Origin of the sequence: Actinomadura oligospora ATCC 43269 (assembly GCF_000518265.1) — a bacterium.
Classification (GTDB): domain Bacteria; phylum Actinomycetota; class Actinomycetes; order Streptosporangiales; family Streptosporangiaceae; genus Spirillospora; species Spirillospora oligospora.
This window is the reverse complement of sequence record NZ_JADG01000024.1, coordinates 1-57136: the sequence shown is the minus strand read 5'-3', so window position 1 is coordinate 57136 and position 57136 is coordinate 1. Positions and strand designations below refer to the sequence as shown.

The 57136-nt window shown below is 72.2% G+C and carries 52 protein-coding genes; 38 read left to right on the top strand and 14 right to left on the bottom strand.

Features of this window, described 5'->3' with window-relative positions; all coding sequences use genetic code 11:
- Positions 1-28: 28 nt before the first annotated feature.
- Positions 29-838, bottom strand: a complete 810-nt coding sequence (locus P696_RS0130485; RefSeq protein ID WP_026415305.1) for a phosphodiesterase — start codon at positions 836-838, stop codon at positions 29-31.
- 797 nt (positions 839-1635) lie between these two features.
- Between P696_RS0130485 and P696_RS49140 the strand changes: the two genes are divergently transcribed.
- A complete protein-coding gene (locus P696_RS49140) occupies positions 1636-2253 on the top strand; it encodes a class F sortase (RefSeq protein ID WP_170026615.1) in 618 nt (205 codons plus the stop codon).
- A 26-nt stretch (positions 2254-2279) separates the two neighbouring features.
- On the opposite strand, the gene P696_RS0130475 is transcribed toward P696_RS49140, so the two are convergent.
- The gene (locus P696_RS0130475; protein ID WP_026415304.1) at positions 2280-2837 is read right to left on the bottom strand and encodes a hypothetical protein; all 558 of its coding nucleotides are present in this window, start codon (positions 2835-2837) and stop codon (positions 2280-2282) included.
- Between the two features lie 301 nt (positions 2838-3138).
- Here P696_RS0130475 and infA point away from each other — a divergent pair, with 301 nt between their 5' ends.
- From infA to truA, 8 genes are all read left to right on the top strand, one after another.
- Positions 3139-3360 carry a translation initiation factor IF-1 gene (gene infA / locus P696_RS0130470; protein ID WP_018657567.1) on the top strand — a complete coding sequence of 74 codons (222 nt, stop codon included), beginning with the start codon at positions 3139-3141 and terminating at the stop codon, positions 3358-3360.
- A gap of 63 nt (positions 3361-3423) precedes the next feature.
- Positions 3424-3537, top strand: a complete 114-nt coding sequence (gene rpmJ, locus P696_RS0130465) for a 50S ribosomal protein L36 (RefSeq protein ID WP_021596712.1) — start codon at positions 3424-3426, stop codon at positions 3535-3537.
- Positions 3538-3736: 199 nt separating this feature from the next.
- On the top strand, positions 3737-4117 hold the full coding sequence (gene rpsM, locus P696_RS0130460; RefSeq protein ID WP_026415303.1) for a 30S ribosomal protein S13: 381 nt from the start codon (positions 3737-3739) through the stop codon (positions 4115-4117).
- 60 nt (positions 4118-4177) lie between these two features.
- Positions 4178-4579 carry a 30S ribosomal protein S11 gene (rpsK, locus tag P696_RS0130455; RefSeq protein ID WP_021596710.1) on the top strand — a complete coding sequence of 134 codons (402 nt, stop codon included), beginning with the start codon at positions 4178-4180 and terminating at the stop codon, positions 4577-4579.
- 25 nt (positions 4580-4604) lie between these two features.
- Positions 4605-5231 (top strand): 30S ribosomal protein S4, encoded by a 627-nt coding sequence (gene rpsD, locus P696_RS0130450; protein WP_026415302.1) that lies wholly within the window; start codon positions 4605-4607, stop codon positions 5229-5231.
- A gap of 283 nt (positions 5232-5514) precedes the next feature.
- Entirely contained in the window at positions 5515-6528 is a 1014-nt protein-coding gene (locus P696_RS0130445; RefSeq protein WP_026415301.1) for a DNA-directed RNA polymerase subunit alpha, read from the top strand.
- A 110-nt stretch (positions 6529-6638) separates the two neighbouring features.
- Positions 6639-7076: a 50S ribosomal protein L17 gene (gene rplQ / locus P696_RS0130440; protein ID WP_026415300.1), complete on the top strand. Its 438-nt coding sequence runs from the start codon at positions 6639-6641 to the stop codon at positions 7074-7076.
- A 230-nt stretch (positions 7077-7306) separates the two neighbouring features.
- A complete protein-coding gene (truA, locus tag P696_RS0130435; protein ID WP_026415299.1) occupies positions 7307-8131 on the top strand; it encodes a tRNA pseudouridine(38-40) synthase TruA in 825 nt (274 codons plus the stop codon).
- A gap of 148 nt (positions 8132-8279) precedes the next feature.
- Here truA and P696_RS56360 read toward each other — a convergent pair whose 3' ends face one another.
- From P696_RS56360 to P696_RS58430, 3 genes are all read right to left on the bottom strand, one after another.
- Positions 8280-10091: a hypothetical protein gene (locus tag P696_RS56360; protein ID WP_026415298.1), complete on the bottom strand. Its 1812-nt coding sequence runs from the start codon at positions 10089-10091 to the stop codon at positions 8280-8282.
- 24 nt (positions 10092-10115) lie between these two features.
- Positions 10116-11354, bottom strand: coding sequence for a hypothetical protein (locus P696_RS56355; protein WP_026415297.1), 1239 nt, complete (start codon positions 11352-11354; stop codon positions 10116-10118).
- A gap of 116 nt (positions 11355-11470) precedes the next feature.
- Positions 11471-12745 carry a CAP domain-containing protein gene (locus tag P696_RS58430; RefSeq protein WP_051468376.1) on the bottom strand — a complete coding sequence of 425 codons (1275 nt, stop codon included), beginning with the start codon at positions 12743-12745 and terminating at the stop codon, positions 11471-11473.
- A gap of 458 nt (positions 12746-13203) precedes the next feature.
- Between P696_RS58430 and rplM the strand changes: the two genes are divergently transcribed.
- The 9 genes from rplM to P696_RS0130375 all read left to right on the top strand — a co-directional run bounded on the left by rplM (position 13204) and on the right by P696_RS0130375 (position 20926).
- Positions 13204-13647: a 50S ribosomal protein L13 gene (gene rplM / locus P696_RS0130415; protein ID WP_026415296.1), complete on the top strand. Its 444-nt coding sequence runs from the start codon at positions 13204-13206 to the stop codon at positions 13645-13647.
- A gap of 96 nt (positions 13648-13743) precedes the next feature.
- Positions 13744-14268 (top strand): 30S ribosomal protein S9, encoded by a 525-nt coding sequence (gene rpsI / locus P696_RS0130410; protein WP_084338429.1) that lies wholly within the window; start codon positions 13744-13746, stop codon positions 14266-14268.
- 217 nt (positions 14269-14485) lie between these two features.
- Entirely contained in the window at positions 14486-15829 is a 1344-nt protein-coding gene (gene glmM, locus P696_RS0130405) for a phosphoglucosamine mutase (protein ID WP_026415294.1), read from the top strand.
- A gap of 234 nt (positions 15830-16063) precedes the next feature.
- Positions 16064-16390 carry a hypothetical protein gene (locus P696_RS49130; RefSeq protein WP_026415293.1) on the top strand — a complete coding sequence of 109 codons (327 nt, stop codon included), beginning with the start codon at positions 16064-16066 and terminating at the stop codon, positions 16388-16390.
- Between the two features lie 50 nt (positions 16391-16440).
- Positions 16441-17373 carry a DUF389 domain-containing protein gene (locus tag P696_RS0130395; RefSeq protein WP_026415292.1) on the top strand — a complete coding sequence of 311 codons (933 nt, stop codon included), beginning with the start codon at positions 16441-16443 and terminating at the stop codon, positions 17371-17373.
- Positions 17374-17437: 64 nt separating this feature from the next.
- Positions 17438-18433, top strand: a complete 996-nt coding sequence (locus tag P696_RS49125; protein WP_064744159.1) for an ABC transporter ATP-binding protein — start codon at positions 17438-17440, stop codon at positions 18431-18433.
- Positions 18430-19308: an ABC transporter permease gene (locus P696_RS0130385; RefSeq protein ID WP_026415291.1), complete on the top strand. Its 879-nt coding sequence runs from the start codon at positions 18430-18432 to the stop codon at positions 19306-19308. Before P696_RS49125 ends, P696_RS0130385 begins: the two co-directional genes overlap by 4 nt.
- Positions 19305-20216 carry an ABC transporter ATP-binding protein gene (locus tag P696_RS0130380; RefSeq protein ID WP_026415290.1) on the top strand — a complete coding sequence of 304 codons (912 nt, stop codon included), beginning with the start codon at positions 19305-19307 and terminating at the stop codon, positions 20214-20216. Before P696_RS0130385 ends, P696_RS0130380 begins: the two co-directional genes overlap by 4 nt.
- Positions 20213-20926, top strand: coding sequence for an ABC transporter permease (locus P696_RS0130375; RefSeq protein WP_026415289.1), 714 nt, complete (start codon positions 20213-20215; stop codon positions 20924-20926). The genes P696_RS0130380 and P696_RS0130375 overlap by 4 nt, the downstream gene beginning before the upstream one ends.
- Before the next feature lie 42 nt (positions 20927-20968).
- Here the strand turns inward: P696_RS0130375 and coaA are convergent, their stop codons facing one another.
- Complete coding sequence (coaA, locus tag P696_RS0130370) at positions 20969-21886, bottom strand: type I pantothenate kinase (protein ID WP_026415288.1); 918 nt, start codon at positions 21884-21886, stop codon at positions 20969-20971.
- Between the two features lie 98 nt (positions 21887-21984).
- On the opposite strand from coaA, the gene glmS reads away from it, so the two are divergent.
- Positions 21985-23829, top strand: coding sequence for a glutamine--fructose-6-phosphate transaminase (isomerizing) (gene glmS, locus P696_RS0130365; RefSeq protein WP_026415287.1), 1845 nt, complete (start codon positions 21985-21987; stop codon positions 23827-23829).
- A 78-nt stretch (positions 23830-23907) separates the two neighbouring features.
- Here glmS and P696_RS0130360 read toward each other — a convergent pair whose 3' ends face one another.
- Positions 23908-24153 (bottom strand): DUF397 domain-containing protein, encoded by a 246-nt coding sequence (locus P696_RS0130360; RefSeq protein WP_051468375.1) that lies wholly within the window; start codon positions 24151-24153, stop codon positions 23908-23910.
- Positions 24154-24191: 38 nt separating this feature from the next.
- A complete protein-coding gene (locus P696_RS0130355) occupies positions 24192-25055 on the bottom strand; it encodes a helix-turn-helix domain-containing protein (protein ID WP_026415285.1) in 864 nt (287 codons plus the stop codon).
- Positions 25056-25338: 283 nt separating this feature from the next.
- On the opposite strand from P696_RS0130355, the gene P696_RS0130350 reads away from it, so the two are divergent.
- The 8 genes from P696_RS0130350 (at position 25339) to tsaD (ending at position 33491) form a co-directional block, all read left to right on the top strand.
- Positions 25339-26811 (top strand): bifunctional ADP-dependent NAD(P)H-hydrate dehydratase/NAD(P)H-hydrate epimerase, encoded by a 1473-nt coding sequence (locus tag P696_RS0130350; protein WP_026415284.1) that lies wholly within the window; start codon positions 25339-25341, stop codon positions 26809-26811.
- Between the two features lie 89 nt (positions 26812-26900).
- On the top strand, positions 26901-28034 hold the full coding sequence (alr, locus tag P696_RS0130345; RefSeq protein ID WP_026415283.1) for an alanine racemase: 1134 nt from the start codon (positions 26901-26903) through the stop codon (positions 28032-28034).
- A gap of 24 nt (positions 28035-28058) precedes the next feature.
- The gene (locus P696_RS0130340) at positions 28059-29171 is read left to right on the top strand and encodes an alpha/beta fold hydrolase (RefSeq protein WP_026415282.1); all 1113 of its coding nucleotides are present in this window, start codon (positions 28059-28061) and stop codon (positions 29169-29171) included.
- 148 nt (positions 29172-29319) lie between these two features.
- Positions 29320-29805, top strand: a complete 486-nt coding sequence (tsaE, locus tag P696_RS0130335) for a tRNA (adenosine(37)-N6)-threonylcarbamoyltransferase complex ATPase subunit type 1 TsaE (RefSeq protein WP_026415281.1) — start codon at positions 29320-29322, stop codon at positions 29803-29805.
- Between the two features lie 111 nt (positions 29806-29916).
- Positions 29917-31230 carry a hypothetical protein gene (locus tag P696_RS56345; protein ID WP_157430004.1) on the top strand — a complete coding sequence of 438 codons (1314 nt, stop codon included), beginning with the start codon at positions 29917-29919 and terminating at the stop codon, positions 31228-31230.
- 67 nt (positions 31231-31297) lie between these two features.
- On the top strand, positions 31298-31969 hold the full coding sequence (gene tsaB / locus P696_RS0130325) for a tRNA (adenosine(37)-N6)-threonylcarbamoyltransferase complex dimerization subunit type 1 TsaB (protein ID WP_026415279.1): 672 nt from the start codon (positions 31298-31300) through the stop codon (positions 31967-31969).
- Between the two features lie 17 nt (positions 31970-31986).
- Entirely contained in the window at positions 31987-32457 is a 471-nt protein-coding gene (gene rimI / locus P696_RS0130320; RefSeq protein WP_051468379.1) for a ribosomal protein S18-alanine N-acetyltransferase, read from the top strand.
- Positions 32454-33491: a tRNA (adenosine(37)-N6)-threonylcarbamoyltransferase complex transferase subunit TsaD gene (tsaD, locus tag P696_RS0130315; RefSeq protein WP_026415277.1), complete on the top strand. Its 1038-nt coding sequence runs from the start codon at positions 32454-32456 to the stop codon at positions 33489-33491. Before rimI ends, tsaD begins: the two co-directional genes overlap by 4 nt.
- A 10-nt stretch (positions 33492-33501) precedes the next feature.
- On the opposite strand, the gene P696_RS49120 is transcribed toward tsaD, so the two are convergent.
- The 3 genes from P696_RS49120 to P696_RS0130300 form a co-directional block, all read right to left on the bottom strand.
- The gene (locus tag P696_RS49120; RefSeq protein WP_245627877.1) at positions 33502-34491 is read right to left on the bottom strand and encodes a phosphotransferase family protein; all 990 of its coding nucleotides are present in this window, start codon (positions 34489-34491) and stop codon (positions 33502-33504) included.
- 118 nt (positions 34492-34609) lie between these two features.
- Positions 34610-36229 carry an apolipoprotein A1/A4/E domain-containing protein gene (locus P696_RS0130305; protein ID WP_026415276.1) on the bottom strand — a complete coding sequence of 540 codons (1620 nt, stop codon included), beginning with the start codon at positions 36227-36229 and terminating at the stop codon, positions 34610-34612.
- 579 nt (positions 36230-36808) lie between these two features.
- Positions 36809-38086: a class I SAM-dependent methyltransferase gene (locus P696_RS0130300; protein ID WP_026415275.1), complete on the bottom strand. Its 1278-nt coding sequence runs from the start codon at positions 38084-38086 to the stop codon at positions 36809-36811.
- 335 nt (positions 38087-38421) lie between these two features.
- Here P696_RS0130300 and groES point away from each other — a divergent pair, with 335 nt between their 5' ends.
- The 4 genes from groES to P696_RS0130280 all read left to right on the top strand — a co-directional run bounded on the left by groES (position 38422) and on the right by P696_RS0130280 (position 42657).
- On the top strand, positions 38422-38730 hold the full coding sequence (gene groES, locus P696_RS0130295; RefSeq protein WP_034487853.1) for a co-chaperone GroES: 309 nt from the start codon (positions 38422-38424) through the stop codon (positions 38728-38730).
- Positions 38731-38814: 84 nt separating this feature from the next.
- Entirely contained in the window at positions 38815-40443 is a 1629-nt protein-coding gene (gene groL / locus P696_RS0130290) for a chaperonin GroEL (protein ID WP_026415273.1), read from the top strand.
- 682 nt (positions 40444-41125) lie between these two features.
- Complete coding sequence (locus tag P696_RS0130285) at positions 41126-41674, top strand: sigma-70 family RNA polymerase sigma factor (RefSeq protein ID WP_117355923.1); 549 nt, start codon at positions 41126-41128, stop codon at positions 41672-41674.
- Positions 41671-42657 (top strand): hypothetical protein, encoded by a 987-nt coding sequence (locus tag P696_RS0130280; protein WP_026415271.1) that lies wholly within the window; start codon positions 41671-41673, stop codon positions 42655-42657. Before P696_RS0130285 ends, P696_RS0130280 begins: the two co-directional genes overlap by 4 nt.
- 90 nt (positions 42658-42747) lie before the next feature.
- On the opposite strand, the gene P696_RS0130275 is transcribed toward P696_RS0130280, so the two are convergent.
- Positions 42748-43131 (bottom strand): DUF5319 domain-containing protein, encoded by a 384-nt coding sequence (locus P696_RS0130275; protein ID WP_026415270.1) that lies wholly within the window; start codon positions 43129-43131, stop codon positions 42748-42750.
- 296 nt (positions 43132-43427) lie between these two features.
- Here P696_RS0130275 and guaB point away from each other — a divergent pair, with 296 nt between their 5' ends.
- From guaB to P696_RS49115, 4 genes are all read left to right on the top strand, one after another.
- Positions 43428-44927: an IMP dehydrogenase gene (gene guaB, locus P696_RS0130270; protein WP_026415269.1), complete on the top strand. Its 1500-nt coding sequence runs from the start codon at positions 43428-43430 to the stop codon at positions 44925-44927.
- A gap of 132 nt (positions 44928-45059) precedes the next feature.
- Positions 45060-46169: a GuaB3 family IMP dehydrogenase-related protein gene (locus P696_RS0130265; RefSeq protein WP_026415268.1), complete on the top strand. Its 1110-nt coding sequence runs from the start codon at positions 45060-45062 to the stop codon at positions 46167-46169.
- 330 nt (positions 46170-46499) lie between these two features.
- Positions 46500-48239, top strand: coding sequence for a glycerol-3-phosphate dehydrogenase/oxidase (locus P696_RS0130260; RefSeq protein ID WP_034487846.1), 1740 nt, complete (start codon positions 46500-46502; stop codon positions 48237-48239).
- A 444-nt stretch (positions 48240-48683) separates the two neighbouring features.
- Positions 48684-49817 carry a phospholipase D-like domain-containing protein gene (locus tag P696_RS49115; protein WP_170026613.1) on the top strand — a complete coding sequence of 378 codons (1134 nt, stop codon included), beginning with the start codon at positions 48684-48686 and terminating at the stop codon, positions 49815-49817.
- 109 nt (positions 49818-49926) lie between these two features.
- On the opposite strand, the gene P696_RS0130250 is transcribed toward P696_RS49115, so the two are convergent.
- Complete coding sequence (locus tag P696_RS0130250; RefSeq protein ID WP_084338451.1) at positions 49927-50505, bottom strand: TetR/AcrR family transcriptional regulator; 579 nt, start codon at positions 50503-50505, stop codon at positions 49927-49929.
- Between the two features lie 453 nt (positions 50506-50958).
- On the opposite strand from P696_RS0130250, the gene P696_RS0130245 reads away from it, so the two are divergent.
- The 3 genes from P696_RS0130245 (at position 50959) to P696_RS49110 (ending at position 55188) form a co-directional block, all read left to right on the top strand.
- Positions 50959-52542: a succinic semialdehyde dehydrogenase gene (locus P696_RS0130245; RefSeq protein ID WP_051468372.1), complete on the top strand. Its 1584-nt coding sequence runs from the start codon at positions 50959-50961 to the stop codon at positions 52540-52542.
- An 18-nt stretch (positions 52543-52560) separates the two neighbouring features.
- Positions 52561-54309 (top strand): FAD-dependent oxidoreductase, encoded by a 1749-nt coding sequence (locus tag P696_RS0130240; RefSeq protein ID WP_026415264.1) that lies wholly within the window; start codon positions 52561-52563, stop codon positions 54307-54309.
- A 141-nt stretch (positions 54310-54450) separates the two neighbouring features.
- Positions 54451-55188 carry a DNA alkylation repair protein gene (locus tag P696_RS49110; protein WP_034487843.1) on the top strand — a complete coding sequence of 246 codons (738 nt, stop codon included), beginning with the start codon at positions 54451-54453 and terminating at the stop codon, positions 55186-55188.
- A 300-nt stretch (positions 55189-55488) separates the two neighbouring features.
- Here P696_RS49110 and P696_RS0130230 read toward each other — a convergent pair whose 3' ends face one another.
- On the bottom strand, positions 55489-56286 hold the full coding sequence (locus P696_RS0130230) for a zinc metalloprotease (RefSeq protein ID WP_245627876.1): 798 nt from the start codon (positions 56284-56286) through the stop codon (positions 55489-55491).
- Positions 56287-57136: the final 850 nt, after the last annotated feature.

Below are 57136 nucleotides of genomic sequence, written 5' to 3'. Positions count from 1 at the left end.
CTCGGCGTTCCTGGGGTTCGGCCCGGGTTCAGTCGACCTCCATCAGCGGGCGGTAGTTGCCCGTCGGGACGAAGTGCGTGACGGCCGACTCGCCCTCGATCCGGTGGATCGCGAAGCCCGCGGGCTCGCCGGTGAGGGCGGCTCGTCCCGGGCGGGTGAGGTCGAGGAACAGCTGCCGGTAGGTGCTGGACGTGGTGGCGCAGACCGTCCCGGCGAGGGAGCCGACCGAGCTGCGGTGCACGTGCCCGCTGATCACACGGACGACCTGGCGGTGCCGCTTGAGGATCTCGGCGAGGCCCTCGGTGCCCGCCAGGGCCATGTCGTCGATGAACCGGATGCCGATCGGGTACGGCGGGTGGTGCGTGGCGATCACGGTCGGGACGGTCGGCTGCTCGGCGAGCGTCGCGTCCAGCCAGGCCAGCCGTTCCACGTCGAGCTCACCGGACGCCGAGCCGGGGATCGTGGTGTCGCAGCAGATCAGCCGGGTTCCGGCGACGTCCACGGCGTACTGGACGGGCGCGCCCGGGCCGCCGCTGTTCGCGACGGCCGGGTGGTCGCGGAAGGCGTGCCGCAGCGCGTCGCGGTCGTCGTGGTTGCCGGGAAGCGGATAGACGGCCATCGGCAGCGGGGACAGCAGGGCGTGCAGCCGGGCGTACTCCGCCGGACGGCCGCCGTCGGCCAGATCGCCGGTCAGGACCACCGCGTCCGGCCGGGCGGGCAGCGCCAGCAGGCTGGACACCGCGGCGCGCAGCGAGCGGACCGGCCCCGAGCCGTCGTCCACCTCGCCGTCCCGGCCGACCGCCAGATGGATGTCGCTGAGCTGCGCAATGATCGCCATTGATCCTCCCCCTCCTCCAAGCGAACCACGGACCGGACCGGTTCGCACGCCCGGCCGCCGCCCGCCCACGGCGTCCACGCCGGAGGGGAGCGCTTGCCTGATCTTTGTGCCCGGTTGACCGGCCTGTCGAGGTGGCCGGGCAAAAAATGATCATCGGTTCCGTCCGACCCCGGGACCGGTGGGGGAGACCATGCCCTTCCAGCGGCCCGGCAGGCGTGCGGCGCCTGCCCGTGCTCCGCACCCGGCCGCGCCGCTCCTGACCGGGCTGGCCGCCGCCCCGGCCGCGTGCGCGGACGATGGGGTGACGCTGAAGCCGTGGAAGGGACACCTTCGGGCAGGACGGACGCTCACGATCATAGCCCCGCCGAACTGCGCCGACCCCGGGGCGAGGTCCGACGCGTCCCCGGGGGAGTCCGTCCGGCTGGACGCGCTGGCACAGGCTCCTCCACGCGAACATCACCGCAGCGGGCCTCGTCAGACAGAGAGTGCTCACCCTCCGTGCCCCCAGATCTCCCCGTCCTGGCCGGTCCCGGACTCCCCGGCCCGCCCTGCCTCGCGGTACCCGGCGATGACGGTGTTCGACCTGGTGGCCGAGTCGCATGGGCAGGCGGCCGGCGGAGGCTGGCCGACGTCCCGTGATGGGCGAGCGCACGCCGACATTCCGCTCGGGCGGGGGTCCGCGCTGGTCGGAGGGGCCCTTGGCGGCCTCTGGTGGGCCCTGCGGGAGCGGTGGAGGGTTGATGCCTAGGCGGTGTCCGAGGCGGCACCGCCGACGTGCACGCTGCGTCCTGACGGCCGTGCCGAGGGTGCCCCGGCCCGCCTTCGGCTGCGCGCTCGGACGCCGTGATCGCGCAATGCTCGCGCTTCCCGAGTTCGTCCCGCCGAGCGGGGCTGGGGCTCCGGCTCCCCTGCGCGCGGCCTTGGCGCACGCCGTCCCGACGCGGCTGCTGATCCCGCGGATCGAGGTGTCCGCCCCGCTCGGACGCGTCGGACGGGATCCGTCCGGCTTGATCCAGGCGCCGCCGACGTCCGATCCGGAGCGTGCGGGCTGGTTCGCGTCCGGGCCCAGTCCGGGCGAACCGGGCGCGGCGCTGCTGCTCGGCCACCTGGACACCACGTCCGGCCCGGCGGTCTTCGCCCGCCTGGACGAGCTGCGTCCAGGGGACATCATCGGCGTCGCCAGGACGGACGGCACGGTCGCGGTGTTCCGCATGACCCGCGCCGAGCAGGTGCCGAAACGCCGGTTCCCCGTGGGGCGGGTGCTGCTGGCCGGAGCCGTCCCCGAGCTGAGGCTGATCACCTGCGCCGGACGGTACGACCACCTCAGGCGCGCGTATGACGACAATCTCATCGTCTACGCGACGTTCGCGGCGGCCTACCGGACCGCCGACCTGGCCTCCATGCCGGGAGCCTGACCGCCCGGGGGCGGCGTCCCGGGGCGTCAGGCCACGTGGGTGAGGACGGCGCTGAGCGCCGACGTGACGGCCTCCGGGGCGGGGGCGATGTCCGGCACCACGTCTCGGAGCGCGAGCCAGCCGTTGATGGCCTGGGTGGTGGGACGGGCCTCCCGGAGCTGCGGGTCCTCGATGTCGTACCAGGCCGCGATCTTGGACCAGCGCCAGAGCCGGTGCCCGCCGGTGGACATCTCCGAGGCCGGGAAGCCGCCCGGTCCCCGCGCGCCCGTGATCGACAGCCGGACCGACTCGACGGACCGGCGGACGCGTTCGGAGATGTCCCGGATGGTCAGCAGCGGGTCGGCCTCGACCTGCCGGACGTGCAGCCCGGGCGCCGCGTCCTCCAGGTGGGCGACGACCTGCATGACCGCCTCGGCGAGCGTGGTGGCGTGCCAGGAGGCGGTGGCGTTGCCGGGCCGTCCGGCGTGCTGGGGCTCGGTGATGATGGAGACGGTGACCTGACCGTGGGTGCGGTCGAAGAGGGGGTCCAGCTCCTCCTCGTAGAGGGGACGGCTGAGGATCAGCGCGAAGTCATAGCTCGGCATCCGTCCTCCCCTGGTCGTTGGTCCTCCTGGAAAGGTACAACGCGCGAGCGCTGTATGCTTGTGTCGGGAGCAGTATCCGGTGCCGGGTCATGGGATGATTTCGCGTTCCACCGCCCGGTGACGTACACTCTTGTGTCGGTCCGTGTTCGGCCGCCGTGAATCTCTGCCTTGATGCCCGTGTGCGTCTCGGCCTGGGTGCGGCCGGGTTCTCCACTCCGTCGTCGGTCTGTCAGATCTTCATGACGTGAGCGGGGGCGACGCGGGCCGCGTCCAATGAGCCGATCAGCGAAGCGCGGAGGACATGCCCAAGAAGGAAGGCGCCATCGAGATCGAGGGCACCGTCATCGAGTCCCTCCCGAACGCCATGTTCCGGGTTGAGCTGGACAACGGGCACAAGGTGCTCGCCCACATCAGCGGCAAGATGCGGATGCACTACATCCGGATCCTGCCGGACGACCGCGTCGTCGTGGAGCTGAGCCCCTACGACCTCACGCGCGGTCGGATCGTCTACCGCTACAAGTAATCACTGGGGTTGCCTCTCGGGTGTGTGGCGGCACCCGGGTGACCCTGATCAATAGGAGACCCAGTGAAGGTCAAGCCGAGCGTCAAGAAGATCTGCAACAAGTGCCGCGTCATCCGCCGGCACGGCCGGGTCATGGTCATCTGCTCCGACCCGCGCCACAAGCAGCGTCAGGGCTGACGTTCAACAACTGATCCACGCATCGCAGCCTTCGCACGTGGTCGCCGTACGGTTCCGGTCCACCAAGATCGGGTCGTGCGGCACCGTCGTGTGAAGGGGCCACCCCCGGACGGAGGCCGGGGCCGCCACCCGAACGAGTGTCGGGTGTGTGCGGACGCGATGCGCCGAACACCTCCGCATACGAAGGGAACCGCCAGAGATGGCACGCCTCCTCGGCGTCGACCTCCCGCGCGACAAGCGCGTGGAGATCGCTCTCACCTACATCTTCGGCATCGGTCGCACCCGGGCCCAGGAGACGCTGGCTCAGACCGGCGTCAACCCGGACACCCGCGTCCACCAGCTCACCGACGACGACCTGGTGAAGCTGCGCGACTGGATGGAAGCCAACTACAAGACCGAGGGTGACCTCCGTCGCGAGATCCAGGCCGACATCCGCCGCAAGATCGAGATCGGCTGCTACCAGGGCATCCGGCACCGCCGCGGTCTGCCCGTGCACGGTCAGCGGACGCAGACGAACGCGCGTACCCGCAAGGGCAAGAAGAAGACCGTGGCCGGCAAGAAGAAGGCCGGCAAGAAGTAGTAGTCCGTCGGGACTCATCCGTCCCGGACGGATCGACGACCTCACAGGAAGAGAGCAGAGATGCCTCCCAAGAGCCGTGTCGGCGCGAAGAAGGTGCGCCGCAAGGAAAAGAAGAACGTCGCTCACGGGCACGCCCACATCAAGAGCACGTTCAACAACACCATCGTCTCGATCACCGACCCGAACGGGAACGTGATCTCCTGGGCCTCGTCCGGCCACGTCGGCTTCAAGGGCTCCCGCAAGTCCACCCCGTTCGCCGCGCAGCAGGCCGCCGAGGCCGCCGCCCGGCGCGCGATGGAGCACGGGATGCGCAAGGTCGACGTGTTCGTCAAGGGTCCGGGGTCGGGCCGTGAGACCGCGATCCGCTCCCTCCAGGCCACCGGCCTCGAGGTGGGTTCGATCCAGGACGTCACGCCCGTTCCGCACAACGGCTGCCGCCCGCCGAAGCGTCGCCGGGTCTGAGCACCGTAGGGGAGATCACAGAACAATGGCTCGTTACACCGGTGCGGACTGCAAGCTCTGCCGCCGCGAGAAGATGAAGCTGTTCCTCAAGGGCAGCAAGTGCGAGGGCCCGAAGTGCCCGATCGAGATCCGTCCCTACCCGCCGGGTGAGCACGGTCGCGGTCGTCCGAAGGAGACCGAGTACCTGCTCCAGCTTCGTGAGAAGCAGAAGGCCAAGCGCATCTACGGCGTGCTTGAGCGGCAGTTCTCGAACTACTACGTCGAGGCCAACCGCCAGCAGGGCAAGACGGGTGACAACCTGCTCTCGCTGCTGGAGCGCCGCCTGGACAACGTCGTGTACCGCGCGGGCTTCTCCAAGTCCCGCGACATGGCGCGCCAGCTGATCCGGCACGGTCACATCCGGGTCAACGGCAAGAAGGTCGACATCCCGAGCTTCCTCGTCTCCGAGGCCGACATCGTGGACGTCAAGGCCAAGTCCCTGGAGATGACGCCGTTCCAGGTCGCCAAGGCCGAGGCCGGCGAGCGTACGGTTCCGGCCTGGCTGGGCCTGGACGCCGAGCGGATGCGCATCTTCGTGCACTCGCTGCCGGTCCGCCAGCAGATCGACGCTCCCGTCCAGGAGCAGCTGATCGTCGAGCTCTACTCCAAGTAGGGGCTCACCGGGCCCTCACGGGTCCACCGGGCTCTCGCGAGCCCACCGGGCCCCGCCCGGCGGCGGGGCCCTCGTGGCCCTCGCCGCCGGGCGGGGCCGACGGGTTTCCGCCTTCGGCGGAGATCATCGGCCTCCGCCGAAGGCGGGGGCCGGGGCTTCCGCCTCACGGCGGGCGCCCGTTCGTCTCGCCGTCCGTCCGCGCGCACGCGTGGCCGGGCGGCGGACAGGGAAGAACTCCACTGCGGTCGTCATATAGCGGGCACCGCGGAAAGAAGGAACACCCATGCTCATCGCTCAGCGTCCCACCCTCACCGAGGAGCAGGTCGACGAGTACCGGTCGCGGTTCACCATCGAGCCGCTGGAGCCGGGCTTCGGCTACACGATCGGCAACTCGCTCCGCCGCACCCTGCTGTCGTCCATCCCCGGAGCCGCTGTCACCAGCATCCGGATCGAGGGCGTCCTGCACGAGTTCTCCACCGTCCCGGGGGTGAAGGAGGACGTCACCGACATCATCCTGAACCTCAAGGAGCTCGTCGTCTCGTCCGAGCACGACGAGCCGGTGGTCATGTACCTGCGCAAGCAGGGCCCCGGCGAGGTCACCGCGGCCGACATCGCGCCGCCGGCGGGCGTGGAGGTCCACAACCCGGACCTGCACATCGCCACGCTGAACAACAAGGCCAAGCTGGAGATGGAGCTGACGGTCGAGCGCGGCCGCGGCTACGTCTCGGCCGCCCAGAACAAGCAGCCGGGCCAGGAGATCGGCCGGATCCCGATCGACTCCATCTACTCGCCCGTGCTGAAGGTCACCTACAAGGTCGAGGCGACCCGAGTCGAGCAGCGCACCGACTTCGACCGCCTCATCCTGGACGTGGAGACCAAGGCCGCGATGCTGCCGCGCGACGCGGTGGCCTCCGCCGGCAAGACCCTCGTCGAGCTGTTCGGCCTGGCCCGGGAGCTCAACGTCGAGGCCGAGGGCATCGACATGGGCCCGTCCCCGACGGACGCCGCGCTGGCCGCGGACCTGGCCCTGCCGATCGAGGAGCTGAACCTCACGGTCCGCTCCTACAACTGCCTCAAGCGCGAGGGCATCCACTCCGTGGGCGAGCTGGTGGCCCGCAGCGAGCAGGACCTCCTGGACATCCGCAACTTCGGTGCGAAGTCCATCGAGGAGGTCAAGCAGAAGCTCAACGACATGGGCCTCTCGCTGAAGGACTCCCCGCCCGGGTTCGACCCGTCCGCCGCCGCCGACAACTACGGCGACGACGACGGTGGCTACGCCGAGACCGAGCAGTACTGATCCCGGCATACCGTTAACACGTCCGAATGACCCGTCGCCGGTACCTCGTACGGCCGGCGCGGAGATTTGCCACCGGTTCCTGAACCGGCCGGTGCAAGAAGGGAACGACCATGCCTCAGCCCACCAAGGGCGCCCGTCTGGGCGGCAGCGCGGCTCACCAGAAGCTGATCCTGGCGAACCTGGCGACCTCGCTGTTCGAGCACGGCCGCATCACCACCACCGAGGCCAAGGCCCGCCGCCTGCGCCCGCTGGCGGAGAAGCTGATCACCAAGGCCAAGAAGGGCGACCTGCACAACCGTCGCCTCGCGGCCAAGACGATCCGCGACAAGGGCGTCCTGCACGTCCTGTTCACCGAGATCGCTCCGGCCATGGCCGAGCGTCCCGGTGGCTACACCCGGATCACCAAGGTCGGGCCGCGCAAGGGCGACAACGCCCCCATGGCGGTCATCGAGCTGGTGACCGAGCCGGTGTCGGGCTCGACCCGTCCGGCCACCGCCGCTCCGGCGGAGGCCCCGGCCGAGGCCGCGGCCGAGGAGAGCGCGGAGTAAGGACCCTCCGGGGATCTTTCTCGCTCGACATGTGAGGGCCCGCCGTCCCCCTACGGGACGGCGGGCCTGATCTTTGAGAGACTGGATCACATGGTCAGGGGGGCGATGATGCACTGGGGAACGCCACCGGACGGCGACCGGCCGGCGCCGGCCGTCCACTCCGGCGGCACAGGCGACGACGGTTGGGACGCGCTATGGCCGACGCTCACGACAAGGAACCCCCGGCACCGATGACCGCTCTCGTACGACTCCGGCTCGACATCGGCTACGACGGGTCGGACTTCGCGGGCTGGGCGCGGCAGCCGGGTCAGCGCACCGTCCAGGGCGTGATCGAGGACGCGCTCGCCCGGGTCCTGCGCCTCGACCCGCCCCCGGTGCTCACCGTCGCCGGACGCACCGACGCGGGCGTGCACGCGCGCGGCCAGGTCGCGCACGTGGTGGTCCCGGTCGCCGCCTACTCGGCGATCAACGGCACGCTGCCACGCCGGCTCGCCGGCCTGCTACCGCCGGACGTGCGCGTCTGGCGCGTCACGACCGCTCCCGAGGGCTTCGACGCGCGCTTCTCCGCGCTGTCCCGCCGCTACGCCTACCGCGTCTGCGACGACCCCGTCGGCGTGGACCCGCTGCGCCGCCACGACGTCCTGTGGCACCCGCGTCCGCTCGACATCGACCGGATGAACGCCGCCACGAGGCTGATGCTCGGCGAGCACGACTTCGCGGCGTTCTGCCGCAAGCGCGAGGGCGCGACGACCATCCGCGAACTCCAGATCTTCGAGTGGAACCGTGAGGGGAAGCACCTCGCGGTCGCCACGGTGAAGGCCGACGCCTTCTGCCACTCCATGGTCCGGGCCCTGGTCGGCGCGATGCTGGTGGTCGGCGACGGACGGCGCGCGATTGAGTGGCCCGCCGAGGTCCTGGGCGCCCGGGTGCGCGACTCGGCGGTGAACGTCGCCCCGGCCCACGGCCTCTCGCTGGAGGAGATCTCCTACCCGGACGACGCGGACCTGGCCCTGCGCGCCCAGCAGACCCGTCGCGTCCGGACGCTGTCCGGCTGAGCCGACGCCGACCTGAACCTGTGCCTGGTCGGTGGGCCTGTCGAGTCTGGATGATGTTCCGCTGATCGTCCGGGTCGCTTGGAACCCGTTCAACGTGACGTGCCCGGTGCCATTTCGGCACCGGGCACGTTTTGTTCGTCGGGGGCGGTCAGCCTCGGGCGCGGGCGTCCAGGGCCTGGGTGCCGTAGTCGAGGAACTGCTGCGCCAGGCCCTTGATCTGGGTGTCCTGGGGCGTGATGCGGGTTCCGTCGGTGTAGGTCGCGTACGCATAGGCGACGTAGCGGCCTCGAACAGTGGCCGCGGCGTAACCGCCCGTGCCGTCGATGTCGGGGGCGTGCGGACCGGTGAGGCCGCGGAACCACTCGTACTTGCCCGGGTTCCCGGCCCGGCTCACCTTCAGGGCCGCGTCGTGGTTCGGCAGGACGGCCACGCCGCTGGTGACGGCGAACTTCTTGTCGCCGCTGACGAACGTCACCCGGACGACGGCGCGGCAGCCGTCGTGCGCGAGCGCCTGGGCCATCGAGCCGCGCGCGGTGAGGCCGCACTGGTGGTTGACCGACGAGCGGTCGCGCTGGAAGGTGCGCCCGGCCAGCTGGATCGTCGGGGCCGGGAACACCTCGGTCAGCGCGAGCGGCTTCGGGTCGCTCTTCTCGCTGTTGATGTCCACGGGGTGGCGGACGGGACCGCCCGGCGACGGCGAGCCGGGCTGTCCGGGCGCGGCCGTCTGCTTGTGCTTGGGCTTGGTCTTGGCCTTTCCGCCGGCGTCCCCTGAGACCGCTCCGGCGACGGCGATCCCGCAGATCGCGACGATCGCCGCCGCGATGCCGCCGCCGATGAGCAGCCGCTTCCGGTTCGCCGGGGTCCCCTTGGGGCCGTCGCCCAGCGGACCGGGCGGGAACGGCTGAGGGCCGGTGTTGCCATCGTTCGCAGCGTTCGGGGTGTTCGGGCCCGGGAATGGCTGGTGGGGTGCGGTGGCGTCCGGCGGGGTGGTCGGAGGGGCCGCGTTCGGGACGGGCCGGGGCGTCGGGCGGACGACCGGCATGTCGGCGGCCGTGGCCCGCCCGTCCTGCAGGGGGATATCCGGTTTCGGGGCGTGCTGGTCGGGCGCGTCCGGCTTCGGGGTGTCCCTGACGACCTTCTCGGCGGGCGGCAGCACGACCGCGGGTGGCAGCGTCACTCCTGGCGGGAGGATCGCGTCCGGCGTGAGGACGGGCCCGGACGACCGGCTGTCGGTGTTCGCCTCCAGCGCCGCCGCCTCGGGGGCGACCGGCGCGGCCAGCGGCATCGCACCGGACGATGCGTCCGCACCCTGCGGCGCGGCGTCCACCACGGGCAGCGGCCCCGTGCCGGTCGGGCCGACGGGCGGGGTGCCGTTGGGCGTGGGAAGAGGCCCCGTGCCACCGGACTGAGCCGCTCCGGGGATGGGTTGCGGCCCGGTGCCGCCGCCTGTCTGCGGTGTTCCGGGGACGGGCGGCGGGCCGGTGCCGTTCGGCTGCCGGGCAGGCGGAGGCGTGGGCTGCTGGGCCGGAGGCGTGGGCTGGGGGCCGGTGCCGCCGGGCTGGTTGGTCGGGCGGTGGATGGGAGTGCCGTCCGGGACGGTGTCCCGGGCGGGTCGGGGCTTGGGGCGGGGGACGGCCCGGCGCGAGTCGGCGCCGGGGGCGCCCTGGCCGGCGACGAGCCGGTCGTCGGGCGCGGGGGTCGTCGGGGGCGCCGGGGTTCCGGCGCCGGGGCCCTTGGCGGCCTCGGCCTTGGCGGCCCCGGCCTTGGCGGAATCGTCGGGTTCCGGCTCGTCCGAGTCGGTGGACTCGGCGGCCCACCAGGGGGCCTGGAGCCGGAACGGGGTCGGGATGCGCAGTTCGCCGTCCGCGCGCGCCGGCTCGTCATGGCCGAAGCTCGGGGGCGTGGAGGGGGCGGGGTCCGCCGCCGCCTCGGCGGGGCGGATCTCGTCAGGTTCAGGCATGGGGGTTCAGAGTCCTCGTGCCGATCAGCTCCGGAGGGGCTTGCCCTCGGTCTCCCGGAAGTGCAGCGCCACCGACAGGCCGCTGCTCTTGATCACCTGCTGGCCGAAGTCGGAGACGTCCTTGTGCGCGCTGTCGGCGATCTTCTTGCCGTCCGGGCGCTGCACCCAGGTCATGACCAGGTAGTGGCCCTGTGCCTCGGCGGTGCCGAGGGCGAGCCCGGTGCCGATCTTTCTGGTGTTGCCGGAGCCCGGCAGCGGCTTGAGGTAGGCGTCCTTGGCGGCCGCCGCCCGCACCGCCGCCTTGGCCGCGGTCTCGGTCTTGAGGTTGAAAACTCCGACGGTGCCGATGAGCTTGCCGTCGCCGCGCGTGTAGGTGGCGCGGAGCACCTGGGAGCAGCCGCCCTTCTTCACTTGAGAGGTCAGGGCCGTGCCGCCGACCGCGCCGGTGCAGCCCTTGGAGGCGTTCCAGCCGGTCCGCTTGTACTTCTCGCCCGCGCCCGAGAAGGACGACTTGCCGAAGACCTCTTTCAGGGTCAGCGGGCTGGGATCGGTGGCCCGGGTCTTGAGCTTCACCGGGCTGAGGGTCTGCGAGGGGGTGGGGGACGGCGTGGACGACGCCTTCGGCGCGGTCGTGGCCGCCGTCGTCGTCTTCTTCTTCGGCTTGGGGTCGTCCTTGAACATGGACGCGGCGGCGACACCGCCGCCGATGAGCACGATGCCGGCCACGGCCGCGCCGCCGATGATCAGCGGCAGCTTGCTCTTCTTCTTCGCGCCCGGGGGAGGCCCGGCCACGTGCTGGTCGAACCCGCCGCCCTGGTCGAATCCGCCGCCTCCGAAGCCGTTGCCGGGTTCGGAGCCGCCCGGACCGTCCGGGCCGCCGAAGCCGTTGCCGGCGGCGAAGCCGTGCTGCTGCTCGCCGAAGCCCTGCTGGGGACCGCCGAAGGCGGCGCCCTGATCGTCGTGGCCCGCTCCGCCGAAGCCCTGCCCGGAGCCGCCGAACGAGGGCGGCTCGCCGAGAGCGGCGGTGCCGTTCGGGTCGCCGAGCGCGGCCGTGCCGTTCGGGTCGCCGTGGCCGGAGGCGGCGCGTGGCGGCTCGTTCGTCAGACCGCCCGGGGGCGCGCCGAAGGAACCGGGGGCGAACCGGTTCTGGTCGTCATCCCACGAGACCGGCGCGGAGCCCGCGCCGCCGGGACCGTGGGGCTGTCGCGGCGGCTGCTCCTGAGGCCAGCCGCCGTTTTCGCCTGTGTCACCGGGGTAACCCATGGCTGGACCCTACCGTTCTCGACTCAGGGGTCTGGACCCATCGGCACACCCACCATGACATGGGGGCGAACCGGACGCCGCCGATTTCGGGAAGCTCACGCGACGTCCGGAAAGGCTCACTTCCAGCCGAAGTCCTGCGTCCAGAGGGGGCCGGAGGGGCCGTTCGCGCGGCCGACGCCGAGGGCCTTCAGGCCGCAGTTCAGGATGTTGGCGCGGTGTCCGGGACTGTTCATCCAGCCCTTCATGACCGCGGCGGCGTCCGCGTAGCCCTTGGCGATGTTCTCGGCGCCCGGCTGGGTGTAGCCCTGGCGCTCGATCCGGTCCCAGGGGCTGTCGCCGTTCCGGGAGTCGTGGCTGAAGTAGTTGTGCGCGGCCATGTCCTGCGAGTGCAGGCGGGCGGCGCGGGCGAGGCGCGCGTCGTACCGCAGCGGGGAGCATCCCGCCTTCGCGCGCTGCTGGTTGGTGATCTTGAGGACGGCCGTCTCGGACGCGGTCGTGCCGCCTCCGCCGCCGGAACCGCCGCTTCCGCCGGACCCCGACCCCGATCCGGAGCCGCTTCCGCCGCCCGTCTTGCTGGGGGACGAGCCCGAGCCGCTTCCGGACGTCCCGCCCGGCTTGCTGGACGAGGGCCTCGAGCTGCTGGGCTTCTTGGAGCTCGGCTTCGCCTTGGGCGTCCTGCTGGGGGTCTTGGACGGCGTCCGGGACGGGGTGTCACTGGGTGTGGTGTCCGGCTGCGTGCCGCCCTGGCCGCCGACCGCGCCGTCCGGGCCGGCGGCCGCCGTCGGCTCGCGCTTGCCGTCGTCCGAGGTGAGTTGGCTCACGGCGACGCCCGCGCCCACGACGAGGGCCATCGCCCCGGCCGCTCCCGCGATGATCAGCGGCGTCCGGCGCCTGCGGCTCGGGCCGCCGCCGGGCGGGGACGCCCAGAAGTCGCGTCCGCCGGGGCCGCCCGGACCGCCGGGACCCTCAGGGCCCGCGGGGGAGTACTCGGTGCGTCCGGTGGGGGAGTAGGCGAGCCGGTCGCCCTCCTCGGGGACGTAGGCCCTGGTGGCGTCCATCGGACGGCCGTCGCCGCCCGGCCCGGGGCCGTGGGCTCGCGCGGCCTCGGCGTCGGTCGGACGGTGCCGTTCGTGCTCCAGCGGACGCGGGCCCGCGGGAGGCGCGAACCGGTCGGGGGCTCCGCCGTCGGGTGGGCCGAACCGGTACGGATCGGACGAGGCGAAGGCCCCGTCGCCGGGGCCGGGGCCGTAGCCGGGGCCCGGATCGCCGGGGAAGGGGCCGCCTGGTGTGGGACCGCCGGACGCGTGGCGTCCTGGACCGTCCCGGTGCGGGTCGCCCGCCCGGGGATCTCGGGGACGGGACGAGCGGGAGGCGCGGCGGGGAGGGCGCATCGTGGGCTCCTGGGGGCCGGGCCGGCGCGCTGCCGGCGAGGGTGACCGGACGGGCGGCACCTTATCCATATATGGGGCATTAGTCGTGGATCACCTCTCTGATGATCTCCCCGGACGGGCCGTGATCAGGCGGAATAGGGCGGCGGGCCGGTCGTCCACGCGGGTGCTGGAACCGGGACGGGTTCGGGGCACGCGGGGGGATGGTGCATACTGGAGGATGGCCGGGAAAGTAGCCGTCGGCGGTTGACGAACGAGCATGTGAGAGCGCAGCGTGAGCACCGTGTAGCGGCCTCGCTTTGACCCGTGCCCGCGTGGCTGGATATGCTGCCCAGTCGCTGTATTGCGTGCCCGACCTCATGGGCGGGCGGCGATCGCAACCGCGCGGCACGCCCGTCCCGCGATCCGCGGGGGCCGGGCGAGATCAACCGCCAGTCGACTAGAAACGAAGGTCTACGACCGTGCGCACGTACACCCCAAAGCCCGCTGACGTTCAGCGTCAGTGGCATGTCATCGACGCGACCGACGTCGTGCTGGGCCGGCTCGCGAGCCAGGCCGCGCAGCTGCTCCGGGGTAAGCACAAGCCGATCTACGCGCCGCACCTCGACACCGGTGACTTCGTCATCATCATCAACGCCGACAAGGTGGCGCTGACGGGCAACAAGCTCCAGAACAAGCGCGCCTACCGGCACTCGGGGTACCCGGGCGGCCTCCGCTCCATGTCCTACGCGGACCTGCTCGCGAAGCACCCGGAGAAGGCCGTCGAGAAGGCGATCAAGGGCATGCTGCCCAAGAACACCCTCGGCCGTCAGATGCTCGGCAAGGTGAAGGTCTACGCAGGCCCGAACCACCCGCACGCCGCGCAGAAGCCGGTTCCGTTCGAGATCACCCAGGTCTCCCAGTAACACCCCGGCCGCGCCTCCGGGTGCGGCTCACCAGAACCGTGGCCGCCGGGGCACCCGTGGGATCACGCGGGCCAGCCGCCCTGGCTAGAAGACTTCATGAGGAGAACAGTGTCCGAGACCGGCATTGAGACGCCCGCCGAGGGCGTCGAGTACGACTCGTACGAGGACGCGCCGTCCGAGTACTCGACGGAGACCCCCGAGGCCGAGGCCGGCCTCCTGGGCCAGCCCGTCGCCACCGGCCCCGCGGCCGCCACCGGCCGCCGCAAAGAGGCCATCGCGCGCGTCCGCATCGTCCCGGGCTCGGGCAAGTGGACCATCAACGGCCGCACCCTGGACCAGTACTTCCCGAACAAGGTCCACCAGCAGATCGTGAACTCGCCGTTCGTGCTGCTGGGTCTGGAGAACCAGTTCGACGTGATCTGCCGGGTCAACGGCGGTGGCACCACCGGCCAGGCCGGCGCCCTGCTCCTCGGCATCTCCCGGGCGCTCCAGTTCGCCAACATCGAGCACCGCCCGGCGCTGAAGAAGGCCGGGTTCCTCACCCGTGACGCGCGGGCGACCGAGCGCAAGAAGGCCGGTCTCAAGAAGGCCCGCAAGGCGCCGCAGTACAGCAAGCGCTAAGCGTTCCGATCGAGCCGCCGCGTTCCGTGTGGCACGCCGCCGACCCCCCTCCGTGCGGGGTCGGGCGGCGTCCGCGGGCGCGGCGGCTCGTTCGCATTTCACGGGGACGGTCGGGGCGCGCACCGCAATCCGGGCGCGCTCGCCATCGCGGACTACATTGAGCGTGCCGGCGCGCGGGGTTCGGGGGTTCCGCGTCCGGTCGAGCTAGGAGTTGATCGTGGGTCGTCTGTTCGGAACCGACGGGGTGCGCGGGCTCGCCAACCGCGACCTCACCGCGCCGCTCGCCATGGAGCTCTCGGTCGCCGCGGCGAGGGTGCTCGGCGAGGCCGGGGCGTTCGCCGGGCACCGTCCGGTCGCGGTGGTGGGCCGTGATCCGCGTGCCTCGGGCGAGTTCCTGGAGGCCGCCGTCGTCGCGGGCCTCGCCAGTGCGGGAGTGGACGTTCTACGGCTCGGCGTTCTGCCGACCCCTGCCGTCGCGCACCTCACCCACGCGCTGGACGCCGACCTCGGCGTGATGCTGTCGGCCTCGCACAACCCGGCGCCGGACAACGGGATCAAGTTCTTCGACCGCAGCGGCTTCAAGCTGGCCGACGACATCGAGGACCGGATCGAGGCGACCCTCGGCCAGGCCTGGGAGCCGCCGACCGGCGCGGGCGTCGGGCGCGTCCGCGAGGCGCACGGCGCGGTCGAGCAGTACGTCGCGCACCTGCTGAGCACGCTGCCGGTGTCGCTGGACGGCCTGAAGGTCGTGGTGGACTGCGCGCACGGCGCGTCCTGCGACGTGGCCCCCGAGGCGCTGCGCCGCGCCGGGGCCGAGGTGATCACCATCGGCGCCGCCCCGGACGGCCTGAACATCAACGCCGGGGTCGGCTCCACCCACCTGGACGCGCTGAAGGCGGCCGTCCGCGAGCACGGCGCGGACGCGGGCATCGCCAACGACGGCGACGCCGACCGCTGCCTGGCCGTCACCGCCACCGGCGAGGAGGTGGACGGCGACCAGATCATGGCGATCCTGGCGCTGGACCTCCGCGAGGCCGGGCGGCTCGCCGACGACACCGTCGTCGCGACCGTGATGTCCAACCTGGGCTTCAAGCTGGCCATGCGCGAGGCGGGCCTGACGGTCGTGGAGACCGCCGTCGGCGACCGCTACGTCCTGGAGGCGATGAAGGAGAGCGGGTTCAACTTCGGCGGCGAGCAGTCCGGCCACGTGATCATGCTGGACCACGCGACCACCGGCGACGGCGTGCTGACCGGCCTGCACCTGCTCGCCGCGATGGCCCGGCTCGGCCGTCCGCTGGACGAACTGGCCAAGGTCATGACCCGGCTGCCGCAGGTGCTGATCAACGTCCGCGACGTGGACAAGGCGCGCGCGGGGTCGTCGCCCGAGCTGTCCGCCGCGATCACCGAGATGGAGACCGAGCTCGGCGCGTCCGGACGGGTCCTGATCCGGCCGAGCGGCACCGAGCCCATGGTCCGCGTCATGGTCGAGGCCGCGTCCGAGGACCAGGCCCGCGGCGTCGCCGAACGCCTCGCCGAGGTCGTCCGCAGCGCCCTCGGCTAGCGCCAGGTTTCCGAGGCGGCCGTTCGAGGCGCCCAACCGGGCGCCTGGGCGGCCGTTCGGGGCGTTCAGCCGGGTGTCTGGGCGGCTGTTCGGGGTGCTCAAGCGGGTGTCTGGGCGGCTGTTCGGGCGCTCAGCCGGGTGCCTGGGTGGTCGCTCGGGGGCGTTCTTGGCGCGTCTGGATCGGGGGCGCAGGCCCGCGTGGGGGTTCGCGCGGGCCTCGCCTAGGCTGGCCCCATGACCCAGCCTGACGAGAACGAGCCCGGCGAGCAGCAGGAAGACGAGCAGCGGGACGAGCGTCCTCGCGTGCGCACCGAGCGAGGGATCGGCGCTCGCGCCGTCGGGGCCGAGGTGACCGGCGCGTCGGCGACCGGCGCGACGCTCCGGGCGGCGACCGGCCTGGGCTCCCTGGCCCTCGGATCGGCCGCCGTCGGGGCCCTGGCCATCGGGGCCCTCGCCATCGGCCGCCTCGTGATCAAGCGTGCCGTCATCGGCCATCTCAAGGCCGGTGTCGTCGAGATCGCCCACCTGAAGGTCGGCCGCCTGGAGATCACCGAGGACTGACCGTCCGGGTGCCGTTCGGGCGTTCGGCGGGGTACGGCACGATGTGACGTGTGCTGCACCTGAGATCGATCGTCCCGGCCGACCGCACGGACGCCGTGTGCTCGGCGCTGGCCGCGCACGTCGGCGTCACGAACGTCGTGGTGCTGCCGGGCGCCGCGCGCAGTCCGGAAGGCGACCTCGTCACGGCCGACGTGGCCCGGGAGGCCGCCAACGAGGTCCTGGACGCGCTGCGGGAGCTCGGCGTGGCCCGGGACGGCTCGATCGCCGTCGAGAAGATCGACCTGTCGCTGTCGGAGGTCGCCGACGAGGCGGAGCGGCGCGCGCCCGGTGCGTCCGACGACGCGGTCGTCTGGGAGGAACTGGACCGGCAGACCGCCGAGGGAGCCCAGCTGACCTGGGCGTACGTGACCTTCCTTGCGCTCGCCACGCAGCTCGCCGGGATCGCCGCGATCACCGACTCGGCGATCCTGGTCGTCGGTGCGATGGTGCTCGGCCCGGAGTTCTCCTCGGTGGCCGCGATCTGCTACGGCCTGATCACCCGGAACTGGCGGCGGGTCCGCGGGGCCGCCTGGACGCTGACCGTCGGGTTCGCCGTCGCGATCGCGATCACGTACGTGTGCGCGCTGGTCAGCCGGTGGATCGGCGTGATCGACATCAGCGAGCTGCCGTCCTCCCGTCCGGCCACGGCGTTCATCTACAGCCCGGACCGCTGGTCGTTCATCGTCGCGCTCCTCGCGGGCGTGGCCGGGGTGCTGTCCATGACGGCGGGCAAGTCGTCGGCGCTGGTCGGGGTGTTCATCTCGGTCACGACCGTCCCGGCGGCGGGGAACCTCGCGGTCGCGCTCGCGCTGCGGCACGGCAGCCAGATCGGCGGGTCGGTCCTGCAGCTCGCGGTCAACCTCGCCGGGATGCTGATCGCGGGCGTCCTCACACTGCTGGTGCAGCGGCTGGTGTGGTCCCGGGTCGTACACCGGACGGGCTGATCGACCGAACGGCCTACTCCCCAGGGGTGACGACGAACACACGGAATGCCGCTAAGTTCTGGGTATGCCGCCGATCATCGCGACCCGGGGCCTCTCGATGAGGTTTCCGAGGGTGACCGCGCTCGACGACCTGACGCTCGCGGCGCCGCCGGGCGTGGTCGGACTCGTGGGCGCCAACGGGGCCGGGAAGTCGACCCTCATCAAGATCCTGCTGGGCCTGCTGCCGCCGTCCGCGGGCGGCGCGGAGGTGCTCGGGCTGGACATCGCCCGTCAGGGCGACCAGATCCGCCGCCTCGTCGGGTTCATGCCCGAGTACGAGTGCCTCCCGCCGGACGTGTCGGCCACCGAGTTCGTCGTCCACATGGCCCGGATGTGCGGGCTGCCGCCCTCGGCCGCCCGCGAGCGCGCCGCCGACACGCTGCGGCACGTCGGGCTGTACGAGGAGCGCTACCGGCCGATCGGCGGCTACTCGACGGGCATGCGGCAGCGCGTCAAGCTGGCCCAGGCGCTGGTGCACGACCCGCGCCTGGTGTTCCTGGACGAGCCGACCAACGGTCTCGACCCGGCCGGGCGCGACGAGATGCTCGGCCTGATCCGCCGGATCGGGACCGAGTTCGGCATCAGCGTCCTGGTCACCTCGCACCTGCTCGGCGAGCTGGAGCGGATCTGCGACCACGTCATCGTGATCGACGGCGGCAAGCTGCTGCGGTCGCAGGCCGTGGAGGCCTACACCGAGGCCAGCGGCGTCCTGGTGGTGGAGGTGGACGAGGGCCGCGACGATCTCGGGCGATGGCTGCACGAGCGCGGCGTCGCCGTCCGTCCCGAGGGCCGCCTGCTGGTGATCGACATCGGTGACGAGACCGTCTACGACCTCGTCCGGGACGGCGCGGCCGAGCTGGAGCTGCGGCTCGTCCGGATGGAGCAGCGCCGCCACCACATCGAGGAGATCTTCTCGGTCGCCCCGCAGAACGTGCCCGGCCCGCCTGGAGCGCCGGGGACGCCGGGAGCGCAGAGCAGGCTCGAAACGTCCGCCGAGGAGCTGAGGGGAGGCGCCCGGTGAACGTCAGCACCATCCACGACATCGGCTACCGGCACTACGAGGGCAAGCGGCTCGGCCGCGCCTACGTGACGCGGTCGATGTTCGTGCACAACCTGCGCGCCGCCTACGGCCTCGGACGTCCGGCGCGCGCCAAGGTCATGCCGTTCATCCTCGCGGGGATCATGCTGCTGCCCGCCGTCGGCGACATCGCGGTCGTCGCGATCGCCAAGCGGCCCGAGGCGCTGTTCCCGTACACGCGCTACCAGTTCATGCTCCAGCTGATCATCTCGATCTTCGTGGCGACGCAGGCGCCGGTGCTGGCGTCCCGGGAGATCCGGTTCCACTCCGTTCCGCTGTACTTCTCGCGGCCGGTCGTGCACCTGGACCTCGTCCTCGCCAAGCTCGCGGCGTTCACGACCGCGCTGTTCGCGCTCACCGCGATCCCGATCACCGTGCTGTACGTCGGCGGCCTGGTCACCCAGGTGCCGGATTCGGGCGAGCAGCTGCTGCACTACCTCGGCGGGCTCGCCGCGTGCCTGCTGCTGTCGCTCGTCCTCGGCGCGATCGGGCTGGTCGTCGCCGCGTTCACGCCGCGCCGCGGGTTCGGCGTCGCGGCCGTGATCGCCGTGCTGCTGGTCTCCGGGGTGCTCGTGTCGATCGTGCAGGGGATCACCCAGAACACCGGGCACTGGACGCTGTCCGGCTGGCTCGGCCTGTTCACCCCGTACAGCCTGGTGGACGCCGTGGCGTACCGGCTGCTCGGCGGGAAGCTGTCGGCCGTCGCCGCCCCGCCCGGCGTCGGCGGCGGGGTCGCCGCCCTGGCGGTGTGCGCCGCGATCGTGCTCGGCGCGGTCACCGTCCTGTACGCGCGGTTCCGGAAGGCGGGCCTGTCGTGACCGAGATCAGGCTGCGGGACGTGTCCCGCTGGTACGGCAACGTGGTGGCCGTCAACGGCGTGACGATGACCATCGGCCCCGGCGTGACCGGGCTGCTCGGGCCGAACGGCGCGGGCAAGTCCACGCTGATCCACATGATGGGCGGGTTCCTGTCGCCGTCGTCCGGCTCGGTGACCCTGGACGACGAGCCGATCTGGCAGAACCCGGGCATCTACCCCAAGCTCGGGCTGGTGCCGGAACGCGAGAGCGCCTACGACTTCCTGACCGGCAAGCAGTTCATCCTCGCGATGGCGAAGCTGCACAAGCTGGCCGAGCCGGGCAGGGCGGCCGAGCGGGCGATCGCCCAGGTCGAGATGGACCAGGCCGCCGACCGGACGATCGGCACCTACTCCAAGGGCATGAAGCAGCGGATCAAGATGGCGTCCGCGCTGGTCCACGACCCGCCCGTGCTGCTGCTGGACGAGCCGTTCAACGGCATGGACCCGCGCCAGCGCCTGCACCTGATGGACCTGATCCGCCGGATGGCCGCCGAGGGCCGGACGATCCTTTTCTCCTCGCACATCCTGGAGGAGGTCGAGCGGCTCGCCGGGCACATCGAGGTGATCATCGCGGGCCGGCACGCCGCGTCCGGCGACTTCCGCGAGATCCGGCGGCTGATGACCGACCGTCCGCACCGGTTCCGGGTCCGCTCCGGCGACGACCGCGCGCTCGCCGCCGCGATCATCGCCGACGGCTCGGCCCGCGGCGTCGAGCTGACGCCGGACGGCCTGTCGGTCGAGGCGTCCGACTTCGGGCGGTTCACCTGGCTGCTGCCCCGGCTCGCCAGGGACGCGGGCGTCCGGCTCTGGGAGGTCGTCCCGGCCGACGAGTCCCTGGAATCCGTCTTCTCCTACCTGGTGGCCCGATGAACTCCACGATCGCGATGATCACGTTCCGGTCGATGCTCGGCCGGCGGCGGGCGCTGCTGCTGTTCGTGCTGCCGGGCGTGCTGCTGCTCCTGGCGCTGATCCTCAGGCTGACCAACACCAGCGACCTGGACGTCGACACGACCGTCCTGCAGAGGTTCGCGCTCGGCGCGGTGCTGCCGCTGCTGGCGCTGATCGCGGGCACCGGCGTGATCGGCCCGGAGATCGACGACGGCCAGATCATGTACATCCTGACCAAGCCGATCCCGCGCCAGGTCGTCATCCTGACGAAGCTGATGGTGGCGATCGTCCTGGTCACGCTGTTCGCGGCCGTCCCGACGCTGCTGGCCGGGCTGATCCTCGGGGCTCCGGCGGGCCTCACCCCGGCGTTCACCGTCGGGGTCCTGGTCGGCGGGGTGGCCTACGCCTCGGTCTTCGTGGCCCTCGGCGTCATGAGCCGCAACGCCGTGACGATCGGCCTGCTGTACGCGCTGGTCTGGGAGAGCCTCTTCGGCAACTTCGCGCCCGGCGCGAAGAAGGCGTCCATCCTGCAGTGGGCGCTGTCGGTCACCGACTCGCTGACCGAGGCGTCCACGGTCAAGGCCGCCGTCTCGCTGCCGACCGCGCTCATCCTGCTGGTGGTCGTCAGCCTCGCCGCCACGGTCCTGGCGTCCGTCCGGCTGCGCTCGCTGACGGTCGCCAGCGCCGAGTGACCCGCCGGATCCGCTGTACTCCGCCGGGTCGGGCGTGGCCCGTCAGATCCGGCGGAGGCGGACGCGGTTGATCGAGTGGTCGCGGTCCTTGTGGAGGACGAGGGTCGCGCGGCCCCGCGTTGGCAGGATGTTCTCGACGAGGTTGGGCTCGTTGATCGATCCCCAGACGCCGACCGCGAAGTCCTCGGCCTGCTGCTCGCTGAGCTTGGCGTACTCGCGGAAGTAGGAGCGCGGGTCGGTGAAGGCCGTCCGGCGCAGGGCGAGGAGGCGGTCGATGTACCAGCGCCGTATGTCCTCGACCTTGGCGTCCACGTAGATCGAGAAGTCGAAGTAGTCCGAGACGCCGAGGCCGCCCGGCGGCGGGGCCTGGAGGACGTTCAGGCCCTCGACGATCAGGATGTCCGGACGTTCCACCGTCTGCCGGGCCTTCGGGACGATGTCGTACTCGAGGTGGGAGTAGATCGGAATGCCCACCCGCGACTCGCCCGACTTCACCGACTGGACGAATCGCACCAGCGCCCGCCGGTCGTAGGACTCCGGAAAGCCCTTGCGCTCCATCAGGCCGCGGTCGGCCAGGACGGCGTTCGGGTACAGGAAGCTGTCGGTGGTGACGAGTTCCACACGGGGGTGCTCGGGCCAGCGCGCCAGCAGCGTCCGCAGCAGCCGGGACGTGGTGGACTTGCCGACCGCGACCGAGCCCGCCACGCCGATCACGAACGGGGTCGGCTGGACGGTCTCGCCGAGGAACCCGCTGACGGTGTCCCGGGTCCCGCCGCGGCCCACGAAGAACAGGTTGAGCAGGCGGGACAGCGGCAGGTAGACCTCCTCGACCTCGGTGATGTCGATGGGGTCCCGGACACCGCGCAGCTCGTCCAGCTCGTCCAGGGTGAGGTTGAGCGGGGTGGAGGCCCGCAGCGCCCGCCACTGCGCGCGGTTCAGTTCGACGTAAGGGCTGGGCACAAGCGCCAACGGTACTGGTCCGGGCGGTGCGCCGGTCCACCAGGGCTGGTCTAGTCCGGGCGGCGGGTTCCCGGACAGGACCGAATAGGCTGGCCGCCATGTGCGGAATCGTGGGTTACGTCGGCGACAGGCCGGCACTGGACGTCGTGGTCGAGGGCCTGGCGAGGCTCGAGTACCGCGGCTACGACTCGGCCGGGGTGGCCGTGCTCGCGGACGGGGGCCTCGCCACCGCCAAGCGGGCGGGCAAGCTGGTCAACCTCCGCGAGGCGCTGGCCGAGGAGCCGCTCCCCGCGGGGACGCTCGGCATCGGGCACACCCGGTGGGCCACGCACGGGGCGCCGAACGACCGCAACGCGCACCCGCACACCGACTGCGCGGGCGACGTCGCGGTCATCCACAACGGGATCATCGAGAACTTCGCGGCGCTGCGGTCCGAGCTGGAGGAGGCGGGCCACAAGCTGCGCTCCGACACCGACACCGAGGCCGTCGCGCACCTGCTGGAGGACGAGCTGAAGTCCACCGGCGACCTCGCCGAGGCCATGCGCCGCGTGTGCGGCCGCCTGGAGGGCGCGTTCACGCTGGTCGCGGTGCACGCGGGCGACGAGGACCTGGTGGTCGGCGCGCGCCGCAACTCGCCGCTGGTCGTCGGCGTCGGCGACGGGGAGAACTTCCTCGCCAGCGACGTCGCCGCGTTCATCGCGCACACCCGGGACGCCATCGAGCTCGGCCAGGACCAGGTCGTCGAGCTGCGCAAGTCCGGTGTGACGGTCACCGACTTCCAGGGCCGTCCGGCCGAGACCAAGGCCTACCACGTGGACTGGGACGTCTCGGCGGCCGAGAAGGGCGGCTACGACTACTTCATGCTGAAGGAGATCGCCGAGCAGCCGCGCGCGGTCGCCGACACCCTCCTCGGCCGGATCGGCGCCGACGGCCGCCTCACCCTGGACGAGATGCGCATCTCCGACCAGGAGCTCCGCGAGGTCGACAAGATCATCATCGTGGCCTGCGGCACGTCCTACCACGCGGGCCTGATCGCCAAGTACGCCATCGAGCACTGGGCCGGGCTGCCCTGCGAGGTGGAGCTGGCCAGCGAGTTCCGCTACCGCGACCCGATCCTGTCCCGCTCCACGCTGGTGATCGCGATCTCCCAGTCGGGCGAGACGATGGACGCGCTGATGGCCGTCCGGCACGCCCGCGAGCAGCACGCCAAGCTCCTCGGCATCTGCAACGTGAACGGCTCGACCCTGCCCCGCGAGTGCGACGGCGTCCTCTACACGCACGCGGGCCCGGAGATCGCGGTCGCCTCGACCAAGGCGTTCCTCACCCAGCTCGTCGCCGTCTACCTCATCGCCCTCTACATCGCCCAGGTGCGCGGCACCAAGTTCGGCGACGAGGTCTTCGCGATGATCCAGCTCCTGGCCAAGATGCCGGAGAAGGTGGACGAGGTCCTCGGCACGATGGAGCCCGTCCGGGAGCTGGCCCGCTCCCTGGCCGGTGAGAAGTCCGTCCTGTTCCTCGGCCGCCACGTCGGCTTCCCGGTCGCCCTCGAGGGCGCCCTGAAGCTCAAGGAGCTGGCCTACATGCACGCCGAGGGCTTCGCCGCCGGCGAGCTCAAGCACGGCCCGATCGCCCTGATCGAGCCGGGCCTTCCGGTCATCGTGGTCGTCCCGCCGCGCTCCCGCGACGTCCTGCACGACAAGATCGTCTCCAACATCCAGGAGATCCGCGCCCGCGGCGCCCGCACCATCGTCATCGCCGAGGAGGGCGACACCTCCGTCGCCCCCTACGCCGACACGCTGATCGGCGTCCCGGCCGTCCCCACCCTCTTCCAGCCCCTGGTCACGACCGTCCCCCTCCAGGTCTTCGCCTGCGAGCTCGCCACCGCCAAGGGCCACGACGTGGACCAGCCCCGCAACCTCGCCAAGTCCGTCACCGTCGAATAACCACCCCGACACCCCGCCCGCCGCCCCACCGGACCGGCGGGCGGAGCCTTTTCCGCCGGGTTCAGGACCCGCCGCCCGCTAGGACGGCATGTCCAAAGCGCCTCGGCGGATGTCGGCCAGGACGGATCGCCACTCGGCGGACGAAAGGCGCAGGACGGGACCGGCGTCGCCGATATGGGAGTCCCGGGCCCCGACGAGGCCGGCGGGCAGGGCGCCGATCTCGACGCAGCCTCCGTTGGCTCCGCAGCGGGAGCCCTTCCGCCAGACGATCTTCTCGATCCGCCAGGAGAGGTCTCCGGGCGTGCTCGACTCCAACGGGTTCACGTGATGCCTCCTCTATGACCGCGCCGTGCGCGGAAGGGCTACCAGCGGTCCGCGAGCGCGGAGACCAGGTCCCGCGTCTCCGCGGCGCCCAGCGCGACCTCCGACATGCCCTCGAACGCGAGCCGGTACATGAAGGCGACCTTCTCGTCGGTGATCTGGTTGTCGGTGAGGGCCTCGGTGTAGACCACGTCGGGGAAGACGATGTCCCCGACCGGGTCGTACTCCATGAGCTGGAAGGACCCCTCCATGATCGGATGGGGAACGGCCAGTTCGATGACGCGCAGGGCGACGTGCGGCAGGTCGCCGACGGCGAGCAGGTGGCGCAGCTGGGCGCGCATCACCGCCGGGTCGCCGACGAGCCGGTGGAGCACGGACTCGTCCAATAGCAGCGTGTATTCGACGGGCTTGCTCAGGTGGTGCAGGATCCGCTGGCGGAGCAGGCGGACCTCGATCCGCCGTTCGAGCTCGCGCGGTGGGACGGTGTCGTACAGGCGGGTTCCGGACATCACCCGCTGCGCGTACTCCTCGGTCTGCAGCAGGCCGGGGACCAGGTAGGTCTCCCACTGGACGATCCGGCTCGCCTCGTCCTCCATCGCGATGAACTGCGTGTATCCGCCGGGCAGTTCCCGGTACTCCTCCCACCAGCCGCGCGCCGCGGCATCGTGTGCCAGCGTGATGAGCTCGGCCCGGTGGACGGGGTCGATCTGGTACAGCCGGGTGAGCAGCTCGACGTCGCGGATCTTGGTGCTGCTCCGCGCGTTCTCGATCCGGCTGACCTTGGCGGTGGACCAGTTCAGCCGGGCGGCGACGTCGTCGCCGGTGAAGCCGCTCTGTTCGCGCAGCCGGCGGAGTTCGGCCGCCAGTCGGCGCTGCCGGACGGTCGGTCCTCGGAAGGGGCTCATGGCACCCGCTGAACCGCGAGACGTCGTCATGTCTCCGGTCGCCTCCCGACCAGCGCGAGTTACCCAGCGAAGTGTGCCCTATGCAATGTGCGCTCCTGGGCGTGGACACGTCAACGCGTGAGGCCTCTTACTGGCTTTGCCCTCAGGTGGATCTTCCTGGTCGTCAAAGTGGTGAAACTTTCACCGAAACGTGCGTTGCTACACCATTGACTCGTCAGGGCGCGCCCGTCAAGGCGGAGGTCGCATGGCACCCTGGAGGAAATGATCGTGGAAAGGGGCCGGGGTGAGATACGCGCACGAGGTCGCCAGGGTGCGGGCCGCCGAGAGCGCGCTGATGGCGCGGCTGCCCGAGGGGGCGCTGATGCAGCGCGCGGCGGCGGGGCTGGCGCGGGTCTGCGCCGGGCTGCTGGGCCGGGTGTACGGCGCGGACGTCGTGGTGCTCGTCGGGTCCGGTGACAACGGCGGGGACGCGCTGTACGCGGGCGCGCGGCTGGCCCGGCGCGGAGCCCGGGTGCGGGCGGTGGCCGTCGGGTCCCGGCTCCACCAGGGAGGACTCGCCGATCTGCGGGCCGCGGGCGGACGGCTGATCGAGCTCGAGGACGCGGATTCGGCGGTCGGCGCGGCCGATCTGGTGATCGACGGCCTGACCGGGATCGGCGGGTCCGGGGCGCTTCGGGAGCCGCACGCGTCGCTGGCGCGGGCGGCGTCCGGTTCGGGTGGGATCGTGGTGGCCTGTGACGTGCCCAGCGGCGTGGACGCGTCGTCCGGGCGGGTCGAGGGCGCCGCCGTCCGCGCGGACGTGACCGTCACCTTCGGGACGCTCAAGCCGGGCCTGCTGATCGATCCCGGCGCGGCGCACTGCGGGGTCGTCGAGCTGGTCGACATCGGTCTCGGGCCGTACCTGGACGATCCGGACGTCGTCTCCTCGGCCGCCGAGGACGTCAGGCCGCCGGTCCCCGGCCCCGAGTCGGACAAGTACCGGCGCGGCGTGGTCGGCATCCTCGCAGGTGGGGAGGAGTTCACCGGGGCGGCCGTGCTGGCGGTGGGCGGAGCGGTGCGCGGGGGAGCCGGGATGGTCCGGTTCGCGTCGGTCCGGCATCCCGTCGAGCTCGTGCGGCAGCGCTGGCCGGAGGCGGTGACCACGGTGATCGAACCCGGCGAGAAGGCCCTGGACGGGATCGGCCGGGTGCAGGCGTGGGTGGTCGGGCCGGGGCTCGGCACCGGTGAGGACGCCGAGGGGCTGCTGCGGGCCGTCCTGTCGACCGAGCTGCCCGTCCTCGTGGACGCCGACGGGCTGACCGTCCTCGCGCGGCGGCGTGATCTGCTGACCCGGGACGCGCCGACCCTGCTGACGCCGCACGCCGGGGAGCTGGCCCGGCTGCTGGACGCCGATCGCGCGGACATCGAGGCCCGGCGGCTGGAGTACGTCCGGCGGGCCGCGGCCGAGCTGGACGCGACGGTGCTGCTCAAGGGCTCGACGACGGTGATCGCGGAGCTGGACCGTCCGGTCCGGGTGAACCCGACCGGGACGTCCTGGCTGGCCACGGCGGGCACCGGGGACGTCCTGTCCGGGCTGACCGGCGCGCTGCTGGCGGGCGGGATGTCCGCCCTGGACGCCGCCACCGCGGGCGCCTACCTGCACGGCCTGGCCGCGCGCCTGGCCGCGGGAGGCCCCTCCGCGGACGAGGGGGAGGCCCCGATCGGCGCGTTCGACGTGATCACCGCGCTGCCCGCCGCGTTCCGGACCCTCCCGTAGTGGTGCGAACCACACGAATCACTCCGTCATCCAAGGGAGACGGGCCCCCGGCCGAGGCATCGGCCGGGGGCGGGCACACTGGGGTGACTATGAGTAATCCTGCGCAGGCACGCATCGACCTGGACGCGATCAGCGGCAACGTGACCCTGATGCGCGAGCAGGCCGGTGGGGCCGAGGTTATGGCGATGGTCAAGGCCGAGGCGTACGGCCACGGGCTCGTCCCGGCGGCGCGTGCGGCGCTGGCCGGCGGCGCGACGTGGCTGGGCGTGGCCAAGCTCGACGAGGGCCTGCGGCTCCGCGAGGCCGGGGTGCTGGGCGTCCCGGTGCTGGTCTGCCTGGGCGTGCCGGGCGAGGATTACGCGCGCGGCGTGGCCGAGCGGCTCGACTTCGCGGTCGGCGCGCGCTGGCTGCTGGACGAGCTGGCCGCCGCCGCCGAGCGCGCCGGACGGGCCGTCCGCGTCCACCTGAAGGCCGACACCGGCATGTCGCGCGGCGGGGCCACCCACGAGGACTGGCCGTCCCTGGTCGACGCGGCGCTCGCCGCCGAGGCGTCCGGCCTGGTCAGCGTGGTCGGGCTGATGTCGCACTTCGCCTGCTCGGACGAGCTCGACCACCCGTCGGTGCCCCGGCAGATCGCCACGTTCACCGACATGGTCGAGGCCGCGGAGAAGGCCGGGGCGCGGCCCGAGGTCCGGCACCTGGCCAACTCGGCCGCGGCGCTCACCCTGCCGGACTCCCGGTTCGACCTCATCCGGCCCGGGATCGCGACGTACGGGCTGAGCCCGGTGCCGTCGCTCGGCTCGTTCGGGCTGCGCCCGGCGATGACGCTGACCGCCTCGACGGCCCTGGTCAAGCGGGTTCCGGCGGGCAGCGGCGTGTCCTACGGGCACACCTACACGACCGACCGCGAGACGAACCTCGCGGTCGTCCCGGCCGGGTACGGCGACGGCATCCCGCGGAACGGCTCGAACCTGATCGACGTCCTGGCGGGCGGCAGGCGCCGCACGATCGCCGGACGCGTCTGCATGGACCAGTTCGTGATCGACCTCGGCGACGACGTGCTCGCGGCGGGCGACGAGGTCGTCCTGTTCGGCCCCGGCGACCGCGGCGAGCCGACCGCGCAGGACTGGGCGGACGCCCTGGACACCATCTCCTATGAGATCGTCACACGTATCGGCGTCCGGGTGCCGCGCGTGTACGAGGGCGGCCCGGCGCTCGGCTAGGGCACGGGGTAGAGGCGACGGGGAATGGACGCGAAGCACAAGCGCAGGATGGGCGTGGCCGGGGCCGTGGCGGGCCTTGGGGCGGCCGGGGTCGGCGCGGCGGTCGGCCTCCGGCACCTGGCGGTCGGACGGGTCAGGCTGCGTCCCGACCCGGACGCGGCCGAGCCGTTCGGCGCGCTGCGCGGCCGGGCGCTGACGGTGACCGCGGACGACGGCGTGCCGCTGCACGTGGAGGTCGACGGCCCGGACGCCGCGCCCCTGACCGTCGTGTTCTGCCACGGCTACTCGCTCAACCAGGACGTCTGGCACTACCAGCGGCGCGACCTGGCCGCCCGGACGGCGGGCGGGCGGCGCCTGCGCATGGTCTTCTGGGACCAGCGCAGCCACGGCCGGTCCGGCCGCGGCGGGCCCGGCACCGCGACGATCGAGCAGACCGGCTCCGACCTGTACGAGGTGCTGCGCGCGACGGTCCGTCCGGGCGCGCCGGTCGTGCTGGCAGGGCACTCCATGGGCGGCATGTCGATCATGGCGCTGGCCGAACTGCACCCCGAGCTGTTCGAGGACGGCCCGGACGCGCTGTGCCGGGTCCGCGGGATCATGCTGGTCAACACCTCCGGCGGCGACCTGGCCGAGGAGATCACGCTCGGGCTGCCGCAGGCGCTGGTCAAGATCGTCCGGCCGATCGCGCCGACCGCCCTGCGCGGCCTCGGCCGCCAGGCGAAGATGGTGGACCGGGCCCGCGGCCTGGGCGCCGACCTGGCGTTCGTCGTCACCCGCCACATGGCGTTCGCCGACAAGCGGGTCAGCCCGACCGTGGTCGACTTCCTGGAGCAGATGATCCGGGCCACCCCGATCGACGTGATCGCCGAGTACTACCCGGCGCTGATGGCGCACGACAAGGCGGCGGCCCTGGCGACGGTCGGGCACGTCCCGGTGCTGGTCCTCGCGGGCGGCCGGGACCGGCTGACCCCCGCCGCGCACGGCCGCCGCATCGTCGAGGCCCTGCCGGACGCCGAGCTCGTCGAGGTGGACGAGGCGGGCCACGTGCTGCCGCTGGAGTACCCGGGCGTGGTGACCGGCTCGCTGCGCCGCCTGGTCGACCGCATCCCGCCGGGCCTGGAGGAACGCACCGCGTGAACCAGGCGCACGCAGGAGGGACCCGGCTCGCGAACGCGGCACCCGCACGATGGACATGGCGCCCGAACGCGGCGCACGCACGAGGAGTGCGACGCGCGGACGGGGCGCACGCACGAGGGACACGGCGCGCGGACGAGGGACGCGGCGCATGACGAACGAAGGGGAGTCGATCGTGATCGAGGTGCCGACATCCGAGGACATGCGGGCGCTGGGCGTCCGGCTGGCCGGGCTGCTGCGCGCCGGCGACCTGCTGGTGCTGACCGGCGACCTCGGCGCGGGGAAGACGACGCTGACCCAGGGCATCGGCGAGGGCCTGAAGATCCGCGGGCCGGTGACCTCGCCGACGTTCGTGATCGCGCGCGTCCACCCGTCGCTCGCCGGCGGTCCGTCCCTGGTGCACGTGGACGCCTACCGCCTGGGCGGTTTCGCCGAGCTGGACGATCTCGACCTCGACGCGTCGCTCGACGAGGCGGTGACGATCGTGGAATGGGGCGAGGGCCTAGCCGAGGGTCTCGCCGACGATCGTTTGGAGATCACCATTTCGCGCGGACCCGCCGGAGCGTCCGAACAGCGCGCAGTAAAGATCATCGGAGTGGGTGACCGCTGGACCGCCGCTCTCCGTGATCTTGCCTGATCGGACCTGCGCGAATCCAGGTAAGTGGAACGCGACCATCGCCCCGATCCATGTCGTACTCTTTGCCGGACGAAACCCGACATTTTGGATTACTGATCGGGAGTGGATCCGGTGAGTGGCAACCATCGCGGCGGTGGTGACCGCGGCTCGCGCAGCGGGGAGTACCGCTCGTTCAGCGGTCAGCCCCGCGCGGGCGCGAACCGTCCCCTCGACGACCTGCCCGGCGGCCCCGGCCCCGCCGACCACGCCCCCCGCACGGGCGACTCCCCAGCCCGCCCAGGTGACACCGCCGCCCGCCCAGGCAACTACGCCGGTCGCGCAGGCGAGCCAGGCGGACGTTCCGGCGACTACACCGGTCGCCCAAGCGAGGCGGCCGGACGCCCCGGCGAGTACGCAGGACACTCAGGCGAACAGGCTGGAGGCCCAGGCCCGTACGCGAGCCGTTCAGGCGACTACGCCGGGCGCTCGGGCGACTACGCCGGTCGTTCTGGTGAATCCGCCGATCGTTCGGGCAACTACGCCAGTCGTTCGGGCGAATACGGCGGACGCTCGGGCGACTACGCCGGTCGTTCCGGCGAGTACCGCGGACGTTCTGGTGAGTACGCCGGTGGTTCGGGCGGGTATGCCGGGCGGTCGGGTGAGCAGGCCGGGCGGTCCGGTGAGCAGGTTGGGCGGTCGGGGGAGTACAGGCCGCGTAGTGGCGAGTACCGGACGCGGAGTGGCACGCATCGGGTCGTCCGGGAGCGCAGGCGTGGCAGGCGGCTCGTGGCCGTGCTGCTCGGGGTGGCGGCCGGGGCCGGGGCCTGCGCGCTCGCCGCGTTCGTGGTCATCAGCGGTCTCGGCGGCCACGACAGGGGAACGTCCGGGCAGGTCGTCGGCAGCACGGCGCAGACCCCGGCGGCCAAGGCGGAGAAGACCGCCGTGCCGGACGCCTGCACCCTCCTCGACTCCAAGATCGCCGACAGGCTCGCGCCGCACGCCGAGCGCGGCCCCGCCGACAACTACGCCTCCAACGACCGCCAGAACCAGTGCGTCTGGGGCGTCTACAGCGGCGAGGACCAGCGGCAGCTCAGCGTCGAGATGCGCGCGATCGCCGGGACGCAGGCGCAGAGCCCGACCGACGCGGCCCGCGCCGCCTTCGTGTCCGAGCGGACCGCCGACGAGTCCGGCAAGGCGCTGATCGGCGGCCAGGAGATCACCGACAAGGCCCGGGTGAACGGCCTCGGCGACGAGGCGTACGTCGTCTACAGCGTGGACAAGGACCAGGGCTCCGGCGCCGCCGTCGCCAACGTCCGGCTCGCGAACGTGCTGGTCACCGTCCACTACTCGGGCTCGGACGGCAGCGACCCGATCCCCACCGGCGCCGCCCTCACCGGCACGCAGGATGCCGCCCGCAGCGTCGTCGAAGCCCTCAACCAGAGCTGACCCACCCGACCGCGCGGCCCGGGGAATCAACCTGACCACAGGTCGCACTCGACTACGCTTACAGTCCGTGCTGGTCCTGGCTTTCGACACCGCAACCGCCGCCGTCACCGTCGCGCTGACCGAGTGGACGCCGGGGGGCGTCGCACGTCCCCGCGCGGCCGTCGAGGCCGTCCACGCGCGCAAGCACACCGAGGTGCTGACGCCCGAGATCGCGCGGGTCCTCGGCGAGGCGGGCGCGACGCCCGCCGACCTGTCCGCGATCGTCGTGGGCGTCGGCCCGGGCCCCTACACGGGCCTGCGCGTCGGCCTGGCCACGGCGAACGCGATGGGGAAGGCGCTCGGCGTGCCCGTCCACGGCGTCTGCACGCTGGACGCGCTCGCCTGGGAGTCCCGCCGCGAGGAGCCGTTCGCCGTCGCCACCGACGCCCGCCGCCGCGAGGTGTACTGGGCGCACTACGACTCCTACGGACGCCGTGTGACCGACCCCGCCGTCGGCCCCGCCGCCGAGGTCCGCGCGGACACGCCCGACCTCCCGGTCATCGGCGAGGGCGCGGCCCTCTACCCCGACGTCCTCGGCGCTGCCGCGGGCCCGCTCGTGCCGTCCGCGGTCGCGCTGGCCGAACTCGCCGTCGAGCGCCTGTCCGGACGCCCCGGCCCCGCCCTGCTCCAGCCCGAGCCGCTCTACCTGCGCCGTCCCGACGCCAAGGAGCCCGGTCCCCGCAAGAAGGTGACCCGGTGAGCGCCGCGCTGCGCGGGATGACCGAGGACGACCTGACCGCCGTCCACGCCCTGGAGCAGGCGCTGTTCCCCGAGGACGCCTGGAGCGAGCAGATGCTCCGCGAGGAGCTCGCCGACCAGCCGCGCACCCGGCACTACGTCGTCGCCGAGGAGGCCGGGGAGATCATCGGCTACGCCGGGCTCGCCGCCGCGGCCGACCAGGCAGACGTCCAGACCATCGGCGTCAAGGAGGACCGGCGCGGTTCCGGTGTCGGGGCGGCGCTGCTCACCGAGCTGCTGGACGAGGCGTCCCGGCGCGGCAGCGTCCAGGTGTTCCTGGAGGTCCGCGCCGACAACGATTCGGCGCGGCGGCTCTACGAGCGGTTCGGGTTCGTCCGCGTGGGGCTGCGCAGGCGCTACTACCAGCCGTCCGGGGTGGACGCGGTCGTGATGTGCCGCGAGATGCGCCCGAAGAGGGGCCCGGTCGGCTTCACCAGGGAGGAAGCATGATCCGCGACTCCGAGCCGCTGGTGCTCGGGATCGAGACGTCCTGCGACGAGACCGGGGTCGGGATCGTCCGGGGGCACACGCTGCTGGCCGACTCGATCGCCTCCAGCGTCGAGCAGCACGCCCGGTTCGGCGGGGTCGTCCCCGAGGTCGCCTCGCGCGCGCACCTGGAGGCGATGACCCCGACCATCGAGCGGGCGCTCCAGGACGCCGGGGTCGCCTTCAACGACATCGACGCGTTCGCGGTGACGGCCGGGCCGGGGCTGCCGGGCGCGCTGATGGTCGGCGTCGCGGCGGCCAAGGCGTACGCGCTGTCGCTCGGCAAGCCGCTGTACGGCGTGAACCACCTCGCCGCGCACGTCTGCGTCGACCAGCTCGAACACGGCCCGCTGCCGAAGCCGTGCGTGGCGATGCTGGTGTCCGGCGGGCACTCGTCGCTGCTGCTCGTCCCGGACGTGTCGTCCGACGTCCGGTCCCTCGGCTCCACCGTGGACGACGCGGCGGGCGAGGCGTTCGACAAGGTCGCCCGGGTGCTGGACCTCGGCTTCCCCGGCGGCCCGGTGATCGACCGGATGGCCCGCGAGGGCGACCCGGCGGCCATCGCGTTCCCGCGCGGCAAGTACGCCGACGGCACCTACGACTTCTCGTTCTCCGGCCTGAAGACGGCCGTGGCGCGCTGGGTCGAGGCGAAGGAGCGGGCCGGGGAGCCGGTCCCGGTCGCCGACGTCGCCGCGTCCTTCCAGGAGGCCGTCGTGGACGTGCTGACCCACAAGGCCCTCAAGGTCTGCAAGGACAACGGCGTCAAGGACCTGCTCATCGGCGGCGGCGTCGCGGCGAACTCGCGGCTGCGGGCGCTCGCCCAGGAGCGCTGCGACCGCGCCGGGGTCCGGCTGCGGGTGCCGCGGCCGAGCCTGTGCACCGACAACGGCGCGATGGTCGCCGCGCTCGGCTCCGAGCTGGTCGCGAACGGTCTCGCGCCGTCCGACCTGGGGCTGCCCGCCGACTCCAGCCTCCCGATCGACACCGTCATCCTCTGACCGGCATCCTCTAGAGCAGGGTCTCCAGGTACGTCTCGGCCCGGATCGCGTCCCGCTCGGACAGGACGCGGCCGGGCTCCTCGGGCAGCAGGTCCAGGACGCAGGCCAGGTCCCAGTACGGGTCCTGGTCGTGGCCGCCCGCGACCTGGTCGAAGCACTCCCGGAAGCGGTCGGCGACGGCCACTCCGTAGCGCAGCGCGAGCCGCAGCCGCATCTGCCCGACGTCCACGCCGACCGGGCCGGACGACGCGTCCGACCAGTCCACGACGCCGGTGAGCCGGCCGCGCGACCACAGCGTGTTGTCCGGGTGGTAGTCGCGGTGGACGAACCGGGACGGCGCGTCCGGCACCGGCCCGGACGCGACCTCGCACGCCCGCTCCCACAGCTCCGGACGCGTCGCGTGCTTCGGCGGACGCCGCAGGTCGAGCCGGTTGCGCAGGACGTAGGGCGGCATCGTGGCCGCGCCGCGCAGCGCGTGCACCGGCAGCAGCGCCGCGGCCAGCTGGATCAGGACCTCGGGCAGGTCGTCCGGGACGGGCCGGGGCGGATGCCCGGGCAGCCGGGTGAGCAGCAGCGCGGGCGCGTCGCAGTACGCGCCCGCCGGGTCGGCGGCGACCAGCGACGGCGTCGGGATCTCGCAGGCGGCGAGCAGGGTCAGCGCGGCGATCTCGCGCTCGGGCGAGAACTCCCCGTCGGCGAACGCCGCTCCCGGCGCGCCCGCCATGCCGGACACGCCGGACGCGAGCGGGTCGCGCGGCAGCCAGCGGCGCAGCACCAGGCGGTGCTCGCTGCCCGAGCCGCTCTCCACGGCCAGCGCGTGGTTGGCGTGCGCGGCGCCGCCCGGCAGCGGACGGATCGCGCGGATCTCGGCGTCCCGGCCGAAGCACTCGCGGACCCAGCCGATGGTGGCCGGGCTCGGCGGTGCGCCGACGTACGGGCTGAGGGCCGGGGCGAGGGCCGGGGAGCGGGTCACGAGATCCATGAAAACGGATTCCGGCATGTATCGAGGGTGATTTGACGAAAGCGGAACGTGAGCAGGCGCACGTCGCGGGGGCGGGGTGTCGCCGCGCGGGCCGTCCGGCCACGCGTGCGGGACGCCCCGCCCCCGGCGGTGCTGCTCAGTCCTTGCCCCCGTCGCGGCGCGGGCGCAGCAGCGCCTCGGCCAGGGCGAGCATGGTCTCCTCCAGCGTGGACAGCCGCTTGAGCACGTCCTCGTGCACCGCCGTCACCTGCTTGGTGACGTCGCCGTGCACGTCGTCGACCTTGCGGCCCACCTCGCCCTGGACGTCCTCGAACCGGCGGCCCAGCGCCTCCTGCACGGCCTCGGCGCGGCGCGTGACCTCCTCCTGGACGCCGTCGACGCGGCGGGAGAAGTCCTCCTGGACGCCGCCGACCCGGCGGGACACGTCCTCGTGGATCGAGTCGACCTGCTTGGTGACGTCCTCGTGGATGTCGTCGATCCGCTTGGACACGTCGTCGTGCACCCCGCTGACCTGCCGTGACACCTCGTTGTGCACCGACTCGACCTGCTTGGTGACATCGGTGTGCACCGACTCGACCCGGCGGGACACGATGTCGACCTGGGTGGTGAACTCCAGCAGCGCGGAGTCGACCTTGCGGGTGACCTCCTCGTGGATCCCCTCGATCCGGTTGCGGACGTCCTCGTGCACGTCCTCGAACCGCCGGGAGAACTCGTCCATCCGCTTGGCGACGTCGCTGTAGGCCGTCCTGGCGATCTGCGACATGGTCGCCTTGACCTCGTCCCTGTCCGGCCGGGCGCGCAGCTCCTCGATCAGCGGGTCGACCGCGTCGGCGAGGTGCTTCTCCAGCGCGTCGAACCGGTCGCTGTGGTCGACGACCGGACGCTGCACCAGCTCGGCGATCTTGCGGTGCAGCTCGCCGATCTCCAGCGTGGCGGGCAGCCGCCCGATCCGCTCGTTGACGCCGTCGATCCGGTCGTCCACGCCCTCGAACCGGCCGTCCAGGCCCTCCAGCTTGCCCGACAGCCCGGCGAGCCGGCCGTCGAGCCCGCCCAGCCGTCCGTCCAGGCCGTCCAGGCGCCCGCCGACGCCCTCGACGCGGCCGTTGACGGCCTCCAGGCCCTGCTCGACCCGGTCGGCCATCTCGCCGAGGGACTGGTCGACCCGGGTGGTCACGCCGTTGATGGAGTGCTCCAGGCGCTCCGCCCGGTGCCCCATCTCCGCCAGGGACTTGTCCAGCCGGTTGAAGCGGACGGACGCGGCCTCCATGCTCCCTTGCAGCTTGTCGAGCCGCTTGGCCATCTCCTCCATGCGCTGGGTCGCCTGCCGGGTGGCGTCGGCGATGCCCTGGGCGTTGTCGAGCACGGCCTGCATGCGGGTGAGGCCCTCGTCGACGTTCTCGGCGACCACGCCGACGTCGGCCCACAGCGCTGGCAGCTCGGCGACCGGCTTGACCCGCTCGCCGACCGCCTCGATGTGCTCCGCGAGCCCCTCGGCCCACTCCGGAGGCTTGCTGGACAGGTCGTCCACCTGCCCGCGGACGCTGTCGAGCTGTCCGGTGAGGCCGCTGAGCTCACGCTCGCGCACCTCGCGGAGCAGCCACTCCATCCCCTCAAGGCGCTGCCGGATCTCGTCCAGGACCTGCCCCTGTGAGCGCTGTTCGTAGACATGGTCCTGCGCCGCACGGGCGAGCAACTCCCGCATCCGGTCCGAGACCGGTTGACCCCCCGTCTGCAGGAAGTTGTGATTCGTTTCCACCCGATGCTCCTTCGTGTGCCGACGCGGCGAATTGGCGCAACGGCAGTGATTTCTGAACGCCTCACTGTAGTGCGTGCCGGGGGCGGCGATATGCACTAGCAAGGAAAATTACGAGTTCTGTGGAATGGGCTTTCTCGCCCTACTGGAGAGTTAGGTCACCGATCATCCCGGCCGGGGTTTTCTCCCCGGTTCGGTCAAGGTTCCGCCGGTTGTGGCGGCGCCGCCCCCGGTACGGACGGGCAAGCCGCCGGGCGCGGACCCGCCGGAGCGCGGAACAAGTCCGCACATCTCGCCGAACACCCTCGTCCCGGTCGGGGTGAGGATGGTCGGCCGGCGGGCCGCGCACCCGTCCGGCGAGATACCGTCACGTGCGTGGCCGACCATTCCAGGATGTCATTTCGGAGCGGCCTCGAAGGTGTTCGCGACGCGCCGATTAGGCATTTCGTCAAATGACCTTGGCGGGCGCGCTGCAATCGTTGGCTAACGCGATGCCGGAATGCGCGCACTATTTGCGTGATCGTGGCGCGCCGCGCGGTCCGGCTTGGCCGCCGGAAGCGATGTGAAGATCATTGGGCTGGATTAGCCCGTAGGCCGCGCGAGGACGGCCACCGGGTCGTCCCCCACGCGGGTCAGCACGACGACGATCTCGCCGCCCGTGCCCGTGCGACGCCCGCCGAAGCCGAGATCGCGGCGCAGCCGCTCGACGTCCGCGGCGAAGCCGCGCTTCTTGATCGTCAGGATCCCGGCGCCGCGCCGCCGCAGCTCGGCCCGGAGCCGTTTGACCGAGAACGGCAGGACGTCCTCGATCTCGTAGGACGCCCCGAACGGGGTCTCCGTCAGGGTGTCGGACGTGATGTAGGCGATACGCGGGTCGACCAGCCCCCCGCCGACCATCGCCGCGACCTCCGCGACCAGGTGCGCCCGGATGACCGCTCCGTCCGGCTCGTACAGATATCGCCCCCAGCCCCGGATCTCCGGGTCCCCGAGCCCGTCGTCCGGCGCCAAGGTCACAACCTCCGTCCGGCTACGGGTGCCCACGCCGCCGCCCGTGGGGGCGTGCTCGTGCGCGGGCGCGTAGGTCGAACCCTGGGCGGACGGGATGAGGGTGGCACGGCGGCGGACGGTCCCGGCGAGGTCGCCGAGCCAGAGGGCGGCCTCCTTCACGTCCCCGCCGACCGAGATCCACTCGGCCTCCGCGCCGTCCGGGACGGCCTCGTGCGGGATGCCCGGCGCGACCTTCACGCAGGCGGCCGGGACGCTCTGGGCCAGTGCCAGGACGACGTCCAGCGGCGGCTCGTACGCGCGCGGGTCGAAGATCCGTCCGCGCGCGGTCCGACGCCCCGGATCGGCGAACACCGCGCCGTACCCGGACGGATCGACCGCCGTCCCATCGCCCACCCGGACGGACGCCAGATCGTCCAGCCCGAAGGTCGCGAGGTTGGCCGCCGCGACCTCGGCCGTGAGCGGATCCAGTTCGACGCCGTCGCCCGGCACCCCGGCCAGGGCGCGCGCGACGAGATCGGCCCCGATCCCGCAGCCGACTTCCAACGTGCGGTGAATCTTCGGCGAATCCGCGAAGCGGCGGGCGCGGTGGGAGGCCACGCCCGCGCGCGTTGACTGCTCCAGCCCGGCCGGAGTGAAGAACATGCGGGACGCGTCGTCCCCGAACTTGGCGCGCGCCCGATCCCGCAGCCGGAGCTGCGTCAGCGCGGCGTTGACCAGCTCGGCGGGGAACCGGCCGCGCAGCCGCGTGGCGGTCGCGAGCAGCCCCGCCTCGGTCAGGTCGGCGCCGTCCGCCTCGGCGAGCAGGTCCCGGCCGAGCGGTGTCAGCAGGTCGCGGAACGCCTCGGTGTCCATAGCCTGGACGGTAGCGCCCGCGTGGGAGCGCCCGTGCGGCGTGTCCGCGCCTGACCAGGTGCCGACCCGCGCGGGAGAGTCGTCCCGGGGGTCCGGATGTCCGCTCCGAAGACCGGACATCCGGGGCGAAGAGACGGGCTCGGCGCGGTTCGTGTTGACGGCTTACCGGGTCGGGCATAGTCTCCATGACTGGCACTCTCAGTGTGAGAGTGCCAAACAGCGACAAGGTCGGTCTGGCACCCGCGACGACAGGCCGGTCCAGGGTCGCCTCTCTGTCATCTGTGCTGGTCGGCCCGTGAGGCCGGCCGAGGACCAATCGAAGGGGAGGTCTGATCGTGACGACCGCCACCAAGGTTGCTCTCAAGCCGCTTGAGGACCGCATCGTCGTCCAGCCGCTTGAGGCCGAGACCACCACCGCGTCGGGTCTGGTCATTCCGGACACCGCCAAGGAGAAGCCGCAGGAGGGCACCGTCCTCGCTGTGGGACCGGGCCGTGTCGACGACAAGGGCCAGCGCGTCGAGCTCGACGTGAAGGTCGGCGACGTCGTGCTGTACAGCAAGTACGGCGGCACCGAGGTCAAGTACAACAACGAGGAGTACCTCGTGCTCTCGGCTCGCGACGTCCTCGCGATCATCGAGAAGTAATCACCGAGACGTGATGCACCCGCCCCGTCCGGCCGCCGTTGGCGGGCGGCCGGGGCGGCGCGCTTGATAGAGGAGATCAACAGCATGGCGAAGATCCTGGAATTCGACGAGGACGCTCGCCGGGCTCTTGAGCGCGGCGTCAACGCTCTCGCGGACGCCGTCAAGGTGACGATCGGCCCGCGCGGCCGCAACGTCGTCATCGACAAGAAGTTCGGCGCGCCGACCATCACCAACGACGGCGTCACCATCGCCCGCGAGGTGGAGCTCGAGGACCCGTACGAGAACCTCGGGGCCCAGCTCGCCAAGGAAGTGGCGACCAAGACCAACGACATCGCCGGTGACGGCACCACCACCGCGACCGTGCTCGCCCAGGCGCTCGTCCGCGAGGGCCTGCGCAACGTCGCGGCCGGCGCGTCCCCGCTGTCGCTGAAGCGCGGCATGGACCTCGCCGCCCAGTACGTGTCCGACAAGCTCCTCAAGACCGCCCGCGAGGTGGAGGAGAAGGGCGAGATCGCGCACGTCGCGACCATCTCCGCGCAGGACGCCAAGATCGGCGAGCTGATCGCCGAGGCGTTCGAGAAGGTCGGCAAGGACGGCGTCATCACCGTCGAGGAGGCCCACACCATGGGCCTCGAGCTGGAGTTCACCGAGGGCCTCCAGTTCGACAAGGGCTACCTGTCGCCGCACATGGTCACCGACCCCGAGCGCATGGAGGCCGTCCTGGAGGACGCCTACGTGCTCATCGTGGACGGCAAGATCGGCAACGTGCAGGAGTTCCTGCCGCTGGCCGAGAAGGTCGCGCAGACCAAGAAGCCGCTGCTGGTCGTGGCCGAGGACGTCGAGGGCGAGGCCCTGGCGCTGCTGGTCGCCAACAAGATCCGCGGCACCTTCCTGTCCGTCGCGGTGAAGGCCCCCGGCTTCGGCGACCGCCGCAAGGCGATGCTCGGCGACATGGCCGTCCTCACCGGCGGCCAGGTCGTGTCCGAGTCGCTCGGCCTCAAGCTCGACACCATCGGCGTCGAGGACCTCGGCCGCGCCCGCCGCATCACGGTGGACAAGGACTCCACCACCATCGTGGACGGCGAGGGCAGCGCCCAGGAGATCTCCGACCGGGTCAACCAGATCAAGGTCGAGATCGACAACTCCGACTCCGACTGGGACCGCGAGAAGCTCCAGGAGCGCCTGGCCAAGCTGTCCGGCGGCGTGTGCGTCCTGCGCGTCGGCGCCGCGACCGAGGTCGAGCTCAAGGAGAAGAAGCACCGCCTGGAGGACGCCATCTCGGCGACCCGCGCGGCCATCGAGGAGGGCATCGTGTCCGGCGGCGGCTCCGCCCTGGTGCACGTCGCCAAGGAGGGCTTCGAGGACCTCGGCCTCAACGGCGACGAGGCCACCGGCGCCGAGGCGCTGCGCCGCTCGCTCGTCGAGCCGCTGCGCTGGATCTCCGAGAACGCGGGCCAGGAGGGCTACGTCGTGGTCTCCAAGGTCCAGGAGCTCGACGCGGGCCACGGCTTCAACGCCGCGACCGGCGTCTACGGCGACCTGGTCGCCCAGGGCGTCATCGACCCGGTCAAGGTCACCCGCTCCGCCGTCACCAACGCCGCGTCCATCGCCGGCATGCTCCTCACCACCGAGGCTCTCGTCGTCGAGAAGCCCGAGGACGAGGAGCCCGCCGCCGGTGGCGGTCACGGCCACGGCCACGGGCACGGCCACTGAATTCATTGAACTCCCGGCTCCGCGTCCTCGCCTGGCGGCTCGGACGCGGCCCGGCAGTTCGTGCGAGTGCGGCATCGCTTCGCGATCAACCGGGCGGGGGCTCGCCTTCGGCGTCGCCCCCGCCCGGTTGGTAACGCACTCGCGTGCGCATGCAGGTCCCCGTTCTCGGACGGGGACCTTTTGCGTTTCTCAGGCGGGTTGGGCGCTTGTCCGGTTTGACCGGGCCTGTGTGTTCCTGTGCCGTGTGCCGCTCGGCACCCCGCTCCGCTGGCGGGACTTTCGAGGCTGGGCGGGGTGGGTTGTGTGGGGTTGCTCGGGGATGTCCGGCTTGGGTGCTCGTGCGGGTGCTCGTGCTGGTTCATGTGCGGCTTCACGGGCGTTTTCCCGTGCGCGCGAAAGAGTCACCGGGCGGGGTCGGCTGACCGCGTTTCGTGGCATTCGAGCGGGTCGTCCGTGCACTGTGACCATTCCGTTGCCGTGGACAGTGGAGACAGGTCCGGGCCTGCTGGGCATCATGCTCTACGTGACCGAGGGATGCTTCGCCGGGACGACGACCGCGCGCGCTGCCGAACCCTCGGGGGGTCCGGGTCCGCCGGGACCCGCCGACGGCGGGCACGAGGGGCGGGCCCTGAGGTCGGTCCCGGGCCGCGTGCCACGCCCGGCCGGTCCGCCGGACGGGGACATGCGGGAGCTGACCAGCCTCGCCGTCCAGGGGGATCCGGCCGCGATCGAGGTGCTGATCGCCGAGGTCCGGCCGATGGTCGTGCGGTACTGCCGGGCCCGGCTCGGCCGGGTGTCGGGGCAGTACCACATCGCCGACGACGTGGCCCAGGAGGTCTGCATCGCGGTGCTGTCGGCGCTGCCGCGCTACCGCGACATGGGGCGTCCGTTCGCCTCGTTCGTGTTCGGCATCGCCGCGCACAAGATCGCCGACGCGCTGCGCAGCGCGGTGCGCGCCGCCGTCCCGACCGAGGACCTGCCGGACGGCCCCGACGAGGGGCCCGGCCCGGAGGAGACGGTCGTCCGCTACATCGAGGCGCAGCGGGCCCGCGACCTGCTCACCCGGCTCCCCGACCACCAGCGTGAACTGGTGCTGCTGAGGGTGGTCGCCGGATTGTCGGCGGAGGAGACCGGTAATGTGCTCGGCATGTCCGCGGGGGCCGTCCGGGTCGCCCAGCACCGCGCCCTGGCCCGGCTGCGGGCGATGGCACGAGAGGAGTCGATCGCTTGACGGAACGGAGCCGCGGCGCCCCGGATCCGACCGAGCCCCCCTGTCAGGACGACGCCCCCACCCGCTCGGCCGACCTGTCCGCGCTGTACCGCACCGACGCGCTGTTCGAGGCCCTCGCGGCCCGAGGCCGTCCCGGCTCCCCCCTGCCCCCGGCCCCGGGGCGGCGGTTCCCGTCCGGCTCCGATCCGGTGCTCGGGCTGCTCGGCGCGCTGGTCGCCGATGTCGACGATGGGCTGCCGTCCGCGTCCGGCGCCCGTCCGCGGCTTCATCGCACCGTTGAGACCGTGACCCGGCATGGAGCGGATGCCGTTTCGGCCGAGGCCGCGGTGGCCGACGGCGTGGGTGTCGTGGATGGTGCGAGCCTGTCGGCCGTCCTGCCGGACGAGTCCGACGCCGTTTCGCTCGAGCCCGGCGAGGTGGCGGCCGGTCGCTCCGGCTCGGACGGCGCGTCCCGCCGGGACGGCGACGGGGACGTGCCTGACCAGCAGCAGGGGAGCGGGTCGTCGCGGCGGGGCCCGCGCACGATCGTGGCGCTCGGCGTCGTGGGCGCGGTGCTGGCCACGACCGGTGTCGCGGCGGCGGGCGTTGGGCTGACCGAGGATCAGACCGCCACGTCCCAGGCTCGTACGGCCGAGAGGGGCCACATGCCCGGGCAGGTCAAGGTGGGTGAGGACGGCCCGTCGTCGCTGAAGCCGAAGCCGCCTGCCGGTGGCCGTCCTGGGCCGACGCCCCAGAAGCGCGCGCACGAGGAGAAGCACCGGGCCGGACGGTCCGGTGCGTCCCGCCCAGGGACGTCGAAGCGCGGCATGTCGGATGAGGAACGGCTCAGGGACCGCCTGGACGAGCTGCTGCACAGTCGCCCACCGCGGCGTCCTCCGGCGCGTCCCGACCTGGCCGGGCAGGTGCGGCGGCGTTTGGACGAGATCCGGCGGCGGGTCGAGCACCGGATCGCGCAGTCGCGCGCCGGGCACCCACGTTCCTGACGGTGCGGGCCCCTTGCTCCTATGCCTGAGCGGTCGGGGCGGTTCTGGTCCTGGGGACCAGACGGTGGGTGGTCGTGACGGCGGCGGGCGTCAGGAGTTGCCCTCCTCGCTGTCGATCACGCCGTCCACGTAGCCGCGGGCGTACTCCCAGCTGACGTAGTCGACGGGGTCGGGGGCCAAGGCGGGCTCGTGGACCCGCGGGAGGCCCTCGTCCAGGAGGTGGCGCAGGTTGCCGTGCAGCAGATCCCAGTCGATGTAGTGGATCTTGCCGCAGTCGCCGCAGTCCACGGTCAGGCCGCGGACGCCGAGCGGCTCCAGCAGGGCGCGGAAGACCTCCAGGTCGGCGAGGTCGGCGAGCACGTCCTCGCGCTCCGCCACGCTGAGCGGAGCGACGTCCTCCCCGGGGTCGCCGAGCGAGGCGGCCGGATCCTCCGGGTCGCCGGCGAACGGGTCGAGCGGGGCATCGTCGTGCACGACTCCACGCTACTGCGCCGCCCCCTCCGAGGTGCACCCCCCGGTCTCCTCTGAGCGCGAACGCCTGTCGCGCGTGGGCCCTGGGACGCGCGGGAAGGGCCGTGCGGAAGGGGAATGCGCAGGTGGCCGGAGTCGTTGCACACCGTAATCGGGGGCGGTGGACGTGTCGCGAAAACCACGCCCGGCGTGCCGCGAACGGGCCGGGCGGCCATGTGGCACGCCCTACCATGGACAGCACACCGCCGTGACCTCGTGTGACACCGTTGACCTGGCCGGATACCGCGCAAGGAGCCATGATGAACCCCGCAGCAGAGCCCGCCAAGTTCCTCCCGACGGGGCTGACCTTCGACGATGTGCTCCTGCTCCCGGGATATTCGGACATGCAGCCCGGCGAGGCCGACACCACGACCCGGCTGACCCGCGACATCTCGCTGCGCATCCCGCTGGTGTCGGCCGCGATGGACACCGTGACCGAGGCGCGCACCGCGATCGCGATGGCCCGCCAGGGCGGCATCGGCGTGCTGCACCGCAACATGTCGATCGAGGAGCAGGCGAGCGAGGCCGACAAGGTCAAGCGGTCCGAGGCCGGGATGATCACCAACCCGGTGACCTGCCTGCCGGACGCGACGCTCGCCGACGTCGAGGAGATGTGCGCCCGGTACCGGATCTCCGGCGTCCCGGTGACCGACGTGCGCGGCGTCCTGGTAGGCATCGTGACGAACCGGGACATGCGCTTTGAAACCGACCTCTCCCGGCCCGTCCGCGAGGTGATGACGGCGATGCCGCTGATCACCGCGCCGGTGGACGTGGCGAAGGACGAGGCGTTCCGGCTGCTCGCCACCAACAAGATCGAGAAGCTGCCGCTGGTGGACGACCAGAACCGGCTGCGCGGCCTGATCACCGTCAAGGACTTCACCAAGAGCGAGCAGTACCCGGTCTCCAGCAAGGACGCGGGGGGCCGGCTCCTGGTCGCCGCCGCGGTCGGCGTCGGCGAGGACGCGCTCCGCCGCGCGGACGCGCTGATCGAGGCCGGAACCGACGTGGTCATCGTGGACACCGCGCACGGCCACTCCAAGGGCGTCGCCGACACCATCGCGACGATCAAGGCGAACGCGAGGGGCGTCCAGGTCGTCGGCGGCAACATCGCCACCTACGCGGGCGCGAAGGCGCTGATCGAGGCGGGCGCGGACGCGGTGAAGGTCGGCGTCGGGCCGGGGTCGATCTGCACCACCCGCGTGGTCGCCGGGGTCGGCGTCCCGCAGCTCACCGCCATCTTCGAGGCGGGCCGGGCGGCCCAGGAGAGCGGCGTCCCGGTGATCGGCGACGGCGGCATCCAGTACTCCGGCGACATCGCCAAGGCGCTGGTCGCGGGCGCCGACACGGTCATGCTCGGCAGCCTGCTCGCGGGCATCGAGGAGTCGCCGGGCGAGCTGATCTTCGTCCACGGCAAGCAGTACAAGTCCTACCGCGGCATGGGCTCGCTCGGCGCGATGCGCAACCGCGAGCGCGGCGGCTCGTACTCCAAGGACCGCTACGCCCAGGCGGACGTGTCGTCCGAGGAGAAGCTGATCCCCGAGGGCGTCGAGGGCCAGGTGCCCTACCGCGGCCCGCTCGCGAACGTCGCCCACCAGCTGGTCGGCGGCCTGCACCAGTCGATGTGGTACGCGGGCACCCGCACCATCCCCGAGCTCCAGCGCTCCGGGCAGCTGATGCGGATCTCCAGCGCCGGCCTGCGGGAGAGCCACCCGCACGACATCCAGATGACCGTCGAGGCCCCGAACTACCAGGGCCGCTGACCGGCTGTAGTCTCACGGGCGTGTTCTCCGGTCCTGCGGGGAATGCCGTAGACCATGGCGTCCGCCGCTCGCGCGGTGGACGCCGCCAAGCGACACCGAGACTGGGGAAAAGGAACCGCTGTGGCTGCTGAGGTGGAGATCGGCCGGGGGAAGAGCGGCCGCCGGGCCTACGCGTTCGACGAGATCGGGATCGTGCCGTCCCGGCGGACGCGCGACCCGGAGGAGGTCAGCGTCGCCTGGCAGATCGACGCCTACCGGTTCGAGATGCCGCTGGTCGTCGCGCCGATGGACAGCGTCGTCTCGCCCGCGACGGCGATCGCGGTCGGCCGCCTCGGCGGCCTGGCCGTCCTCGACCTCGAGGGCCTGTGGACCCGGTACGAGAACCCCGAGCCGCTGCTCGCCGAGATCGCCTCGCTGGACGACGTCCGCGCCACCCAGCGGCTCCAGGAGATCTACTCCGCGCCGATCAAGGAGGAGCTGATCGGCCGCCGGATCGCCGAGGTCCGGGAGGCGGGCGTGACCGTCGCGGCGCGGCTGTCCCCGCAGCGCACGGCGCAGTTCCACAAGGCCGTCATCGACGCCGGGGTCGACCTGTTCGTGATCCGCGGCACCACGGTCTCGGCCGAGCACGTGTCCGGACGCGCCGAGCCGCTGAACCTCAAGCAGTTCATCTACGACCTGGACGTCCCGGTCATCGTCGGCGGCTGCTCCACCTACACCGCCGCTCTGCACCTGATGCGGACGGGCGCGGCGGGCGTCCTGGTCGGCTTCGGCGGCGGCTCGGGCCACACCACCCGGACCGTCCTCGGCGTGGCCGTCCCCATGGCGACCGCGGTGGCCGACGTCGCCGCCGCGCGCCGCGACTACATGGACGAGTCGGGCGGCCGGTACGTCCACGTCATCGCGGACGGCGGCATGACCAACTCGGGCGAGATCGCCAAGGCGTTCGCCTGCGGCTCGGACGCCGTCATGGTCGGCTCCCCGTTCGCCCGCTCGACCGAGGCCCCGGGCCGCGGCTACCACTGGGGCTCCGAGGCGCACCACGGCGACGTCCCGCGCGGCACCCGCCTCGACCTCGGCACGATCGGCACCCTGCAGCAGATCCTGCACGGCCCGTCCCACGTGGCGGACGGCTCGATGAACCTCATCGGCGCCCTCCGCCGCTCGATGGCCACGGCCGGGTACACCGAGCTGAAGGACTTCCAGCGCGTCCAGGTCGTGGTCGCCCCGCACGGCCACTGATCCTCTGATCTTCTCGAAAAAGAGCGGCCTCGCCCCCAACGGGCGGGGCCGCTCGCACGTTGTTAAGGGTGTGAGGGGTGTGAGGGGGTGTTGTGGCGGGGAGGTGAATTTCCGGATTCGGTCAGCGAGGGGTGGGCGGTCGGCGGGGCGGTCGTGAGCGCGATCTTGGCAGGTCGTCGCGGGTGTGGTCTCTCGCGCTGGTGTGCCGTCGTCGGCGTGGTCGGCGGGGACGGGCCGGGCTGGGACGCGGCTCGTGGTGGCTCGAGGGTGGCACGCTCCTTACTGTTGGGTAGGAATCGGACCTGACGACCGGGTGCAAGGGGAGACGCGATGACGGGATCACCGGTGACCGCCCTCGGGAGCTCGCGGCTCGGGCCCGCCGAGCGCGCGGCGGCCCTCGACGAGATGGTGCGCGAGGAGTACGACGTCGTGGTGGTCGGCGGCGGGATCGTCGGCGCGGGCGCGGCGCTGGACGCCGCCACCCGCGGCCTGTCGGTCGCCGTGGTCGAGGCGCGCGACTTCGCCTCGGGCACCTCGTCGCGGTCGTCCAAGCTCATCCACGGCGGGCTGCGCTACCTGGAGCAGTACAACTTCGAGCTGGTCCGGGAGGCGCTGACCGAGCGGAGCCTGCTGCTCCAGCAGATCGCGCCGCATCTGGTGCGGCCTGTGCCGTTCCTGCTGCCGACCACGCACCGGGTGTGGGAGCGGGGGTACTTCGGCGCGGGCGTGGCGCTCTACGACGCGCTGGCGTTCCAGATGGGCAGCACCCGGGGCGTCCCGGGCCACCGGCACCTGACCCGGCGCGGCGCGCTGAAACTGGCCCCGTCGCTGCGCAAGGACGCGTTCGTTGGAGCGATCCAGTACTGGGACGCCCAGATGGACGACGCCCGCTACGTGATGATGGTGCTGCGCACGGCCGCCGAGTACGGCGCGCGGATCGCCTCGCGCACGCAGGTCACCGGCTTCCTGCGGGAGGGGGAGCGGGTCACGGGCGTGAGGATCCGCGACCTGGAGACCGGCACCACCGGTGAGGTGCGCGCCAAGCAGGTCGTCAACGCGACCGGCGTGTGGACCGACGACATCCAGGAACTGGTCGGCGGGCGCGGGCAGATCCACGTCAAGTCGTCCAAGGGCATCCACCTGGTCGTGCCGAAGGACCGGATCCACTCGGCGACGGGGATCATCCTGCGCACCGAGAAGTCCGTGCTGTTCGTCATCCCGTGGGGACGGCACTGGATCATCGGCACCACCGACACCGCCTGGGACCTGGACCGCGCGCACCCCGCCGCGTCCAAGGCCGACATCGACTACGTCCTCGACCACGTCAACGCCGTCCTGAAGACGCCGCTCACGCACGACGACGTGGAGGGCGTGTACGCGGGCCTGAGGCCGCTGCTGACCGGCGAGACCGACGAGACGTCCAAGCTGTCGCGCGAGCACGTCGTGGCGCACCCGGTGCCGGGGCTGGTGCTGGTCGCGGGCGGCAAGTTCACCACCTACCGGGTGATGGCCAAGGACGCCATCGACGCGGTCGTCCACGGCCTGGACGGCCGGATCGCCGAGTCCTGCACCGACCGGGTCGCGCTGGTGGGCGGCGACGGGTTCGTCCCGATGTGGAACGCGCGGCACCGGCTCGCGGCGCGCTCCGGGCTGCACGTCGCGCGGATCGAGCACCTGCTGCGCCGCCACGGCACGCTGACCGACGACCTGCTCCGGCTGATCGCCGAGAAGCCCGACCTCGGCCGTCCGCTGGGCGGCGCCGACGACTACCTGCGCGCCGAGATCGTCTACTCCGCGACCCACGAGGGCGCCCGCCACCTGAACGACGTCCTGGCCCGCCGCACCCGCATCTCCATCGAGACCTGGGACCGGGGCGTCGGCGTCGCCCAGGAGGCCGCCGACCTGCTCGCCCCCGTCCTCGGCTGGTCCAAGCGCCAGCGCGACCGCGAGATCGAGTACTACCGCAAGCGCATCGAGGCCGAGCGCGACTCCCAGACCCAGGACGGCGACCAGGAGGCCGACGCCCGCCGCCGGGGCGCCCCCGACATCGTCCCCGTCACCGCCCCCTGACCCCGCGCCCGGGATCCCGTCCGACCTCCGGGCGCTCGTCGGCCACTCCACCGGGGCTCGGGCGCATCGCGCTCACCGGACGGCGCCTTGTCCGGAACCGGCCTTCGCCCGTTCCGCGCGCGCTGGTGGGGGCGAGGGAGTTTGGTGGGATTTGCCTGGTTTGAGGGGTGGGTGGATTGTCGGTGAGGCGAGAGAGCCGGTGGATGGTGGCGAGAAGTGTCGCTTCAGGGGATTCTCGTGGGGGTTGATTGTTGGTAATGTCCCGATCTTGTCGTGTTCGAAGGTCGGGGGGGTCTCGTGCGACACGTCGCCCTTGTTCTGTGTGGGCTGGTCGTCGCTGGTGCGGCGACGGGGCTGGGGGCCGCTGCGGCCTCGGCCGAAGAGGGAGTGCGCCCTGCGGCCACCCCTGGGGGTGGATCGCGGGTCTGGTCCCCGACCCGGAACGTGCCCGCGAGCGGCACCCGGCGCGTGTACGTCACGCAGGGGCCCCGGTTCAATCTGCCCAGCAAGGACAAGCAGAAGGCCGGAGCGCTCGACCTCTACATCAAGAGCCTGATCCGGAACACGCCCGCGAAGGCGGAGATCGACGTCGCTCTGTTCAGGCTGCGTCAGTCGAGCATGGCGAAGGAACTGGTCGCCGCCAAGAAGCGCAAGGTGAAGGTGCGGGTCGTCATCGACAACGACTCGCTCTCCCAGGACCGGCCGGTGTACGACTACCTGGCCCGCAACCTGGGGACGAGCACGAGCGGGTCGTCCTGGATCGTGGTGTGCCCGAAGGGGCGCGGCTGCATCGCGCCGTCCGAGAAGGGCGTCTGGGCCAAGAACCACAACAAGTTCTACGCGTTCTCGCAGACGTACGCCTCGCGGAACGTGGTCGTCCAGACGTCGGGCAACGCGACCGGCGGCATGTACGCGGACTACAACGACGCCTACACGCTCGCCGACACCAAGCTCTACACGACCTACCGCGGCTACTTCTACACGCTGGCCAGGCACCAGGCGAACGGGGACTACTACCGGCAGACCTGGTCGGGCAAGCGCGCGGTCGCGTTCTTCCCGAAGGCGTCCGGCGACCCGGTCCTGGACGTCCTCAACCGGGTGCAGTGCTCGAGCGGGACGAAGATCCGGCTGTCCAGCGGCATCTTCAGCCGCACCGAGGTCGCCAAGACGCTGTCCAAGCTGGACGACCAGGGCTGTGACGTCCAGGTGGTCGCCGCGACCTTCGGGACGGGCACGCTGAAGGCGCTCAGCAAGCCGGGGAGCCACGGCGGGCCGAACGTGCACTACTTCACCGGCGAGGCGGTGAACAAGGCCCACTCCAAGTACCTGCTGATCGACGGGTCCTACAACGGCGGACGGCACCGCGTCATCCTCACCGGCAGCCACAGCTACACGTGGGACGCGCTCCGGCACAACGACGAGGCGATGCTGAGCCTCATGGACAGCTCGGCCTTCCCCGCCTACACCTCCAACTTCGCAACGGTCTTCGCCGCCGCCAAGGGCAAGCTGTGGATCATGCCCGGCGTCCAGTCGCAGGGCAACGCCCCGATCGCCCCGCCCGGCGCGTCCGACGACTGAGCCTTCACCGGACGCCCCGGCGAGCTCCAGGCTCCGGGGCGTGAAAGAGGCTTGATTGCGGGCTTCGGGCCGCGTCCGGGCAGGCCGGACGCGGCCCGTGCGCGTGTGGTCAGTCGTCGCCGAGGATGAGGCGCATGGCGGTTCCGTACAGTTCGGCCGGGACGCGGTCGGGGTCCAGCAGGTGCTGGAGGGACAGGCCCGCGTCGAGGGCGACCGCGAGCGTGGCGCGGTCGTGGGGGGAGACGCCGCCGGAGTCGGGCAGGTCGCGGGCGAGGTCGTCGCGGCATTCGGCGTACCAGTCGGCGATCCGCCAGCCCGCCGCGTAGTCGCGCATCCCGAACAGCCAGAACTCGGCGAGCAGCAGGGCGGTCAGGCGGGCCCGGCCCCCCTCCAGGCGGCGGCGGTAGGCGAGACCGGCGCGTTCGAACCGCTCCGCGGGCGGACGGCTCGTGTCGTGCAGTTCCGCGCACGTCCGGGTGCCGATGCGCTCGCGCGTGCAGTACTCCAGCAGCGCGAGCAGCAGGTCGGTCTTGCCCGCGAAGTTCGAGTACACCGCGCCCTTGGTCAGCCCGGCCGCGGACGCCACGTCGTCCAGGGAAGCGCCGTGGACGCCGTGCTCCGCCCACAGCCGCTCGGCCGCCTCCAGCAGCGCCGCGCGCGTCATCTCCCGCCGTTCCCGCCGGGTCATCTCCCGCTGCCTCATCGCCGGTTCGGCGTGGCGGATCCGCGGGTGAGGGGGCGGGGTGCCGGGGGCCGGCGGGTGTTCGGGGGTCTGTGAGGGGTCGGGGGTCTGTGGGTGCTCGGGGGTCTGTGGGGGGTCGGGTTCGTGGTCGGTCGTTCGGTCCGGTCCCGTCGCGCCGCCCGCGAAGGTCATGTAAGGGTTCCCCTCTCGTCGGGCACGCTGCCGCCGGGCCCGGGGCGGGCGGCAGCGATACGGCCCGGGCGGCGCGACGGCGACGCGCCTGGTGTCTCCTCCTGGGTCCGGCTTACACCGGAGGGACGGGCCGGGTCCCGGCAACCGACCAAGTCGGTCAATCTGGAACGTTCCGTTTCTTCGCAGGTGAGATGTGCCGTAATTCACGGAAAGCAAGTCGTTACTGGTGGGTAGCCACCGGTGCTCGGGGAGCCTTAGTCTGCACGCATGGCATCTCCGACGGTCCCCGCCCCGGGGGCGGCCGCGTACCGGCTGCCGCAACACAAGATCGACCGGTTGGCCTCGCACATCGCGTCCGGTGAGGACGCGCCCACCGTGACCATCCCCACCCCCTTCACCGGGGAGCCGCTCGCGACTCTGCCGCTGACGACGGCCGGTGACATCACGCGCGCGTACGAGCGCGCCCGGCGCGCCCAGCGGGAATGGGCCGCGCTGCCCGTCCGCGACCGGGTCAGGCCGTTCCTCGCCCTGCCGGACGCGCTCGTGGCCCGGCGCTCGGAGATCCTCGACGTCATCCAGCTGGAGACGGGCAAGGCCCGGCGGCACGCGATGGAGGAGTTCCTCGACGTCGCGCTCTGCTCGCTGCACTACGCGCGTCGCGCGGAGAAGCTGTTGAGGCCGCAGCGGCGCCGCAGCACGATGCCCGGTCTCACGCGCGTGCAGGAGCTGCGCCACCCGAAGGGTGTCGTCGCGCTCATCTCGCCGTGGAACTACCCGTTCTCGCTCGGCGCGTCCGACATCGTGCCCGCGCTCCTGGCCGGGAACGCCGTCCTGCACAAGCCGGACACCCAGACCTGCCTGTCCAGCCTGTGGGTGCTGGACCTGCTCGTCTCCCTCGGCCTGCCGCGCGACCTGTGGCAGGTCGTGATCGGCGACCCGGCCGAGATCGGCGACCCGCTGCTGGACGCCGCCGACTACGTGTCGTTCACCGGGTCCACGCGCGGCGGCAAGGCGATCGCCGAGCGGGTCGCGCCGCGCCTGGTGTCGTACTCGCTGGAGCTCGGCGGCAAGAACCCGATGATCGTCCTGGACGACGCGGACGTGGAGCGCGCCGCGCGCGGGGCCGTCCGCGCGTGCTTCACCAACGCCGGGCAGCTGTGCATCTCGATCGAGCGCCTGTACGTCCACGAGGCGATCCACGACCGGTTCGTGCCGCGGTTCGTCCAGCTGGTCAAGGACATGCGGCTCGGGACCGGGCTGGACTTCGAGGCGTCCATGGGGTCGCTGACCTTCCAGCGGCAGCTCGACAACGTCACGGCGCACGTCGACCAGGCCGTCCGGGAGGGCGCGACGGTCCTCGCGGGCGGGAAGGCGCGCCCGGACATCGGCCCGCTGTTCTACGAGCCGACCGTCCTCACCGGCGTCACGTCCGACATGGACCTGTGCGCCAGCGAGACGTTCGGCCCGGTCGTCTCGGTCTACAAGTTCTCGGACGTCGACGAGGTCATCGACGTCGCGAACGACACGCCCTACGGGCTCAACGCCTCCGTCTGGACCCGGGACGTCGCGCGGGGCCGCCGCGTCGCCGCGCGCCTCCAGGCCGGGACGGTCAACGTGAACGACGGCTACGGCGCCGCGTTCATCTCCTACGACGCGCCGATGGGCGGGTTCAAGCAGTCCGGCGTCGGACGGCGGCACGGCTCGGAGGGCCTGCTGAAGTTCACCGAGGCGCAGACGGTCGCCAGCCAGCACTGGATCGACCTCGAACCGCCGGGCGGGGTCGGTTACGACACGTTCGCCGACCTGCTGGCGAACGGCGTCAAGGTCATGAAGAAGCTCCGGATCAAGTAGACGGGACGGGCGCGGGCGATGCACGACTATGACGTCCTGGTCATCGGGTCGGGGTTCGGCGGCAGTGTGACCGCGCTGCGGCTGACCGAGAAGGGGTACCGGGTCGGCGTGATCGAGGCGGGACGCCGCTTCGACAGCGGGCAGTCGGGGGCCGCGGGCGCGCGGCATCCTGGCCTGCCGAAGAACAACTGGCGCGTCGCCCGGTACGTCTGGGCGCCCGCGCTCGGCCTCACCGGCATCCAGCGCATCCACCTGATCCGGGGCCGCTCGTCCAGCCGCGTCATGGTGCTCGCGGGGGCCGGGGTCGGCGGCGGATCGCTGAACTACGCCAACACCCTCTACGTCCCGCCGGAGCCGTTCTTCAGGGACCGGCAGTGGGCGCACATCACCGACTGGCAGGCCGAGCTCGCCCCCTATTACGACCAGGCGAAACGGATGCTGGGGGTCGTCCAGAACCCGACGATCACGGCCGCGGACAAGGTGATGCGCAACGTCGCCGAGCGGATGGGCAAGGGCGACACATTCGTCCGGACGCCGGTCGGGGTGTACTTCGGGGACGGTCCGGGGCGGACGGCGAGCGACCCCTTCTTCGGTGGGGCGGGCCCGCAGCGGCGCGGCTGCACCGAGTGCGGCGAGTGCATGGTCGGCTGCCGGCACGGCGCGAAGAACATGCTCACCGAGAACTACCTGTACCTCGCGGAGAAGGCGGGCGCGCGGATCGTGCCGCTCAGCCGGGTCACGCAGGTCACGCCGCTCACCGGCGGCGGGTACTCGGTCGAGATCGTCCGGACGGGCTCGTTCGGGCGGAACCGGAAGACGCTGACCGCCGGGCAGGTCGTGTTCGCCGCCGGGACGTACGGGACGCAGAAGCTCCTGCACAAGCTCAAGACCACCGGCCGCCTGCCGCGCCTCTCGGACCGGCTGGGTCACTTGACCAGGACGAACTCCGAGGCGATCCTCGGCGCGGGACGGCGCAACGGGCACGCCGGGGAGGACTTCTCGCGCGGCGTCGCGATCACCTCGTCGTTCCACCCGACGCCCGACACGCACATCGAGCCCGTCCGGTACGGCAAGGGCTCGAACCTGATGGCGACCCTCCAGACGCTGCTCATCGACGGCGACCGGCCCGGCGAGAAGCACCGGCCGCGGCTGGTGAAGTTCCTGCGGGAGACCGTGCGGCGGCCGGGTGACCTCATCCAGCTGCTGGACGTGCGGCACTGGTCGGAGCGGACGGTCATCGCGCTGGTCATGCAGACCCGGGACAACTCGATCACGCTGCGCCCGCAGCGCGGCCCGCTCGGCTGGGACGTCCGCGCCGAGGCCGGGCACGGCGAGCCGAACCCGACCTGGATCCCGGAGGGGCACGCCGCCTCGCGTGAGATCGCCGAGGAGATCGGCGGGATCGCGGGCGGTACCTGGGGCGACCTGTTCGACATCCCGATGACCGCGCACTTCCTCGGCGGCTGCGTGATCGGCGACTCCCCGGAGTCCGGCGTCATCGATCCGTACCACCGCGTCTACGGCCACCCCGGCCTGCACGTCGTGGACGGCTCGGCGGTCTCGGCGAACCTGGGGGTCAACCCGTCCCTGACGATCACGGCGCAGGCGGAGCGGGCGATGTCGCTGTGGCCGAACAAGGGCGAGGACGACCTCCGTCCGGTGCTCGGGGCGTCCTACCAGCGCGTTTCGGCCGTCACGCCGAAGAACCCGGTCGTCCCGGCGGACGCCCCCGCCGCCCTGCGCCTGCCGATCGTCGACATCACCTGACCTCCGGGTCTGGGCTGCTGGGGGGCTGGCTTGGGCCGTCTGGGGTCGCTTGGGCCGTCTGGGGCCGGGCCTGGGGCTCTTGGGGCCTCTGGGGTCGCTTGGCGCCTCTGGGGCGGGATGGGTGGGCGTTAGGGTTCGGGCGTGGATGTGCCTGACGAGGTCAGCCGGATCGTTCGAGAGTTGCGCGCGCACGAGGATCCCGTGCGGTCGGAGGCTGAGCGGCGCTATCTGAAGAGTTCCTTCAGCCATATCGGGGTGCCGGTGCCCACGGTGCGCCGCATAGCGGTCGCGTCGGTGCGGGCGCGGCCGTCCCGGGACGACCTGTTGGCGCTGGTGGACGGCCTGTGGACGGTGACCGAGTCCGGCCGTCCGGTGCACGAGGTTCGCCTTGCCGCCGTCGAGGTGCTGGCCCGGCGGGTGGACGTCCTGGAGGCGTGGGACCTCGGGGCCGTCGAGCGGCTCGTGCGTGATTCCTGTACGTGGGCGCTGGTGGACGTCCTGGCCGAGAAGGTCGTCGGAGTGATGGCGCTGAGTTGTCCACAGGTTGCGGACGAGCTGGATGGATGGCTCGGCGACGAGTACATGTGGATACGGCGCACGGCGATCCTGGCGCTGCTGGCCGGAATCAGGCGGGAGACCCCCGACCTGGCACGCATCGATCACTACGGGGAGGTGTCGCTCGACGAGAAGGAGTTCTTCATTCGCAAGGCCGTCGGCTGGGTGCTGCGCGAACTGTCCAAGAAGGACCCGGCCTGGGTCACCGACTGGACGTCCCGCCACCTCGCCCGCATGTCGGGCGTGACCTTCCGCGAGGCCGTCCGCCGCCTTCCCCCCGAAACCACCGCGGCTCTCACCCAGGCCCGCGCCGCCGCCCCCTGACGACCCGTCCACGCCGGGTGGCCCGGAATCCCCCCAGGCGGCTCCCGGGCGTCCCTGGAGCAGCTCTGGCGCGCCGGAGCCGCTCTGGCGGGCCTGGAGGGCCGGCTGGCAGCGGTCCAGGAGTGCCCCGGAGCCGTCCTGAAGCGGCTTGGGATCATCCTGAAGCGGCCCCGGTGCCGCCCTGGAACGGAGTGGGGCTGACCTGCACGTCAGTGGGTGGCCAGGGGCGGCGTGGGCGAGTCCGGAGCGGCGTGGGCGGGCCAGGGGCGGCGTGGGTGGGTCAGAAGCGGCGTGGGCGGGTCAGGAGCGGTAGGCGGTGTACGCCTTGTGGGCGCGGACGCCCTGGTCGTGGGTGAACTGGGTCATGCAGGCGTCCCACGCGTAGTCCATGAAGTTGTGGACGGGGTCGGCGTCGGGCGCCGGGCAGGTGTCCTTGTTCGCGGGGCAGCCGTTGGTGGCGTCGCGCTCGGGCGGGGTGTCATCGACGTAGTCGCCCGGGCCGGTGCAGCCGCCCTCGAACGGGTGGAAGAGACCCAGCCAGTGCCCGGTCTCGTGGACGGCGCTGAACCCGTGGTTGAAGTGCTCGATCGTGCTGCCCGGCATGCTGCCGACGTGGATCACCACGCCGTCCATCTGCGGCGCGCCCTTGTACAGCCAGGGGAAGGTGGACCAGCCGAGGAGGTCGTCGCCGAGGTCGGCGCTGTAGAGGTTGAGCGCCCCCGCGTCGCCGCGGCGGAGCAGGGGCTTGAACTCCCGCTCGGTCGCCTCCGGGTTGGAGTACCAGGACGCGTTGTCGGAACGACTGATCGATTGGAGGTCGAACGAGAAGCCGGTGTCGGCTCCGCCGTACCGTCCGCCGTAGGCGGAGTTCAGCGCGGCGATCTGCTTGCGGACGAGCGCGTCGGAGATGTCTCCGGTGCTCCCGTTGTGCAACACGTGGAAGTACACCGGGATCCGCACCTGTTCGGACAGCCTCCGCCGCGCCCCGGACCCCGGAATCGCCGACGTCCGTGGCAGAACGGTCACCGGCGTGCCCAAGCGTGCCAGCAGCCCGTCCATCTGCCGCTCCACGGTCGCCGTCTCGTCCGCCCCGGCCACGTTCCGCTCCGGAACATGACTCCCCGACCGCACCCGCGCCTCGGCGCGGCCCACCTGGCCCCCCGTCCGCGTCCCCCCAAGGGAGGCCCCGGGCGGAAACGCGCCCGGTCGCACCATGCCCCGCAGACCACGAGGAGGGCTCACCACTCCGACCGGCCGAAACCCCTGGACTGCGACCAGACCCGTCACGGCCCCGACCGCCGCCCCCACCCCGCCACCCCCAGACCCCGGAGGCCCTCCAGCCAGAAGCGCCCCACTCCTCCCAGCCACCCCCGCAGCCCTGCCACCACCAACCCAACCCACCCGAACAGCACCCGAACGCCCCACACCGCCCTCGGCCGCCCCTCCCACGCCGCCCCCAAGGAGACGCACCGCGATCCCGTCCGCCACCCGTGCCGTGGTGTCGGTGGCCGTGCGGGCAGCGCCGCCGTCGACGCCCCCGTCGACCGGGCGCGCCGGTACGCCCCCGAGAAAGCGCACCGCGCGGCCGTCCGCCATCCGTGCCGTGCGGCCTCCAAGGAGACGTACGGCGAGGCCGTCCGCCAGGCGTGCCGTGGTGGCGGTGGTTGTGTGTGGTGTGCCGCCAGGGGGCAGGTGTGTCGTGCTGTCGCTGGTCGGGTGTTCCTCACGTCCGTTGGCCGGGCGCGTCGGGTTGGCGGTGGCTGGGGGTGTCGCGTTGCTGTTGGTCGGGGACGCGGCCCGGAGGAGGCGTACCGCAAGGCCGTCTGCCAGGCGTGCTGTGCCAGGGGTGGGGTGCGCCGCGTTGGCGTTGACCGGGGGTGCCGCGCTGGAGGCGACCGGGAGTGCCGGGGTGGCGGTGGTTGTGTGGGCTGGGCTGTTGGCTGGGGGG

Bases quoted from the DNA above. Each gene is read 5' to 3' on its own strand.
- rplQ (WP_026415300.1), top strand. From the start codon at position 6,639: ATGCCTCAGCCCACCAAGGGCGCCCGTCTGGGCGGCAGCGCGGCTCAC.
- P696_RS0130250 (WP_084338451.1), bottom strand. From the start codon at position 50,505: ATGACCCGGCGGGAACGGCGGGAGATGACGCGCGCGGCGCTGCTGGAG.
- groL (WP_026415273.1), top strand. From the start codon at position 38,815: ATGGCGAAGATCCTGGAATTCGACGAGGACGCTCGCCGGGCTCTTGAG.
- glmS (WP_026415287.1), top strand. From the start codon at position 21,985: ATGTGCGGAATCGTGGGTTACGTCGGCGACAGGCCGGCACTGGACGTC.
- P696_RS0130245 (WP_051468372.1), top strand. From the start codon at position 50,959: ATGGCATCTCCGACGGTCCCCGCCCCGGGGGCGGCCGCGTACCGGCTG.
- rimI (WP_051468379.1), top strand. From the start codon at position 31,987: ATGACCGAGGACGACCTGACCGCCGTCCACGCCCTGGAGCAGGCGCTG.
- P696_RS0130485 (WP_026415305.1), bottom strand. From the start codon at position 838: ATGGCGATCATTGCGCAGCTCAGCGACATCCATCTGGCGGTCGGCCGG.
- P696_RS0130340 (WP_026415282.1), top strand. From the start codon at position 28,059: ATGGACGCGAAGCACAAGCGCAGGATGGGCGTGGCCGGGGCCGTGGCG.
- truA (WP_026415299.1), top strand. From the start codon at position 7,307: ATGACCGCTCTCGTACGACTCCGGCTCGACATCGGCTACGACGGGTCG.
- rpsI (WP_084338429.1), top strand. From the start codon at position 13,744: ATGAGGAGAACAGTGTCCGAGACCGGCATTGAGACGCCCGCCGAGGGC.
- guaB (WP_026415269.1), top strand. From the start codon at position 43,428: ATGAACCCCGCAGCAGAGCCCGCCAAGTTCCTCCCGACGGGGCTGACC.
- P696_RS0130240 (WP_026415264.1), top strand. From the start codon at position 52,561: ATGCACGACTATGACGTCCTGGTCATCGGGTCGGGGTTCGGCGGCAGT.
- rpsM (WP_026415303.1), top strand. From the start codon at position 3,737: ATGGCACGCCTCCTCGGCGTCGACCTCCCGCGCGACAAGCGCGTGGAG.
- alr (WP_026415283.1), top strand. From the start codon at position 26,901: ATGAGTAATCCTGCGCAGGCACGCATCGACCTGGACGCGATCAGCGGC.
- P696_RS0130445 (WP_026415301.1), top strand. From the start codon at position 5,515: ATGCTCATCGCTCAGCGTCCCACCCTCACCGAGGAGCAGGTCGACGAG.
- P696_RS0130375 (WP_026415289.1), top strand. From the start codon at position 20,213: ATGAACTCCACGATCGCGATGATCACGTTCCGGTCGATGCTCGGCCGG.
- rpsK (WP_021596710.1), top strand. From the start codon at position 4,178: ATGCCTCCCAAGAGCCGTGTCGGCGCGAAGAAGGTGCGCCGCAAGGAA.
- P696_RS56355 (WP_026415297.1), bottom strand. From the start codon at position 11,354: ATGGGTTACCCCGGTGACACAGGCGAAAACGGCGGCTGGCCTCAGGAG.
- rpsD (WP_026415302.1), top strand. From the start codon at position 4,605: ATGGCTCGTTACACCGGTGCGGACTGCAAGCTCTGCCGCCGCGAGAAG.
- P696_RS49130 (WP_026415293.1), top strand. From the start codon at position 16,064: ATGACCCAGCCTGACGAGAACGAGCCCGGCGAGCAGCAGGAAGACGAG.
- tsaE (WP_026415281.1), top strand. From the start codon at position 29,320: ATGACGAACGAAGGGGAGTCGATCGTGATCGAGGTGCCGACATCCGAG.
- infA (WP_018657567.1), top strand. From the start codon at position 3,139: ATGCCCAAGAAGGAAGGCGCCATCGAGATCGAGGGCACCGTCATCGAG.
- P696_RS49125 (WP_064744159.1), top strand. From the start codon at position 17,438: ATGCCGCCGATCATCGCGACCCGGGGCCTCTCGATGAGGTTTCCGAGG.
- P696_RS0130260 (WP_034487846.1), top strand. From the start codon at position 46,500: ATGACGGGATCACCGGTGACCGCCCTCGGGAGCTCGCGGCTCGGGCCC.
- P696_RS49120 (WP_245627877.1), bottom strand. From the start codon at position 34,491: ATGCCGGAATCCGTTTTCATGGATCTCGTGACCCGCTCCCCGGCCCTC.
- P696_RS0130355 (WP_026415285.1), bottom strand. From the start codon at position 25,055: ATGAGCCCCTTCCGAGGACCGACCGTCCGGCAGCGCCGACTGGCGGCC.
- P696_RS0130475 (WP_026415304.1), bottom strand. From the start codon at position 2,837: ATGCCGAGCTATGACTTCGCGCTGATCCTCAGCCGTCCCCTCTACGAG.
- tsaD (WP_026415277.1), top strand. From the start codon at position 32,454: ATGATCCGCGACTCCGAGCCGCTGGTGCTCGGGATCGAGACGTCCTGC.
- P696_RS58430 (WP_051468376.1), bottom strand. From the start codon at position 12,745: ATGCGCCCTCCCCGCCGCGCCTCCCGCTCGTCCCGTCCCCGAGATCCC.
- P696_RS56360 (WP_026415298.1), bottom strand. From the start codon at position 10,091: ATGCCTGAACCTGACGAGATCCGCCCCGCCGAGGCGGCGGCGGACCCC.
- P696_RS0130285 (WP_117355923.1), top strand. From the start codon at position 41,126: ATGCGGGAGCTGACCAGCCTCGCCGTCCAGGGGGATCCGGCCGCGATC.
- P696_RS0130300 (WP_026415275.1), bottom strand. From the start codon at position 38,086: ATGGACACCGAGGCGTTCCGCGACCTGCTGACACCGCTCGGCCGGGAC.